Here is a 54,560-nt window from a genome sequence, read left to right as displayed (position 1 = left end):
GGCCCCCCCCGCCCCCCCCCCCCCCCCCCCCGGGCGGGGGGGGGGGGGGCCCCCCCCCCCCCCCCGCCGCGGGGGGGGGGGGGGGGGGCCGCCGCCCCCCCCCCCCCCCCCCCGGCCGGTGCGCGAGGAACGCCGGGCGACGCAACGGATCGGAAGGAACACGGGCATGGACCAGGAACGTCGGCTCGACGTCAGCGCTTCGGCCATGGCGTCGCCGGCCGCGGCACGGCGTCCGGCGCCGCCTCGCCGGCGCCGCAGGTCGCAGATCGGACTGGCGTTCATCGCGCCCTTCGCAGCGCTGTTCGCGCTCGTGTTCATCGTGCCCATCCTGTACGCCGCCTACCTCAGCCTCTTCCGGCAGAAGCTCATCGGGGGCAACGCGTTCGTCGGCCTGGCCAACTACACCAAGCTGGTGCAGGACCCCCAGTTCTGGGACGGAGTGGGACGCGTCGTCCGGTTCACGCTCGTCCAGGTGCCGATCATGCTGATCGTCGCCATGGCACTGGCGCTGGCGCTGGACTCCCTGCGCGTGCACGGCGGCAGGTTCATGCGAGTGACGATCTTCCTGCCCTACGCGGTGCCGGCGATCGTGGCGACGCTCATGTGGGGGTTCCTGATGGGCGTCAAGTACGGCCTGTTCGGCAGCCTGAACGACGCTCTGGGCACCGACTTCGATCCGTTCACCCCGGGCACCACGCTCACCTCCATCGGGGTGATGGTCACCTGGGCGTTCACCGGCTTCAACATGCTCATCTTCTACGCCGTCCTCAAGGCCGTCCCGCGCGAGCTGTACGAGGCGGCCGCGATCGACGGAGCCGGCGAGCTCCAGGTGTTCCTCGCGATCAAGCTGCCGGCGCTTCGCGGATCGCTGGTCGTCACGATCATCTTCTCGATCATCGGCACGTTCCAGATGTTCAACGAACCGCAGATCCTGCCCTCGATGGTCGCCAACAGCGGCGTCACCACCTTCTACACGCCCAACCTGTACGCCTACAACCTGGCGTTCACCGGGTCGCAGCAGGGCTATGCGGCCGCACTCGCGCTCGTCATGGCGGCGATCACGATCGCCGTCGCCTACGCCGTCCAGATCAGAGGGTTGAGGAATGCGTTCGACCAGTAGCCGGCGAACCGGGGCCGGGAAGGTCTCCGGCACGCCGATCCGCCATCCCGGTCGTGGCCGCCGGCTCTACACGATCGAGAACCCCAGGAAGAGCACCGTCCTCACGGTGATGACCGCCCTGTTCACCCTGTACTGCCTGCTGCCGCTGGTGTGGCTGGTCATCAACGCGACCAAGTCGCAGGCCGACTTCGTCTCGACGTTCGGGCTCGCACCCGGCCGCGGGTTCGCCCTGTGGGACAACATCGTCGGGGTGTTCACCTACCAGGACGGCATCTTCTCCCGGTGGCTGCTCAACACCGTTGCTTATGTCGTCGTTGGTGCGACCGTGTCCACCTTCTTGGCCGCCCTCGGCGGGTACGCCCTGGCGAAGCTCGACTTCACGGGCAAGCGGGTGTTCCTGTTCGTCGTGCTGGGGTCGATCTCGGTCCCCGGCATCGCCCTGGCGATCCCGCAGTTCCTGCTGTTCGCCCAGCTCGGGATGACCAACACCCCCTGGGCGGTGCTGATCCCGTCCTTCATCAACCCGTTCGGGTTGTACCTGATGTGGGTGTTCGCGGCCGAGGCCGTGCCGAGCGGCCTGCTGGAGGCCGCGAAGATCGACGGCGCCGGGGAGTTCAGGACCTTCGTCCAGATCGCGCTCCCGCTGCTCGCCCCGGCGAGCGTGACGGTCCTGCTCTTCTCCTTCGTGTCGATCTGGAACAACTACTTCCTGCCGCTGATCATGCTGAAGGATCCCGCCTGGTATCCGCTGACCGTCGGGATCAACCAGTGGAACAAGCTGGGCTCGACGGCCGGGAACGGCGCCCTCATCCAGAACCTCGTGATCACCTCCTCGCTGCTGACGATCATCCCGCTGATCGTCGCTTTCCTCAGCCTGCAGCGGTACTGGCAGTCGGGCCTGTCGCTCGGCGCCATCAAGGGCTGAGAGCGACACGCCGCCGGCCCCCGGCGCCGGCCGTTCTTCCGCGCACCATCCCGCCTAGAGAAGTGAGACCATGACCAGCGACGGTGTGTACGAACCCCGGTACCGGATCGACGGCCGGCCGTGCGACGAGAGCGCCTTCCCGCACGTCTGGGCCAAGTGCATCGGCGCCGGCCGCGCGAACGAAGCGCTGCGCGCCGACTGGCAACGGCAGTTCGCCGAGGCCGCCGCCGCGTTCGGCATCGAGTACATCCGCTTCCACGGCGTCTTCCACGACGACATGTTCGTCTACCGGGGAAGCTACGGCAGCGGGTTCGGCCCGGACACGCCTCTCGACGCGCCGGTGTACACATTCAGCTACGTGGACAAGGTGTTCGACTTCCTGCTCGACTGTGGTGTCCGCCCGTTCGTCGAGCTGGGGTTCATGCCGCGCGAGCTGGCGACGGCGACCGAGACGGTGTTCTGGTGGGGCGCTCACTGCAGTCCCCCCAAGGACATGGCGCGCTGGGTCGAACTGGTCACCCGGTCGGTCGAGCACTGGGTCGACCGGTACGGCCTGGAGGAGGTACGGCGGTGGCGGTTCGAGGTGTGGAACGAGCCGAACCTGGTTCCGCACTTCTGGACCGGGACCAAGACCGAGTACTTCGAGCTCTACCGGCGGACCGTGACGGCGATCAAGAAGATCGATCCCGCGCTGAAGGTAGGCGGCCCCGCGACCAGCGTCTTCGTGCCCGACGACCGCTACAAGGGCGAAGTGGAGGACCGCCCCGCGATGCGCGGGACGGCCGCCGCGGCCGACGTGGACGCGCTCGACTGGCGCCCGGTGTGGATCGAGGACTTCATCGCCTGGTGCGCGGAGCGCGAACTGCCGGTCGACTTCGTCTCCACCCACACCTACCCCACCGACTACGCCTACGGCGCCGACGACCAGGCGGTGGCGATCACCCGGTACGCCGACGCGACGTTCGACGACCTGACCCTGCTTCGCAAGCTCGTCAGGAACAGCCCCTACCCTGATGCGGAGATCCACATCACCGAGTGGTCGACCTCGCCGTCGGCCCGCGACTTCATCCACGACACGCTGTTCGCGGCGACCTCCATCACCCGGTCGTTCCTGCAGTGCGCCACCCTCGCCGACTCCATCGCCTACTGGACCTTCACGGACGTGTTCGAGGAGGGCGGCGCCGGCATCGGACCGTTCCACGGCGGGTTCGGCCTGGTGAACGAGAACGGCATCCACAAGCCCACGTGGCACGCGTTCGCGATGCTCAGCCGGCTCGGCGACCGCCTGCTCCTCGCGACGCCCGATGGAGTCGTGACCCGTGACAGCCGGACCTCGGCCACCTCGGCGGTGTTCTTCAACTACCCCGACGACATGGCCATGAAGGGCGTCGGCTCGGAGAACTCCTACGCGGCCACACGCGCGCGGGCCGAGATGGGGCCGGCCCGCAGGATTCACCACACGATCGGCGAATTGGAGCCGGGCACCACGTTCCTGGTCGAGATCATGGACTGGGAGCACGGGAACGTCGCCGAGGCCTGGTACCGCCTCGGCTCGCCCCTCAACCCGTCGCGGGCCGAGACCGAGCACCTGCGCGAGGTCGCCGACTCCCTCCTCAGGTACACGCTGACCGTGCCCGACACCGGGGTGCTGACCCTCGACGTCGAACTCGGGCCATGGGCGGTGATGTCGCTGCGGCAGTCGTCCTGACCGGTCAGTGGCGGGCGTGGGCGTCGAGGATGTGGGCGACGGCCTCGGTCACCTGCTTGGCGAAGGGGATGTTCAGCCATTCGTCCGGTACGTGCATGTTGGAGTCGGCGCCGAGCGCGCCGGTGACGACGAACTGCGCGCCGGGGTAGCGTCGGCTGAGCATCTCCATGAACGGGATTCCGCCGCCGAGGCCGAAGCCGCGGCACGGCGCGTCGAACACCTGGTCGCCGATCTCGTCCAGGGCCGCGGTCAGCCAGAGGGCGGACGCCGGCGCCTGCCAGCCGTCCAGCAGCATGAAGTCGTGCACCTCGGCCTGCGCGCCGTAGGGCACGTCGGTCGTGAGGATCCTCACCAGCGCGTCCCGCGCGGCCCCGGCGTCGACCGTCGGGGGAGTGCGGAAGCTCAGCCGCAGGGAGGTCGAGGCGCGGAGCACGGCTCCGGCCACCGCGGGGTCCGGGAGGCCGGCGGCGCCGATCACCGACAGGGTCGGCCGCCAGGTGTTGTTCAGGATGAGTTCGACGTCGTCGTCCGAGACCGGCCGCATTCCGCCGACGAGAGGGAAACGGCGCGCGCTGACCCCCGGCTCCAGCGCGGCCAGCGCCTCGGCCTCGGCCCGCCGGTCCGGCGGGATCGGCACGTTCATCTCCGGGATGGTGACCTCACCGGTCTCGGAGTCCTCGACGCGGTCCAGCAGTCGCCGCATGACGCGGAAGGAGCTCGGCACGATGCCGCTCGCGATCCCGGAATGCGCGGCGGTCTCCAGCACGCGCACGGTCAGGGTCGCCTGCACCACGCCGCGCAGGCTCGTGGTCAGCCACAGCCGTTCGTAGTCGCCGCCGCCGCCGTCCAGGCAGACCACCAGGGAGACCTCGCCGAGACGGCCGGACAGATGCTCCAGGTAGGCGGGCAGGTCCGGGCTGCCGGACTCCTCGCCGGTCTCCAGCAGCACGATGGCCCGTGCGTGGTCGCCGCCCGCCGCCCGCACGGCGGCCAGCGCGCTGACCGCGGCGTAGCCGGAGTACCCGTCGTCGACCGAGCCGCGGCCGTACAGCCGGTCACCGCGCAGCACCGGCCGCCACGGGTCGAGCCCGTCGGACCAGTCGCCGAGCGGGGGCTGCTTGTCGAGGTGACCGTAGAGCAGGACGGTGCCGCCCGCCGCGCCGCCGTCGGTCGCGGGGATCTCCGCGACGAGCAGCGGGGCACGGCCGTCGAGCTGGACGACCTCACACTGAGCGCCCGGCAGGCCACGTGAGGTGATCCAATCGCGCACGTGGTCGGCGGCGGCGCGCAGGTGGCCGTCGCGCTCCCAGCCGGCGTCGTAGGCGGCCGACAGCGCGGGTATCGCCACCAGCCCGGAAAGGCTGGACATCAGGTCTTCGTCCCAGCCGTCGGCGACCGCCTCATGTACTTTCTCGGCATCCACCGCCACATCATGGCACCCGGCCGCGCGGCAGCCCGCCGCCGGGTGCGACCGGCCCAGCCCGGTCCTCGGCGACCCGGACGGCCGGGCCCGCGCCCCGGCGACCCGGATGGCGGAGCCCGCGCCCCGGCGACCGGGATGAGCGGCCCGGATGGCCGGGCGCGAGCGGCCCGGCCATCATCGCTCTTCCTCACGGGCAGCCGGTGGAGCCCTTGTCGTGGCGCGGGGCGCGAAGGCGGCCGATCGCGTCGGTCGTGCCCTCGGCGAACCAGATGGTCCTACCGGCGCCCGCGGTGATGCCGAGAGGACCCGCGGCGGGGGTGGGCACCGCGAAGCGCGTGATCCTCCCGGCCGGCGTGATCCGCCCGACGCAGCCGGCGGCCCGTTCGGTGAACCAAAGGTCCCCGCCCGGGCCCCGGGTGATGTCGAGAGGCTGACGACCCTCGGGGAGCCGGAACTCGGTGAACCGGCCGCTCGGCGTGATGCGGCCGATCCGGTCGGCGGCGCGCTCGGTGAACCACAGAGCATGGTCCGGGCCGGTGACGATGCGGTGCGGGCCGCTCCGCGGGGTCGGAAGGACGAACTCGGTGATCAGCCCGGTCAGGGTGATGCGGCCGATCCGGTCGCCGCCCGGGTCGGTGAACCACATCGCGCCGTCCGGGCCGGCCGTGATGGCGTGGGGGGAACCGCCTTCGGTGGGCAGCGGAAACTCCGTGATCTCACCCGCGGGGGTGAGGCGCCCGATCTTGCCGGCCGCTCCCTCGGTGAACCAGAGGCTTCCGTCCCGGGCGGCGGCGATGCCCTCCGGGCGGCTGCCGGGGGTCGGCATCGGGACTTCGGTGACACCGCCGTCACCGGTGATCCGGCCGATCTTGTTGCCGAGGAACTCGGTGAACCACATGGCTCCGTCCGGTCCGGCGGTCACGTCGAGCGGAGCGCTGTCGGGCGTCGGGACCGGGAACTCGGTGAGGGTGCCATCGCCGCGGACGCGCCCGATGCGGTCGCCGGTGAGCTCGGTGAACCACACGGCTCCGCCCGGGCCGGCGGCCAGGAAGGTCGCGCCGGAGCCGGGCGTGACGGGAAACTCGGTCACGACCGGGGTGCGGTGCGTCCCGGCGCGCAGTGGCCCGGTGGTTCGGGCGTGCAGTGGCCCGGTGGTTCCGGCGTGCGCCGGACCGGTGAAGGCGGTGGACGGCGCGACGGCGAGGACGACCCCGGCGATCGTCCGCAGAACTCGTCCGCCGAATGTCCGCGCATGCATGAACGGCTCTCCTTGTCGGGTGCGGTCGGGACGGGCCCACGGCACGGCGGCTGCCCGCCGGCCCGCGCAGCGGACCCCGCCAGGGATGGTGCCGCCTGACGTCGCGTCAGGTGCAACCGGGAGAACTCGGCGCTACCGGGCCTTGTACCTGACGTCGCGTCAGGTAATAGCGTCGACCGGGGTGATCACATGGACGAACGATGCTGGAAGATCGGTGACCTGGCCGCGGCGACCGGCCTCACCGTCCGCGCTCTCCATCACTTCGACCGGATCGGCCTGCTGGTTCCGACGCTGCGCACGCCGGCCGGGCACCGGATGTACACCGGCGGCGACGTCCGCAGGCTGTACCGGATCCTCGCGCTGCGCCAGCTCGGGATGCCGCTGGCCCGCATCGCCGAGTCGCTCGAGGGTGACCCCGGGGACCTCGGCCTGGCGGCAGGCGCCCAGCTCGCGCACGTCGAGCGGACCATCGAAGCGCACCAACGGCTGCGGGTGCGGCTCACGGCCCTGCTCCAGGCCATCCTTCGGGCCACCGAACCGTCCATCGACCAGCTCATCGAGACCATGGAGGCACTGGTGCGGGCCAACGACTTCACGCCCGAGCAATCGGAGCAGGCGAAACGGCGGCACCTGGAGCCCGGGTTCCCCGGCAGGCTCGCCGAATGGCGACGACAGGGCGGACAGATCGTCACCGAACTCCAGGCGCACGCCGCCGACGGAACCGACCCCGCCGATCCCGCCGTACAGGAGCTGGCACGGCGATGGACCTCGGTGATCCGGGACATGGCGGACGGGGATCCGGCCATGATGTCGTCGATCTACGCCCGGATCGCCCGGAAGGGGCCTGAGGAAGCGACCCAGGGCGTGCTGACCGCGCAGGTCTGGGACTACCTCCAACGGGCGTTCGCGGTCGGATTCGGCGTCTGAACTTCCTGGCCCTCTCCGGAGCAAGATCGAGTCGGCCGGGCGCGCATCTCCGGCGGAGCAGGTCACCAGGGGACCTCGCGGGGGCGGGTCCCCGGCCGGGGCAGAAGGCGGCGGCGCGGTGGGCTCGCCGGCCTCAGGGGGCGGTCGCCGCGCGGAGGGCGTCGTCGAGGGTGGGGTGGATGTCGAACGCCCTGTCCAGGGCGGTGACGGCCAGCAGTCGCGTGAGGGCGGCGGGGACGCCGGCGAGCATGAACCTCCTGCCCTGGGCCTCACCGCGGTGTAAGGCGAGGACGAGCTCGCTCATCCCGATCGAGTCGCAGAAGGTGACCGCCTCCAGATCGACGATCACCACCCGGACCTCGGGCGATCCCTCTATGTGGTGCAGTTCCTTCCGCAGGACGGGAGCGGAGTCCAGGTCGAGAGCGCCGGCGGCGCGGACGACGACGGCATCGTCCCGCCGGTCCGACACGACGGTGAAAACGCGATTGGAACATGACTTGGAAGTCATGGTGGCTCCTTCGTGGAGGTGAAGCCGGCGTCGCCCGCCTGGGCGACGCCGGATGGCACATGCGCCCTCGCCGCCGCCGTGAGCGATCGCGGTGAGGACCCGGCCGCGACCCTCCGGCCCCGCGATCGGTCCATGCCCCGGCGTATGCCCTGAGGGCGAGAAGGGAAACGGCGACCCCCCGGCCACCAGCGAGAACGGCCACCGGGCACCGAGGCAGGCATCGAACCGCGAGGCGGGCCAACGCGCGACCTCACCGGACGCGGGCAGAGGCGCCGGGCAGAGGCGCCGGGCAGGGCGGGGAGGTCAGACGCTGCGCAGGACGGAGACCACGATGCCCAGCACCACGGCGGCGTCACCGTCGATCACGTCGTAGGCGGGGTTGCGCGGTTCGAGAAGGACGTGCCCGCCGCGCCGGCGGTACACCTTGACGGTGGCCTCGCCGTCGATCATCGCGGCGACGATCTGGCCCGAGTGCGCCTCGGGCTGCCGCCGTACCACGACGATGTCCCCGTCGCAGATCGCGGCGTCGATCATCGAATCGCCCCGCACGCGGAGACCGAACACCTCGCCGCGCCCGGTGAGGTCGCGGGGCAGGGTCAGCGTCTCGTCCAGGTGCTGGTCGGCCAGGATGGGGGTGCCCGCGGCGATCTCCCCGACCACGGGCACGCTCACCAGGTCGCCGGCCGACTCCGGCGCCGATGCCCGCAGGAACAGGCGCACGTCGATCGGCCGGGTCATCGTGGCGCTCCGGCGGAGGTACCCGTTCTCCTCCAGGCTCTTCAGGTGTTTCGACACCGATGACGACGACCGCAGCCCGACCGCGTCGGCGATCTGACGCGTGCTCGGCGGATACCCGTACCTGACCACCCAGTCGCGGATCACGGCCAGGATCCGCTGCTGGCGCCGCGGCAGCACCGAGGAGTCCAGGTACTCGGACAGGTCGGCATCGTCGTAAGTCGTCACCCGGGAAATGCTAGACGCACCGGCACCCGGCGGCGGGTGGGTCAGGTTCCCGGGGGCGGCTGGGCAGGCGTGTAGGCGGTGGTCAGGAAACATAGGACCGGGCCGAGATCGGGCGGGTTGGTGCCGACGCCGACGACGACGTCGGTGCGCGCGGCGTCGAACCACAGCGAGCACGTGTCGTCGCGCGGGTCGTTCGGGTCGTACAGCGCGAGCGCGACGCCCGTCCCGTTCACGTAGTAGCCCCACACCAGCACCTGGTGGTTGCGGCCGAGGTCGCCCGGGTTGAGGCTCTTGAGCTTGACCAGGCAGATCGGCCGGGGCACCCCCGCGTCGATCCACTCCTTGATGTTCGGCCACGCCTCCCTGATCATCACGGCGGACCGGCCCGACATGAGCCCGACCGGCTCCAGCACGCCGCCGTCGGTGTCGGGGTAGGCCGGTTCCATGATGGCGAACAGCCGGGCGGGCAGGTTCGGGATGTCGAAGGAGTCGAACAGCCGGCTCACCAGGAAGTCGAACAGCGGGTCTCCCTGGCCGGGCGGCGCCACGACCTGCGGGGGGATGCTCCGGCCGGCCATGTAGTAGTCCAGGGCGGCGTACACCATGCCGCCGCACAGGCCGTTGGAGGCGTCGCCGATGGGGAGGCGGGCCAGGCCGAGGTCGATGGTCGTGTCCGTGGTGCCCGCCGGCCAGCTGTTGGGGAACCGGAAGCCGTGCGTGCTGGGCCGGAAGGGGGTCAGGTGCCACTGGGCCGGTTCCAGCAGCCAGGTGACGGTGGTGGTGGCGCCGGCTCCGCCACCGCGCAGCATCGCCCAGCCGGGCGGGCACACCTCGTCGTAGCTGTTGCTCCCGCCGTAGGGGTTGTCCCAGTGGAGCTCGGCGATCGGGCCGGCGTCGCCGATGTGGTAGCCGACCCGGCCCTCGGTGCCGGTGAGCACGCCGTTGGACTCGGTCCGCCAGCTGACGGTCTCGCCGGGGCCTATCGTCCAGGCGGGTTCGATGCCGCCGCTCCAGATGCCGTGCGGCAGGTCCTGCCAGGCCTTGCCGAGCACCTGGCCGGTGGCGTTGGTTACCGTGACGACGGTGCTGCGTGCCGCTGTCATCTGCTGCTCCCCTTGACTGCCGTGTGCCGTTCTGTTCGCGTGAGCACGCCCGGTCAGGTGACGGGCGGCACGTACAGGTCGCCGCCGGTCATCGGCTCCCACGCGGAGAACGCGCCGGTGCCCGCCCTGGTCAGGTTGCGCCGCCGCCACTCGAACCGGGGCGCGTCGGGGGACATGCCCGCCACCAGGTCGGCGAGGGTGTAGGCGAGGCGCACGGTCTTTTCGTACTCCTCGCGGGTCAGGAAGACGGTCACGGGTTCGGTGCCGCCCCGTCTGAGCTGGACCTCCAGGCCCTCCAGGTCCGCGAGCGCCGGCGGCAGGCCGTCGGCGTGCTGGAGCTGGAAGCTCCGCACCCGCACGGTCGTGTCGAGGTTCACGGTCGCGGCGAGCTCGTGCACGCGCTCCAGCACGTCGGCCGCGGTGACCTCCAGCGTCACGCGGTCGAAGTCCAAGGCCATCCGGCCGACGACGCGCGGGTCGACCGGCTCGCGGGGTGTCAGGGTCACGGAGGTCTCACCGCCCGGCGGGACGGTGAACGGCAGCGGGGAGAGGTCCGCGGGGACGGCGTCGACGGGCTGCTGCCCGGCCGGGGTCATGACCAGCAGCGTCGCCACCGCTCGCCGCACGGTCGCGGCCCCGGCGGCGAGGTTCTTGACCCGCGCGGTGAGCGCGCCGGCGCCGTCCGGCTCGACCTGCAGGAACTCGTCGCCGGGGTTGTCCAGCCTGATCCGCACGGGGATCTCCCTGACCGTGCCGGCGTCCTCGGGCGAGGTCTTGAGCGTGAGGCGGACGGCGGCCTCGATGCCGGTCGCGGGCCCCTGCGCGGGGGCGAGCATGCGGCACAGCAGCGTGTAGAACTCAAGGCTGCAGTCGTAGACCAGCTCGAACCCGGCGGGGTCGACGGCCGACCCGTCCGGCTGCTCCACGACGTCGCCGCCGAGGCCGGTGAACAGCGAGGACGGGCGGAACTCTGTCTTCTCCAGACCCCCCACGACGAACTCGGGGTAGGCGAGGTTCTCCGCCTCGGCGATCGTGGCGCGGAGCCGTTCGAGCGGCTCGGGGGCGAACCACGGCGTCAGCCCGAACCGCACCCGGACGCGGTAGGCGGCGCTCGGCGGGCGGCCCTCGGGCACCGGTTGCTCGCGCAGCAGCGCCGTCACCGCCGGGATGCGCCGTGCGGTGTCGAACGCCAGCCGGTACTCGGTGGGCAGCACGTAGTACTGGTTGGGGACGGGGGAGGCCTTCCACGGCCCCGCGGGCCCGGCGATCCACACGGTGTCGGGGTCGAACCCGATCGCGCTGTTGACCAGCGCGTAGATCGGCCGGTTGGCGTGCGACTCGGTGGGGAACCACATGGAGATCCCCCGCTGGTCGGCCGCGAGCGCCAGCGTGTCCTCGTGCGGTTCGGACCGGTATGCCGGGACCGGTACCCGCAGCACCCACTGGTCGGGGGTGCGTAACAGCCGGCGATCGAGCCGCTGGATTCGCGGGGCGAGGGGGACGTCCTCGGCCACGAGGGCCGCGGCGGTGAAGGTGACCTCCACCGGGTGGTACTCGACGAGAGCGGGGTCGGCCTGGTCGATGATCGGGGTGAGCTCGATGGGGTGCGGCCTGAGCGGCCCCCTGTCGATGGCGATCTCCTTGGGGGGAAGCTTGAAGGGGTCGGGGCCGTCGCCGGAATCGTCCTGCTCCGGCTCGGGCAGGGCCAGCCGCCAGTGGACGGTGCCGGTGACCGTGAGCGCCGCGGTCTGGTCCTTCTGCAGCACCGCGGCCACCCGGGCGGCGTCGTCCAGCCGGGCCACGGCGACCAGTCGGCGCGCCGCCCCCGTGCCGCCGGCGGGCTCCTCGTGGACCTCGCCGAAGACCACGGAGACCCCCGGGACGGAGGTGGTGAAGGCGACCTTCACCTCCTCCACCGGCAGCGGCGCGGCGCCGGCGGGGATCGCGGGGTGGCGGCCGAGCTCCAGCGTGACCCGCAGCTCCCAGGCGTCCCCCGATTTGGCGAGGAAGACCGCGGGCGTGGCCGAGGACGGCGTGCGCCGGGGGATCGAGGCCACCGGCACGTAGTACGTCTGGCCGGAGACGCCGGCGCACGGCAGGTGGACCCGGGAGGGCGGCGCGGTGAGCACCGGCGCGGCCTCGGCCTCCGCCTGGGCCACCGCGCCGGTGAACCGGGTGAGCACCGACGGGTCGTCGCCGAGGAACAGCGGCACGCGTCCGGCGGCGTTCGCCGGGAACTCGCCTTCCATCTGTTCTCCTGTCCTGCCGTTTAGAGCTCGATGACGAGGAACGGGTCGTCGGTGGTGACGGGGCCGACGACCTTCTTGACGCCGTCCACGCCGTAGCCCTGGATCTCGTAGGTGAACCGGGCGGCGGAGGCGTCCCGCAGCGGGACCGTCCAGGTCTGGCTCGCGGGCGTGGTTCCCGGGGTGTACTGGACGGTCTTCTCGGTGGTGCGGCCGGTGGCGGGGTCGGTGTGCCTGAGCCGGACCACGACCAGCCGCCACTTGGACATGTCCAGCAGCGCCGGCTGCACCTCGACGTTCAGGGTGGCGCCGGTCACCTCGCCGACGAACTGCGCGCGCTCGTCGCCGGTCTGCCATTCGCCGATGCTCGCCGCGCCGTCGGCGTAGGCCACGTCGACCTTGTACCGGTACTCCTGCCGGTCGGGGTCGCGCAGCCACACCTTCCAGACCCACGGGTCGTCGTGGGCCTCGAAGACGTGCACGGCGTCGACCTCATAGTGGTTGGCGGGGTCCTCGTAGCGGACCGACAGCACGATCGACGAGATCGGCGGGAAGGCCCCCTGCGGGGTGAAGGTGACGGTGAGCGTGTCGTCGAACGAGGTGTCGATCACCGGGCGGGGCTCGGTGGAGCGCACGGGCGGAAGTTCCATCCGGCTGTCGTCCAGCAGGCTGAGGACGACCTGGTACTCGTACTCCCGGGACGGGTTGCCGTCGGTGTAGGTGAACCAACTGCCCTCGCTCTCGCCGGAGGTCAGCGTCACCGTCTTGGTGGCGGAGGGGGAGTTCAGGCCGGGGTAGCGGAACGTGACGTCGGCCCGCTTGACGACCTCCCACGGGATCTTCCCGCTGACGCAGGTGACCTGCACGCAACTCAGGGCGTCGTAGCCGATGACGAGGCTCTTCAGGTTGGTCTGGACGGGCGGGACGTGCACCGAGTTCTGCGAGGCCCGGTAGTGGAGCGTGCTCGAATAGGTGAAGGTGTCCTTGGGGGTGCCGTCCGCGGCCTTGGCCATCGACGTGCGGAAGTAATAGACCTCCTTGCCGGTGGTGAAGTCGAACGTCTGCGAGGCGGCCTTGGTCTCGGCGTGGCCCGGCCGGTCGTCGGTCTGCCGGTAGTCCAGGTGCACCTGGATGGTGTGGATCGGGTCCTTCTCGAACTCGGCGGTGACCCGGACGGGGACGTCGAGGCGGTGGAAGATCGGGGTGTTGAGGTCGGCCTCCACCGTCAGCGCGCTCAGCACCCCGGGGTCGATCACTTCGAACAGCTTGGCGTTGGGGTGCACGCTGACCGGCTGCGACACCCGGCCGTCCAGAGTGAAGTCGATGGTGCCCTTCATGGACTGGGTGAAGTCCTTGAGCCAGAGCTGGTTGCCGCCGAGGACGGGAGTGCCCGCCGGCTTGAAGTTCTGCAGCGGGTCGGTGCCGAGCTTGTCCTTGTTGAGGTCGGGGGTGAACCCGGGGGTGAAGAAGCGGTTCTTGAGGTAGCCCTGGGCGATGTCGAGCACGAGGCTCTCCAGCTGCTTGGACGCCTCATCGGCCTCGGCCTGGCCCTGGCCGTCCATGGCCGGGAAGTTGACCTTGTCGAACGTCACGTGCAGGCTCGCGATCTTGGTCTGCAGCTCTGTGAGGCTGGATATCTGCGGATATCTGCGGACGACCACATCACCCTTCTTCTCCTCGACCGTGGTGTGCTCCTTGAGCTCGTTGTAGACGTCCTCGGAGTTCCCGGTGATAGAGATGTGGATGTTGGGCAGCCTGGCCTGGTACCTGAGGCTGTAGTAGACGCCCCCTGGCGAGACCCCGCTCTTCATCGACTCGCGGAGCAGGCGCGCGCCCTCCTGGCCGAGCAGCATGGTGAAGCTCGCGAGGTTGCCGGTGGTCAGGGAGGGCTTGTCCGACCCTTCGTAGCCCTTGAGGAACGTCGGTCCGGTATTGGGCATCATGACGAACTTCACCGTGCCGTCCACCCAGGTCGGGTAGGAGAGGCGGGGCGTGCCAGAGGCTCCGGAACGCCGGCGGTAGGCGACGGCCCCCTCGTGCATCGAGGCCGTCATCCCGCCGTTCAGGACGTCGGCCGTGATGTAGTCGATGATCTTCTCCTGGTCCTCCTGGCTGACGACCAGTTCGAGGGTCATGCTGAGCAACCCGCCCTCGGTCTCGCCCTTGGGGAGTTGCTCCGCCGCCGTGGCCATGAGGCTCAGATCGCGCGCGAACGCCATGAACGAGATGGAGGGCCCGCCGTCGTCGGTCAGGGCCAGCGACGGCTTGCCCTTGACCATCCAGAACTGCAGCTCGTCCTCGTCGTCCTGATAGATCTCCACATGGTCGACGCCGGGGACGATGAACTTGTTGAAGAGGTTGAGCATCTCCGCTCCCTACGGGGGTGGCAGTCGCAGGACGAGGATCTTGTGGTCCGAGGCGGTGTCCGGCACGGTCCTGCGCGTCCCGTCGGCCAGGTAGTACGTCGCGGTCCAGGTGTAGGCGGCGGGCGCGCCCGGGGGCACCGGCGCGGTCCAGGCGCGGGCGCCCCGCTGCGCGGGGGAGAAGCTCAGGGAGGCGGTGGCGCCGGGGCCGGTCAGCCGCACCACGACGAGCTTGACCTGGGCGTAGTCGACCAGGTCGTCGGCCACGGTGACGGTCAGCACCGTCTCGGGCATGTCTCCGACCTCGACGACCTGGGACCCGGAGGCCTCGACCCACTCTCCGGCGCGCTGCTCGCCGTTCGCGTAGGTGCTGGCCACCTTGTACCGGAAGCCGGGCGGCTCGCCGGGCAGCAGGCCGACGGTCCACGTCGCGGTCTCCGCGCCGGGCCGCAGCACCAGGGTCTCCCGGGTGACCCGGCCGTCGGTGCCGGTGTGCTCGCACTGGACGATGTGCGCCGTCGCCGTGCCGAACCCGCCCGGTGCCCGCAGCCGCACGGCGAGGAAACGGTCGTAGGGGCCGGTGAGCACCAGGCGGTCGCCCCGGCCCGGCGTCCAGGGCCGCTCGACGCGGCGGCCCGTGCGCAGGTTGTACCGCACCCGGTGCTCCCAGGGCCGGTCGATCAGCGTGGAGACGCGCCGCTCGGACACCGCGCGGCGCAGGTCCTCGCGCAGCAGCACGGTGTCCACCACCCCGTCGTACCGCAGCCCGATCTCCACCGACTCGGTCGGCCCCCAGTCCACGGCCGTGCCCTCGACCTCCACGCGCAGCCGCCCGGCGGCGGGCACGCGCAGCAGCAGGTAGCGGCCCCGTGAGGTGGCCTCGGGCAGGGTCGCGGTGGCCGCGGTGCCGGCGAACTGGACGACCGCGTCGTAGGTGTAGACCGGCTCGCCGCCGGGCGGCAGGACGGTCTCGGCGACGTCCACCGAGGCGCTGTCGGTAAACAGGGCCTCGTGCCGGAACGATCCGCACCGCAGCCGCAGCCGGACCGAGTGGAGGTCGTCACCGGCGAAGTCGGCGTCGCACTGCGTCTCCACGCGCAGCGTGCGGAAGATCGGCGCGCTCAGGTCGGACTCGTGCCACCCCTCCGCGGGCAGCGTGAGGTTCCCGCCCGGGCCCGCCCTGCCGGTGATGACCGCGCCGGCCGACAGGACGACGTCGTAGTCCGCGCCGTCCGCGGCCAGGTCGCGTGCCGCCCACTCCGCGAGCTGCCGCCGGAACTCTTCCAAGGACGTGTCGCGCTCGTCGTCGCGGTCGAGGACGTCCACGCCCGCCTCGCCGCCCGCCGACCACAGGCGCACCCTGCCTTCGGGTAGCCGGGCGAGGAAGGTCAGGTCGTAGGCCACCGTCAGCGGGGAGGTGGTGCCGCGGGCCTGCTCCCACACCAGTGTGGCCGCCTCGGCCGTCAGGGTGGCCTCGAAGGTGGCCGTGCAGCCGTCCATCAGCGAGGGCCGGACGGAGATCGGTGCCTGGCCCGGGACGGTGAGCCATGCCCTGCCGTCGACGAACCGCGGCGATCGGATGTCGGGGGTCAGGCCGCCGGAGTGCGCACGCAGCCGGTCGGCCAAAGCGGCGCCCGGGCCGGCCAGTTCGGTCTGCAGGCTGAGAAAGCTGCCCCCATTACCACTATTTGTCCGATATTTCATAAATGAGAAGCAGGATGATCCATCCGGCCCGCGACGGACACCGGGAATCGCGGGTACGAAGTAATAGACCGACCGATCATGGTCATCGGCGAAAACAAGATCCGCTCCCCCGAGCGGCAATGCGGGCAGCGACAGCAAACGACCCCCCTGCCTCGATCGTTGGGGCGACTGTAGACGCCGGAGCCGGGGTCCAACAAGCTAATTAGCGGGATATGAGGTCTCAGATTTGGACCGATATACAGGCGTGGCTATTTGTCTTGACGTGTGTTTATGGCGGGTGAGATCGTCGCGATGTGCCGAACGCCTTCTTCCTGGACGACGCCGATTCCGCGATCGTGCACGTCGTGCCGGGAGATCTCCAGCCGGCCATGACGCCCTCGGGCACCCCGATGGTGACGCTGATCGCCTCCGGCGACACCGGCCTGCTCACCCTAGGCACGGTGTGGTGGCCCGGCGAGGCGGAGCTGTCCGCCGGCCTGGCCGCCGTCGCGGCGGATCTGGGTGGATCCCCCGGCGAGCTGCGGGTGACCGCGGCCGCGCTGACCGCGCTGTCGGTGTCCGCCTGGGTGCGGGCCGGCGACGGCTCCGAGCACGAACTCGGCCGCGTCACGCCCTCAGGCACCCCGCCCTTCTCCGCGGCCCTGTCCGTGAACGTCCCCGCCGAGCATCTCGGCGCGGTGCGCAGGGCCTGCCTGGGGGAGCCCGGCCTGCTGTCGGTGCGGCTGAGCGGCGAGCTGGCGCGGGGGCACACCGCCTCCACCGTGCTGGCCGCCGCGCCCGGGGGAGAGGTGACCCGGCGCCGCCTCCATCTGCCCGGCTGCGACCCCGCGGTCATCGCCGCCGCCGACCGGCTGGCCGAGGCGCGGCTGGCCGAGGCGCGCGCCGCGGGGCCCGCGTCCGACGTCGTCCTGCGGGTCTCCGCGACCGTGCGGCAGCCGTCCGCCGACCCCCTCGCCCGCACGGCCGACGTCGGCGCCTGGATCCGCGGCGCCCCCGAGGGGCACGTCTACGAGTACGAGAAACCCGAGGAGCGCCAGGCCGCCCCGCCCGGGACCAAGCCGGTCGGCGTCGGCTTCGACGCCTCGCGGGCTCCCGTCGCCCAGATCGAGGCGCGCTGCGGCGACGCCGTGGCCGTGCTGCCGCCCCCCTTCGATCGGCCCGCCGAGATCGTCTGCGACGGGGAGCTGACGGCGGTGACCTCCTACCTCACCGGAGGCCCCGCCTACAGGTGCGCGGTGCGGGCAGGCGCCTCCGGCTGGACCCTCACCGCCGCCGACCTCGGACTGGCCGAGGTCAGCGTCGACGCCACCGCACTCCGGGACCGGGGCGCGACGCGGGTCGAGGCGGAGGTCCACTACCAGCCGAGCGGCGAGGGCACCTCCGAGCGCCGCACGATCGAACTGGGCGACGACGGCTGGACCACCTCCTGGTACGTCGTCAGCCGTGCCCCCGGCCTGTCCGGCGAACTGCTGGTGACCGGGCTGAACGTGACGCCCTCCACGCTCGCCGCGCCGTCCTTCCTGCGATCGGCGGCACCCGACCTCGTCCTCTGAAAGCCGGCACCGGCTTCCCCGGCCGCCCCGACCCACCCTGAGTCCCTCTGACCCGACCCACGGAGGCCCGACATGATGCGGACGGACCTGGTGCAGACCATCGCCGGCGTGGAGGTGCACAGCGACGACACCGACCCGCACGTGTTCTACGCGATTCCGGACCAGCCGAGGTTCCGGGTCGACGACGACGGCAAGCTCGTGTTCCTGTTCCAGCGTTACCGGTCTCCGAGGAAGCGCCCCGACGGGACCTTCGGCGGAGGCTTCGCGACCTTCGACGTGGAGTTCAGCCTCACCGACGCCAAGCGCGAGGCGGTCCTGGAGGAGCTCAGGCGGCAGGTGACCGCGGCCAGGGGCCGGCCGGAACTGGTGCGCCTCGGCGCCGTCCAGTGGGCCAAGGGCACGGCCAAGCTCAACCTCGCCGGCTCCGCCGGCGGGTTCGTGACGTCGGTGTCCAACCCGGCCGGCCCGTCGTTGTTCGGCAAGAACATCACGCCGTTCACCGTCGAGCTCACCGAGGACGGCGCCGTGCTGTTCGAGGCGGCGATGAAGGGGCTCGGGGGGGTCGTCCAGGTCTCCTACGAGATGAGCGCGTGGGCGCGCCTGCCTCCGCTGACCGGCACCGCCGGCTTCGACTCCGCCAAGTACTACGACTTCGTGCAGGAGGCCAAGGACGACGCGGGCTGCGGAAGCGACGAGTTCCTCAACAAGATCAGGGAGAGCATCTGGAGCAAGGAGATCCTCAATGTGACGATCACCTCGGGCGGCGGGGCCGACGAGCGCGCCAAGGAGCAGATCCGCCAGAGCCTCATCCGCACGCTGGAGGACACCACCGCCAAGAAGATGCTGGAGCAGCTCGGCCGCTACGAGGGCGACCAGACGGTCCTCGAGGACTACGAGACCATCCGCCGCGAGTACCACAAGATCAAGATCGACAGCTTCTCCTACACGATCACGGAGAACGCCGCCGCGCTCTGGCCCGCCAACCCGCAGGGCACCCTGCCCAACATCGTCTCCATCGTCGGGCCCGGCGCCCTGAACGAGTACTTCAAGGAGATCGACCTCGACCACCCCTTCTTCCGCAGGCTGGAGGTCAAGGCGCGGGTCAACGCCGACTTCGAGGCGCTGTCCATCCACAGCGTGGACCTGCACATCGACTACCAGGGCAGGCACAGCGGCGACATGCACTTCGCCAAGGAGGACGACGTCCAGACCTTCACCTGCTTCAAGGACGGGGGCCCCGACGAGTTCACCTACCAGTACCGGGTCAACTTCAAGGGCGCGGCACGGGCGTACGAGTCGCCGCCGAACCTGCCCGGCAAGGGCGGTGAGATCACCCTCAACGTGGACGACACCGGCCTGCTGATGGTGGATATCGAGGCGGGCGCCATCGAGCCGGCCAAGTTCCCGCTCGCCCTGGTGACCGTCCGCTACACGCCGTCCACCGGCCCGGAGATCGAGGAGCAGTACGCCGTCACCGCCGACAACAAGAAGTACTCGCTGCGCGAGCCCATCTACGAGCCGCGCCGCGGGCCGGTCAGGTACCGCATCGAGTACCACGACGCGGAGGGCCGGACGCTCACGACCACCTGGCTGGAGACGGTCCGGCGCATCTACGTGAACACCCCCTTCCACGAGCTCAGGAAGGTCCACATCAGCGCCACCGGTGACCTGACCGCCGAGATCGAGACCATCTCGGTGGACCTTTCCTACGCCGACGCGGGCAACGACTACTCGGTCGCCGAGACCGTCGAGCTCCGCAAGGGCGACACCAGCTTCGACTGGGAGGTGCCGGTCATCGACCTCAAGGCCGGCGAGATCACCTACAGCGGGTACATCCGCCGCTACGACGGCTCCGTCGAGCGGATCCCGCCCACGGTCCTTGCGGGGGGCAGCTTCGTCGTCGGCGAGAGCTTCGGCGCCTTGATGGAGGTGAGGATCGTCCCGGACCGGGTGGACTTCACCCAGGTGGCGCTGGTCACGGTCGAGCTGCGGTACGGCGACGACCAGTTCTACGACGTCCTGTTGCGCCCGGGGGACAGGCCGGAGCCCTGGCGTGTCGAGCTGACCGCCCCGTCCGAGCGCCGGTACCGCTGGTCGGCCACCTACTACATGAAGGACCAGACCGAACGGGCCGTCCCTGAGCGCTCGTCGGACAACGCGCAGCTCGTGCTGCCCGCCCTTCCTCCCGCCTGAGGTGCCGCCCGCATGCTGTACCTGAACCCGCCCTACCTCATCGTCAAGGGCGTCTCGGTCTTCGGCGACCACGCCGACCCGCTCCAGTGGTACTACCTGCCGCTCCAGCCCCGCGTCTCGGTCCGCCCCGGCGACGACGGGCGGGAGATCCCCGCGTTCTCCCTGCTGTGGTTCCGCTCCGGCGGCGAGCGGACCGGCGGGCTGCTCAACTTCGACGTCGACCTGCGGGTGGACGACGCGCTGCTGCGGGCGGTCGCCGACGAGATCCAGCGCACGATGCGGCTGCCCGGCACGCCACGGCTGGGGCCGGTCCCCCTGGAGGACGGCACCGTCCGGCTGATGATGATCGGCCAGGACCTCGCCGTGCCGGCCGGCGCGCCCGCCCGGTTCGTCGTGAACGCCGTCCACTCGGCCAAGCCCAGCCTCTACGGGGACGACCGGGCGGTCTTCTCGGTGCTGCTCGACTCAGAGGGCGCCGTCATGATCAAGCGGATGCTGGACGGCGAGCTGATGCCCGTCGGGGTGGTCTACTCCCTGGACTACCTCGCCCTGCGGCCCGCCTACGCCGTCCGGCTGAACATCGACTGGAACCGGGTGCAGGAGCGGCTGGACACCGAGTTCACCGGCGACCAGATCTTCTACTCGACCCAGATCCTGGAGTGCGTCGACTCGCTGGTCGAGAGCCGCGCCATCACGCTGGAGTCGGACCTGTTCGTTCCCGAGGGCGCCGACGCCAAGGGCGTCATCACCCGCCGTGACCAGGCCCTGGCCGAGGTCCGCGACATGATCACCGACGCCTTCTTCACCCCGTCGATCGACCCCTCCCGGCCGCCGCGCGACGTGAGCGACGTGACGGCGTTCCTGGACTCGATGCACCATGGCGCGGTCACCGGAGGCGGGCTGTTCCCCTCGTTCACCTACAACAAGACCCACTACTCCCGCCTCGACGCCAAACGGCTCACGGTGACCATGAGCGAGCGCACCGCCGTCCGCCGCACGATCAACCCGCAGGCGCACCTCGCCGGGATCGGCGAGGCGATCCGCGCGTCCGGCAGGCCGATCGGGGAGTTCGTCATGGACGTCGACACCGAGCATCCGTGGTTCCAGCGCCGCAAGGTGCGCGTCCTGTCCCGGGTCGACTTCCCGCGCGGCCACGTGGTGTCGGTCGACGCCGAACTACGGTACGGGGACCGCGTCAAGAACGTCGTCCTGGACGCGGGGAAGGCCGACGCCGACGTCGACTGGCCCTCGGTCGTCGACGGCGACCGCATGGTCATGCCCGTGCGGGCCACCGCCACCGTGCACCTCGGCCAGGTCGAGAACCTGCGCAGGCCCTCCCAACTGTCCCTTCCGCCAAAGGTGGTGGAGGGCGAGGTCTGGGAGGTCTTCACCGACGCGCTGTTCGCGATCGTGACCGTCCAGATCAGGGCCGAGGAGGTGCCCTGGGACCACTGGTCGGCCGTGGAGGTGTCGCTGCGCCACCGCGCCCCCGAGCACGGGGTAGAGCAGACCGCCACGATCAGGCTCACCAGCGGCGTCCCGGCGTGGGACTACCCGCTGTACGTCCCCGCCGGCGCCTCACCCGCGTTCGACCACCGCCTGCGGTACGTGGCGAAGGGGAGCCAGGACCACGAGACCGCCTGGACCACCACGACCGTCGCCGAGGTGCGGGTGCGCGACCCGTTCCCGGCCAAGCGGGCCCTGCTCGTCATCGCCCAGGTGGCCTGGGCCGAGGTGACCCAGGTCCTGGTCGAAATAACCTACGAGGACGCCGCGAACGGCGTGCGCGAGGAACGGACCCTGCAACTGTCCGGCATGTCGCCCACCGGGACCTTCGGCGTCGACCTGCGCGACCCCTACCTGCGCAGGATCGAGTGGCGGGCCATCGTGCTGCGCGCGGACGGAGGCGCCGTGCGGGTCGGGCCCTCCGCCACGACCGAGCCCACCCTGCTCGTCGACCCCGGCATGACGCCCCACCAGGTGGTCCTGGTCCGGGCCGCCCTTGGCGCGAAAGTGCGCGATGTGGCCGTGACGTTCGCACCGCCCGGCGCGGACACCCCGCTGGGCGAGCTGACCTTCACCCCGGGCGGTCCTCCCCAGGAGCTGCACTTCGACGCGGCCGACCCCGCCTACCGCTACCAGGCGCTCGTCCGCTACACCAACGGGCGCGTCCGCACCGTGGACTGGAGCGGCTCGCGGTCCACCGTCCTCGCGCTCACCTTCGACTGATCTTCTGGAGGCCGCATGCTGCAGCTGGGCGCGAGCTCCCTCGTCATCGACGGCGTCACGGTCTTCCGGGACCACGCCGACCCGAGTCTGTTCTGGTACCTTCCTGCCCCGGTGCGCCTGTCCGAGCGGCCCGGCGACGACGAGCCGGCGTTCACGCTCGTCGTCTACAAGCCGGCCGCCGTGGCGGGCGGGGCCAAGGGCGGCGGCTTCCTGATGTTCGAGGTGGACCTGCGCCTGGACGAGGACGTCCGGCGCCGGATCCTCGGCGAGTTGCGGCGCTTCGCCCCCGAACCGGTGCTCAGCCCGGTGCCGTTCGACGACGGCGAGGTGCAGTGCGTGGCGCTCAACGTACAGGGACCCGCGGGCACGCGGGACACCGGCGCGTTCGCGGCCGTGGAGGAGATCCTCGGCGCGGCCGTGCCCTCGCTGTTCGGCGACAACAAGGCGATCTTCAGCCTCACCCTGTCCACCGCCGGGGCCACCGTCATGCGCCAGGTGTTCGATCAGGGAGGCGCGCCGGTCGGGGTCATCTACAAGCTGCGCTTCACGGCGCTGCGCCCGGCGCTGCACGTCAGGATCAGCGCCGAGCTGTCGCGGGTCTACCAGGAGCTGTCGCTCGGGCTGAACGTCCAGGTGTACTGGGTGCGGGCCGGCATCGAGGCCGCCTTCCAGAAGCTCGTGCAGGACGGGGTCATCACGATCGAGGTGGCCGACTTCGTGCCCGGCGGCGAACGCGCGCAGCAGGAGCAGTGGGCTCTGGACTTCTTCCGCGACAAGCTGCTCGCCGAGTGGTTCGAGCCCTCGCTCAGCCCGTCCGGCCAGCCCGTCTCCACCACCGGGACGGCCCCGTCGTCCTCGTCCGGGACGCCGGCCGCCACGCATCCGATGTCCGGGACCGCCGGCGTCCCGGGGAGCCCGGCGGGGACGGGCACGAGTGGCGGTGTTCCGCCCGGCGCGGCGGCCGCTCCGGCGGGCGGTGTTCCGGGTGCCGGACCGGCGGGCATGGGCGCCGCTCCCGCGGGCGCCGCCGGAGCGCCGCCTGCCGGGTCCTCGCCCACCGCCTCGGGAGGACCGCCCCCTCCGCCCCCGCCCGTCGGTGCGCCACCCACGGGCGGGCCGGGCGCCGTGCAACCGCCGCCGCCCCCGCCTCCTCCGCCGCCGGGGACCGGCGCCACGGCGTCCGTACCGGGCAGGGCACCGGCCGTCGCACCACTCGCGGGCACCTCGCCGGCCGGCGCTCAGGCGGCCGCGGGCGGCGCCGACCCCGCGCTGGTGTCGTGCAAGCTGCGTTACGTGCGCCAGGAGGAGCTCAAGCGGGTCACGCTGACGCTCGACCGGGCCGAGGCCGTCCAGCGGATCCACGCTCCGCAGGGCTTCTTCGGCCTGCTCGCCGGGACGCTCGCGGGTCCTGGCCACTTCGTCGAGGTGGATCTGGACGACCCCTTCTTCCGCGAGTTCACGGTCACGATGCAGTGCGGCGTCGACTTCACCGCCCTGGGTCTGCGCAGCATCAGCGTGGCCCTGGAGTACGGGCGGCCGACCGACCCCGGCGGGCCCAAGCGCGCGACCTTCGTCTTCGACGCGAACGACTCCGCCGACCGCGGCTTCGGCGTCTACGTCAACCCCGCGCTGGACACGGCCTACCGCTACGTCATCGAGTACAACTTCCGGGGGGAGGCCGGGTGGGCGGCGCGGGAGACCGCCTACCGGTTCGCCGGCGAGACCGAGGACCGCACCCTCGACCTGGACCCCTCGCTGCGGCTCGGGTTCCTGGACGTCACGGTCGAACCCGCCGACCTCGACCCGGGGGCGATCGCCTTCACCGACGTGCACCTCGCCTACCGCGACCCGAACGGGTGGACGCAGGAGAAGACCCTCGTCGTGCGGCCCGACGGCGCGACGCAGCACTGGCGGGTGCGCTCCGACACGCGCCTGGCCGGCGCCTACACCTACTCCTTCACCCACACCCTGGTCGACGGATCGGTCATCGCCGTGGAGCCGCGCACCGCCACCGAGACGCGGGTCGCCGTGGTCGATCCGTTCCCCGGGCGCCTGGACCTGCTCCTGGTCCCCTCCTGGGACGGCGGCGCGGGCGTGCGCACGGTCTTCGTCGAGCTGACCTATGACGACGCGGCCTCCGGCTACCACCGTGAGCTGCGCGTCGAACTGCCCGGATCACACACCACGACGACCCAGGCCCACATCGCCCTGCGCGACCCGAAGGTGCGCGACTTTTGTCATCGCTTCACCTTCGTCGCGCCGGACGGACAGGTGCGGCGGACCCCGTTCGTCTCCACCACCGACACGCTCGTCCTGATCTCGCCCCCCTGAGGCCCGTGGCAGGGGGGGGCAGGCCGTCATGAATCTTTCCTTCCGCGGCGGCGGCGGCATCTCGCTCATGTCCTGCTCATGGCCGTCGTGGGCGGGTCACGCCGCGGGGCCGGACGTTGACAGCCTTGGATGAGAGCGTTAACACTCTCGGCAGTCGAACCGTTCCGCCCCCGGACAGAGAGATGCCGATCAGCATGAACATGAGCTTCCCCCCCAGGCTCGCTGTTCGCGGCCCGGGCCTGTGGCGGGTGGTCGCGGCCGTCGTCCTGCTCGCCGCCGCCCTCGTCGGCCCCGCCGCGCCGGCCGGCGCGGCCGCGGTGACCGTCACCAACGGCACCCAGTTCCGCGACACCAGTGGGAACGTGCTGCACGCCCATGGGGGCGGGGTGCTGAAGGTGGGCGACTACTACTACTGGTTCGGTGAGAACCGCAATCCCGACGGCACCTTCCGCGCGGTCTCGGCCTACCGGTCCACCGACCTGAGCCACTGGGAGTTCCGCCGCGACGTGCTCACCCGGTCGTCGGCGTCCGAGCTCAACGTTTCCAACATCGAGCGGCCGAAGGTCATCTACAACGCCTCCACCGGCAGATACGTCATGTGGATGCACAAGGAGAACGGCTCCAACTACAACGAGGCGCGCGCCGCCGTCGCCTCCTCCGCGACCGTCGACGGCGACTACACCTACCACGGCAGCTTCCGCCCGCTCGGCCAGTACATGTCGCGCGACATCACGCTGTACAACGACAACGGCACCGCCTACATGATCTCGGCGGCGGACGAGAACAACGACCTGATGATCTACCGGCTCACCTCGGACTACCTGAACGTGAGCTCGGTCGTGGGCAACTTCTGGAACGACGCCAAGCGCGAGGCCCCGGCCCTGTTCAAGCGGGGGAACGTCTACTTCATGCTGAGCTCGGCGGCGACCGGCTGGAGCCCGAACCAGGCGCGCTACGCGACCGCGCCGAGCATCTCCGGGCCGTGGACCGGCTGGACCAACGTCGGCGACGGCACGACCTACAGCTCCCAGCCGGCCTACGTCCTGCCCATCCAGGGCTCCTCGACCACCGGGTACCTCTACATGGGCGACCGCTGGGCCGGCGCCTGGGGCGGGCCGGTGAACGACTCCCAGTACGTCTGGCTGCCGATCAGCTTCCCGTCCGACACCAGCATGAGCCTGACCTACTACCCGCAGATCACCGTCGACGTCGCCACCGGCGAGATCTCGGGCAGCGGCGCCGTCACCTCCTACCGGCTCACCGCCCGGCACAGCGGCAAGGTGATGGACGTGGCGAACGCGTCGACGGCGAACAACGCCGAGGTGCGGCAGTACACCTGGAACGGCGGCGGCAACCAGCGCTGGCAGTTCCAGGACGCCGGCAGCGGCTACTACCGGGTGGTCAGCGTGGGCAGCGGCAAGTGCCTGGACGTCGCCAACGCCTCCACGGCCGACGGGGCGAACATCATCCAGTACACCTGCGGCGGTGGGACCAACCAGCAGTGGCAGTGGGTCGACGCCGGCGGTGGCTACTTCCAGCTCAGGGCGCGGCACAGCGGCAAGTGCCTGGACGTGGTGAGCTCCTCCACCGCCGACAACGCCGACATCCAGCAGTACACCTGCGGCGGCGGCGCCAACCAGCAGTGGAGCCGCACCCAGTCCTGAGCCCGGGCGCACCGCCTCCGACGACGCCCCGCGTCACCGTCCCGGCCGGTCAGGCCAGGTTCAGGCCGCCGTCCACGGCCAGGACCTGGCCGGTGACCCAGGCGGCGGCCGGGTCGGCGAGGTGGACGATCCAGGCGGCCACCTCTTCGGGCGTGCCCCGGCGGCCGAGCGGGATGCGGGCGATCTCGTCGCGCTTGATCCGCTCGACGACGGCGTCGGGCAGTCCGGCGGCGGCCAGCGCCTCGCTCTCGGTGGGCCCGGGGGCCAGCGCGTTGACGCGGACGCCGTCGGCGGCCAGTTCCAGCGCCCAACTGCGGGTCAGCTGTTCCACGGCGGCCTTGGTGGCGGCGTAGTGGGCGGCGCCCGGCAGGGGGCGGTGGCCGTAGGTGCTGGAGAGGTTGATGATCGTGCCGCGGCCGGCGCGCAGGTGCGGCAGGGCGGCGTGGGCGAACAGGCTGGGCGCGGTGACGTTGAGGGCCAGCAGTGCGGCCACGCGCCGGGCGTCGGTGTCGGCCAGCGGCATGACCTCGGTGGCTCCGGCGTTGTTGACCAGGACGTCCAGGCGGCCCCATCGTCCGATGGCCGCCTCGACGACCGCGTTCGGCGTGCCGTCGGCGGTGATGTCGGCGGGCAGCGGGACGATGCCGGGGTGCTCGCCGGCGGTCCGGCGCAGGGCCTCGGCCCGGCGTCCGACGCCGAGCACGTGCGCGCCGGCGCGGGCGAGGGCGACCGCGGTGGCGCGGCCGATCCCGGACCCCGCTCCGGTCACGATCGCGACGCGGTCCTGAAGGCGGCCGGTGGGCGGGACGGTCACGTGGGGCTCCGTTCGTCTGAGGCGTCGCGGCGAATCGGCCTTCGTCGCGGTGCGGTCGCCAGCTAGGACAGGACACCGCCGCGACCTGTGACAATGCTGGGGGAACGGCGCTCGCGACGGCACGGTGTCACAGATCGGCGGGCCGTCCGGTCTCAGGCGCCAGGGACGTACGGAGCGACGGGAGCCAGACCTTGCCACCGACCGGCACCACCATGCGGATCCGGGTCCGGATGAGCGCTCGTCCGATCGACGAGCCGCACCGCGTGTCCAGCCAGCTCGAGCTGCTGTTCGACCTCACCTTCGTGGTCGCGGTCGCCGCCCTCACCGCCCAGTTCGCGCACGGCGTCGCGGACGGCCATGCCCTGGCGGGAGTGATCCCGTTCCTCCAGGTGTTCTTCGCGATCTGGTGGGCGTGGATGAACTTCACCTGGTTCGCATCGTCCTACGACACCGACGACGTCGCCTACCGGCTGCTGACCATGGTGCAGATGGCCGGCGTGCTGGTGCTGGCCGCCGGTGTGCCGGCGGCGGCCGACCACGCCGACTACGGTGTCGTCACGCTGGGGTACCTCATCATGCGCACGGCGCTCGTCGGCCAGTGGCTGCGGGCCGGCCTGGAGGACCCGGCGCGCCGCCGCACCGGGCTGCGCTACGCCGCGGGCATCGGCCTGGCGCAGGTGGGGTGGATACTGCGCTACCTCCTCATGGACACCGGCGTCCTGCCCTCGTCGTTCGGCCTGCCGTTCTTCGCCGCCCTGGCCCTGGTGGAGCTGGCGGTGCCGCGATGGGCCGAGCGGAGCGGCGCCACCACCTGGCACCCGCACCACATCGCCGAGCGCTACGGACTGTTCACCATCATCCTGCTCGGCGAGAGCGTCCTGGCCGCCAGCCGGGGAGTCGGAGGGGCGCTCGAGGCGGGGGAGATCGGCACTCCTTTCGTGGTCATCGCCTTCTCCGGCCTGGTGCTGCTGTTCGCGCTCTGGTGGCTGTACTTCCTCGTCCAGGCGGGAGAAGGGCTCAGCGACCGCCGTCACCGGTCCTACCTGTGGGGCTACGGCCACTACGGCATCTTCGCGGCCCTGGCCGCCCTCGGCGCCGGGCTGGAGGTGGCGGTGGAGCGCACCGGCCACGAGGCGGCCGTCTCGCCGCTGACCTCCGGCTACGCCGTCGCCGTCCCGGTCGGGGTGTGCCTGGCGCTGCTGTGGGCGGTGCACGCGCTGGTCATGGCGCGACCCGTCACGAACCCCGTCGCGGTCGCGGGCTGCGTCATCGTCATCCTGGCGCTGCCGCTCGCGACGTCCCTGATCGGCGTGGCCGCCGTGATCGCGGCGATCGCCGGCACCTGCGTCCTGCTGGTCGCCGTCACCGTCACCCGCGGCGGGGCCCGCGGAAGAAATACCGGTGAGGCTGTCACAGGGCCCGGGGCCGGCCGGTCTTAGCTGCCGACCGGACGGCAACCCACGCATGGAGCCGAGATGAGCACTTCGAGCGGCGAGAACCGATCCCTGTACGAGCTGCGGATCGAGATCGAGGAGGAGGTGACGCTGGTCGAGGAGAGCCACTCCGAGGAGGCCCTGGACCTGCCGGTCACCGACTGGCTGTTCGACCCGGCCGAGGCCGAGCGTGAGGAGATCGGCCTGCGAGGGCTGCTCGGCGCCGTCGAGGCGCTGGAGGGACGCGACTGAGCGCCCACGCCCCGGATCAGCGGATCACCATCTAGGAAGGTAGTAAATATCATGAAGTTCGCAGTCATCGGCGGAACCGGGCTGATCGGCTCGCAGGTCGTCCAGGACCTGAACGCGGCCGGGCACCAGGCGGTGCCGCACTCGCTGTCCACCGGGGTCGACATCCTCACCGGCCAGGGCGTGGACGAGGCGCTGGCCGGCGCCGACGTGGTGGTCAACCTGACCAACTCCCCGACCTTCGACGAGGCCTCCCTCGCCTTCTTCCAGACCTCGATGGACAACCTCCTGGCCGCGGCCGCGAAGGCGGGCGCCGGGCACTTCGTCATCCTGTCCATCGTCGGCGCCGACCAGGTGCCCGACCTGGACTACTACCGGGCCAAGGTCCTGCAGGAGGACCTCCTCAAGGCCGGGCCCGTGCCGTACTCCATCGTCCGCGCCACCCAGTTCATGGAGTTCGTCGACGCCGTCCTGTCCTGGACCGCCGACGAGAAGACCGTCCGCCTTCCCCGCACCCCCATCCAGCCGATCGCCGCGGCCGAGGTCGCCGCGGCCGTCGCCGACGTGGCCGCCGGAACCCCGCTGAACGGCACCCTGAACGTCGGCGGGCCCGACACCTATTCGCTGGACGAACTGGGCCGCCTCACCCTGCGCATCAAGGGCGACGAGCGGTCGGTGACCACCGACGACACCGCGGGCATGTTCGCCGCCGTCCACGGCGACGTCCTGACCACCAAGCCCGGCGCCCGCATCGCCCCCACCCACTACACCGACTGGCTGAAGTAACCCGCCGGACGCCGCGCCCCGCCCGCCTGCCCGCGGCCGTCCGTCGCCCGCGCGGAGGACGCCGGCGGCTATCCCTCGCCCGCGCGCAGGACCTCGCCCAGCCGCCGGCGGCGTCGCAGCGCCGACTCGATCGGCACCACCGCGGTGACCGCCGCCGTCAGCGCGAGGGCCAGCAGGCCGAGCCGCCACCAAGGCGGCGCCGGGGCCGGGTCGGTGGCCTGGCCGGTGACCAGCCGCAGCGCCAGCGGGCCGGCCGCGAGACGCGCGACCAGCAGCCCGAGCAACGGGCCGGTCACGGCGGCGACCACCACCGGCGGCAGCAGTTCGCCCGCGGCGACCCAGCGGGCGTCCCGCGGCCGCAGACCGAGCGTCCGCAACCGGGTCAGGGTCTGCCACCGATCAGGCGCGCTCGCGGCGGCGCCGAGGGCCAGCGCCAGCAACCCGAGGGCGAGCAGGGTCGCGGCCGAGGCCCACGCCGACCACAGCAGGCCCGAGGTCAGCGGCGCCGCGCGGCGCGCGCGCTCCACCTCCGCGCGCACCACGGCCTTGGCCGCGACGGCGCCGGTGGCCACCGCCCGCGCCGCCCCGGGGCCGTTCACCCAGATCGTGTTCGGCACCGACGGCATCCCCGCGGCGGCGAGGGCTCCCGCGTCCACGATGACCACGTCGTCGGCGTCGCCGGCGGGGGGCGCCGTGCCGACCGCGGTGAGCCGGACGGCCGGGGCGGCGTCCCTGAGCAGGTCCAGCCGCATTCCGGGACGCAGGCCGCCGTCGCCCGAGCGCACCAGCGCGGGGACGCCCGCGTGACCCGGCGCCGTGAGCCGGGAGAGCTGCGAAGCGTCGTCCCGCAGCGGGGTCGCGGCCAGCAGCCGCTGGAAGGCGGAGGCGTCCACGACGACCAGGCGCGGCAGGACGATCTCGGAGTCGGCGGAGACGCGCGTCGTGTCGTCCACCCGCCCGGCGACGGCCTGCCGCACCCCCGGCGCGGCGGCGACGCGCCGGACCAGCGCGGGCGTGGAGGCCGCGGCGGAGGAGGAGACGTCGAGGCGGGCGTCGGCGCCCACGGTGCGCCACGCCCCGTCCGTCAGGCTCTGGGAGGCGGTGGCCTCCAGGATGAGCGCGAACGACGCCAGGGCCGTGGAGGTCACCAGCACCAGCAGCGGCAGCAGGCGCGCGGACGCCGCGGCGGCCCGCGCGGCGCCGAACACCGCCAGCGGGCGGCGCGAGCGCAGCGCCCGGTTGAGCGCGAAGCGCGTCCCGGCGGGCAGCAGCCGCAGCAGCAGAAGTGTGACGGCGATTATCCCAAGGGCGGGCGCGCTCGCGGGCAGCGCGAGCCCACCGTCTGAGGCCGACCCGGCGCCGGCCGCGGCACCGGCCGTGTCACCGGCAGGGACGATTCCGCGCTGGTACAGCGCGACGAAGGCGGCGGCCGCGGCGGTCACCACCGCGGCCTCGAAGGTGGCGCGGCGCAGCAGGCCGGTGCGGCGGACCCAGAGGCGCGCGGCCCGGTTGGCCGGGACGCGCCGATCGCGGGTGGCCCGGGCGGCGGCGAGCGTGCCGAACGCCGGGCCGGCGGCGGCAGCGGCCAGGACGACGGGGACCGCCCACCCCCAGGAGGCATCGCGGGCGATCGCGTGTGCCAGGGCGAGCCCGGCCGCGACGGCCGCCAGCGCCACGACCGCGGACTCCAGCAGCAGTTCGGCGCACAGGACCGGCAGGGCCGCCCCCCGTCGCCGCGCGGCGGCCAGCGCCGGGGCGCGGCGGCGGGCCAGCAGGTCGGCGGCGAGCAGCAGGACCAGGATCGCGGCGGCCACGACCCCGGTGAGCAGGACCGACGCCTGCGCGAACGAGGCGTTCACCTGGGTCTGGACCTTCCACAGCACGGCGTCGAGCCGCGTCTCCCATTTCAGCGAGACGTCGCGGGCCCCTGAGGAGCCGGAGGCGGCCTTCAGGGCGACCACGGAGGCCGCGATCGGCTCGGTGGAGTCCCAGGAGAACTTCGGCGCGTCCGGGGTGAACCGGACGGCGCGCTGCAACTGGTCCTGGTCCAGGGCGAGGCGGGCGTCGGGCAGCGAGGTGGGGGACAGCAGCCCGGCGAGCCGGGTCGTGCCGATGCCGTCCGCGCCGGCCACGGGGCGCAGCAGCCACGGGAAGCGCGCCCAGGCGGGATCGGCGGCGTCGGCCGGGCGGAAGACGCCGCTGACCCGCACGTCCTTGACCAGGCCGTTTTCGTCCGCGAGCGGGATGCGCGTGCCGGGCCGCGCCTTGAGCGCCGCGGCGTCGGCCTCCGACAGACCGACCTGCACCGGCCACGGCGGCGAGTCGTAGCCCACCTCGGTGTAGTCGCCCCAACGGGTGGACGGCTCGGGCGCGCGGCCCGCGATCCAGGTCACGCGCGGCCCGCCGTCCTCGCCGTCGCCCGCGGCGAGGTAGGCGAGCTGGAAGGTGCGCAGCACGCTGCCATCGGTGATCTTCAGTGGCGTGCTGGCGACGGTCGCCAGGGGCGGGCGCAGCGCGGCGCGCAGGCGAGGAGTCAGCGCGTCGGCGGCCCGGTCGCGGAAGTCGCCGACGTCCTCGGCGAGCCGGGGAAGGCGGACCCGGCCGCCGTTCGGGCCGCCGTCGTCCTCCCAGCGGGCCCGCACCACCAGGTCGTCGTCGGCGTCGCGGCCGACCGCGTCCCGGACGGCGGCGTCGGCGGTGGCGCGCAGCAGCGGTGGCACGGCGCCGGCGAGCAGGGTGACGACCACCACGACGGCGGCGGCCAGCAGCAGGGGACCGGCGTCGGCGAGGGCACGGCCGCGGACGCTGGGCCAGTGCAGGCCCGGCGGCCACCAGCGGGCGGCGCGCCGCCGCGCGGGCGGCGCGTCCGGCGGCCGCTGCGCGGTGCGGCCGGTCACGACGCCACCCGCAGGTGGGCGGCGTCGGCGCGCCGGGCCTGCACGGTGACCACGACGGTCACCGCGAGCGCACACAGGGCCGGCAGCAGGGCGAGCAGGGCCGCCTCGGCGGGCCACGGCCAGCTCGGCAGGGCGTCCGGGACGGGCGCGGCGCCGGTGTCGGAGCGGATGAGCAGAGGTGCGACGGCGTGGGTGGCGAGCGCGCCGACGGCCCCGCCGGCCGCGATCAGGGGCAGCAGGACGCCGACGTGCTGGCCGAGCAGCATGGTGCGGATCTCGCGCCGCACCATGCCGATGCCCCGCAGCCGCGCCACCTCCACGGCGCGGACCTGCAGGTCGCAGGTCACGTGCAGGACGACGCCGACGAGCAGCAGCAGGCCCGAGGCCAAAACCAGCAGCCGGAGCGCGGCCGGCACTCCGGCGCGCAGCGGGCCGCCGGCCAGGCGGGCGGTCTCGGCGGCGCGGGTGGTGACGGTGCCGAGGTTCAGGGCGGAGGCGCGCGCGGCGGCGTCGCCGTGGGTGGGGCGGCCCACCCACCAGGCGTTCACCGGGGATACCAGGTCGCCGCCGACCACCAGGGCGCGGGAGAGGGCGTCCAGGTCGGCCAGGATGGCGGCGGCCCCTGGGGCGGAAGGAACGGTGGGCAGCACCTCGGTGACGCGGATCGGGACGGCCGTGGTGCCGATGGTGAGGCTGAGCCGTGAGCCGGGCCGGGCTCCGGCCTCCCCGGCGAAGCGTCCCGAGACGGCCACGGGCACCGGCCCAGGGGCCGGGAAGGCGGTGGCCACCAGCGTCCGGGCCGCCTCCGGCGGCCCTCGGAAGGTGACGGTCGTCGTCATCGTCAGCCGGGCGCCCTCGGAGGTGGCGGTGAGGGCGGCGGCCGGGTTGCCGAGCTGCCCGGGAATGGGCTCGGCGGAGGTGGCGGTCCAGGACGACCTGGCGGCCGCGCCGGCGGAGGACGCGTCCCCCGGCATCGTGAGCGTCACGGCGACGCGGCTCTCGCCGGGCGGGGGCTCGACCGCGTAGCCGAAGGCGCTGATGCCGCCCGGCCCGTCCTGGCCGGGCGTGAACGGAAGCGACACCGCGACCAGCCGCTGCCCTGCGGCCGTCGCGCAGGGGGGCAGCGGGTGCGCACGGCCGTCGAGCGGGACGGGGGCGCCGGTGCAGGGAGTGCGCAGCCCCGTGGCGTCCTGCAACAGCACCCAGGGCGTCACGCTCAGCCGGGCTCCGCCGCTCGCCGTCCCGGTGAGGGTGAACCGCGCGCCGGCCGGGACGGGGACGCCGGCGGCCCGCTCCCGCGGCGCGAGGGCGGCGCCCACCTCCCGCCAGCTCCGGCCGTCGTCGAGCCGGCCGCGCAGCAGGGCCTCGGCGCGGGTGGTGTCCACGGCGACCAGCCGCAACGCGTCCCCGGCGTTGCCCAGCCACTGCCCGACCGCCACCCCGCGGTCGGTGACCGGGCTCACCGTTCCCGCGGTGGCCGCGGCGACGGCGGCGCCCTGCCCGGCGGCCGGCGGGGCGGTGAGCGCGAGGGCGAGGTCCGTGCCGACGGACAGGTCGGCCTGGTCGTGCTGCGAGCGCTGCCAGGTGGCCTCGAAGGCCGTGCCGAAGGTGCCGGCCGCGCAGGCCAGGCCCACCAGCAGGCCCGCGGCCACCGCCTGCGGCCGCCTGGCGGCCTCGAAGGCGGCCAGCGGGACCACCAGCCCGCGGGCCCGCCGCGCCAGCCGGTCGGCGACCCGCAGGGCGGGCAGCGCCAGGCGCAGCGCCAGCGCGGCGCCCGCGGTGAGAAGCAGCGCCGGAGCGAGCACGCGGACCGCGTCGGCGCGGGGATCGGAGCCGGCCGGCTGGGAGTGCAGCTGCCACCAGCCCGCGGCGGCGAACGCCACGAGCGCCAGGTCGGCGCCGGAGCGGGCCAGCAGCTCCCGCCGGTGGCGGCCCTCGCCGGCCGCGGCGGCGGGCCGGAGCGCGGGGACGACGAGCATCACCGCGAGCGCCAGCGTGCCGCCGGTAACGGCGAGCACCTGTGCGCCGGTCACGTCCACGGAGGCGGCGAGCCCCGCGCCCGCCATCGGCGGCAGGTGGGTCAGGCCGGCGTGCAGCGCGGAGGAGGCGGGGACCGCGAGCGCGACGGCGAGGACGGTCAGCGCGCCGGCCTCGGCGGCCGCGACGCCGGCGAGCCGGCCGCGACCGGCGCCGAGGGCGGACAGCAGGGCGGTCTCGCCGGCGCGCACGCCGGCGGTGAGCCGGCCGGCCAGGGCGAGGGCGGCCGCGGTCAGGGCGATGGCGAGGACGGCGACGGCGAGCACGGTGGCCGCGGTGACCTGCTGCTGCTCCCGCGCTGCCCGCAGGGTCAACGGCAGCCGGGAGGCGACGCGCTCGATCTGCACCCGGTCACCGAGGACGCGCCCCAGCCGGCGGTCGGCCCCGAGCACGGATCCGGCGACGGTGTCCAGGTCGCGGCTGGTGGGCGCGGACAGGTCGGGGTGGGCGGTGATCTCCAGCCGGTCGATCGTCGAGCCGCCGGCGAGCAGGTCGGCCAGGTCGACGACGAACGGCCCGTAGGCGTGGACCGGCTGCTGGGAGCGGCCGTCGTTGTAGGCGAGGTCGTAGCCGGCGGCGGCGAGCGGATCGCGCTCCCAGCCGGCGCCCGGCCGCGGGCGCACGACGCCGACGACGCTCACCTCGACCGGCGGGGCGGAGTCGCTGGACAGCTCGGCGCCGAGGCGGACGCGGCTGCCGAGGGCGAGGCCGAGCAGCCGCGCGGTCGGCTCGAACACCACGGCCTCGAGAGGCGCCGCCGGAGCCGCGGCGCCGGCCGCGGGCCGCGGCCAGCGGCCGTCGACCAATTCGGCCTGGGCCGGCAGGCGCTCCACACCCGACAGATAGCCCTCGGCCGGTACGCCGTTCCGCCCGCCGCCCGCCGGCGCGAGCGAGCGCATCACCGAGGACGCGCGCGCCGCCGTCGTCGCGGCGAACGGGGTGAGCGCCGAGGTGAGCACACCCCGGGTGTCGTCGGCGACCGACCGCGCGTCCGGGCCGCGGACGGTGACGGCGTAGGCCGTGACCTGGACCTCGTCGGGGGCGGCGCGGGAGGCGGCGACCTCCAGCGCCTGTTCGGCGGTGCGGGTGACCAGCAGGGCGCACGTGCCGAGCACGGTGGGGCCGATCATGACGACCGCCAGCAGCGCCGCCAGCAGGGGCCACTGCGCCCGGGCCCGCGGGAGGAGCATCCTCAACACGGGCGGCTCACGACCACCGCGCCGGTCCGGCCGACGATCTCGCCCGCGCCGAGCCGGACGGCCGGCGACCCCGCCGCGTCCCCGGCGGTGGAGGGCTCAATCGCGACGGCCCGCGCGATGGCGGTCACGAGGCCTCCCGCTCGTCGAGGCGGCCGTCGTTGATGCGCATCACTCTGTCCGCGAGCGCGATCATCGTCGGATCGTGGGTGGACACCAGCGCCGTGACGCCCTCGGACTCCACGACCCCGCGCAGGAGCGCCATCACCGACAGGCCGGTCTCGGCGTCCAGTTGCCCGGTCGGCTCGTCGGCGATCAGCAGTCGCGGCGAGGCGGCCAGGGCGCGGGCGATCGCCACCCGTTGCCGCTGGCCGCCGGACAGCTCGTCCGGACGCTGCTGGGCGTGGCCGGCCAGGCCCACCAGCTCCAGCAACAGCTCGACGCGGCGCTCGCGCTCCGCCGGGGCGACGCGGGCCAGCCGCAACGGGGCGCCGATGTTCTCCGCCGCCGACAGCACCGGGATCAGGCCGAACGTCTGGAACACGTAGGCGACCTTCTCGCGCCGTAACAGCGACAGGCCGTCCTCGTCCAGGGCGGTGACCTCGGCGCCGTCGACCAGGACGGTGCCGGCGTCCGGGCGGTCCAGGCCGCCGATGACGTTGAGCAGGGTGGTCTTGCCGCTGCCCGAGCGGCCGATGAGGGCGGCCATGGTGCCTGGGGCCAGGTCGAACGACACCTCGCGCAGGGCGTGGACGGCGGCCGGCCCGGTGCCGAAGCGCCGGTGGACGCCGCGCACCGACAGCAGCGGCCCGGCGCCGGGAACGGCGCTCACGCGTCCGCGCCGAGGTCGGGGTGGATCGCGACGTGGTCGGCCTCCAGCGCGAGCCGGACCCGTCTGGTCAGCGCCAGCGCCTCGCGGTAGTCGCGCGGCACCTGCACCCGCCCGGCGCGGTCCATCACCGCGTACTCCTCGGCGATCACCCGCGTGCCGCCGTCGGTGCCGGTGGCCGTGCGGCGCAGCACCTCGCTGCTGGTGCGCCCGTCGCGGATCGCCACGGTGCGCTCGACCTGGCCGCTGACCTCGGGATCGTGGGTCACGATGACGACGGTGACCCCGAGCCGCCGGTTGACGTCCCGCAGCGTCGCGAAGACCTCGGCGGAGGTGGCGGTGTCCAGCTCGCCGGTCGGTTCGTCGGCCAGCAGGACGCGGGGCCGGTTGGCGAGGGCCACCGCGATGGCGACCCGCATCTGCTGCCCGCCGGACATCTGCGCGGGACGCCGGTCGGCGCAGCCGGCGACGCCGAGGGCTTCCAGCAGTTCGGCGGCGCGGGCGCGCCGGGCCCTGGCCGGCGTGCGGGCCGCGGTCATCGGCAGGTCGACCATCTGCCGCGCGGTCAGGTAGGGGATGAGGTTGGCGGCCGTCTGCTGCCGGACGAATCCCACGGTGTGCCGCCGGTAGCGCACGCGGTCGGCACGGGACATCGCCAGCAGATTCCACCGGTCGACGCGCGCCCGGCCGGCGGTGGGGGCGTCGATGCCGGCGAGGATGGACAGCAACGTCGACTTGCCCGACCCGGACGCCCCGACGACGGCGATCATCTCGCCCTCCTCCACGGCCAGGTCGAGCCCCTGCAGCGCCTGCACCTCGACCGACCCCGACTGGTAGATGCGCACCAGGCTCTCGCAGACGATCAGCGCGTCCTGCCCGTACTCCGGCGCGCGCGCGGGCGGCTGCGGCAGGGACAGCGGCGTGATAGGCATTCCCGCTCCTTCGGCCCGGCGTCGCGCTGACTCCGGCCAGACTCTATAGCCTCCGCCCTCCCGGCCGTCAGCCGCCGGAGGGGCGCGGGGCCTCCGGCGCCCGGAGCATGGAGCGACCGGTGGCATGGCCGGCGTCGCCGCGAGGACGGCCGGCGGCCGGTCGATGGTTTCGCGCCGCGGGGCCCGCGCCCGCCCCCGCGCCGGTGGGGGCGGGGGCGAGGCGGGACGCGGGGTGGGCTCAGGTGCGGGTCCAGCGTTGGTTGGCGCCGCCGTTGCAGTCCCAGATCACGAGTTTCGTGCCGTTGGCGGACGCGTTGTCGGGCACGTCCAGGCACTTGTTCGCGCCGACGGCGGTGATGGTGCCGTCGGAGTTGAACCGCCACTGCTGGTTGTTCTGCCCGTTGCAGTCCCAGATGACCACCGGGGAGCGGTTGGCCGTGGCCCGGTTGGACACATCCAGGCACTTGCCGCCGTACACCCGCAGCTCACCGGAGGCGGTCGGCGTCCACTGCTGGTTGGCCTGCCCGTTGCAGTCCCAGATCTGGGCCGCGGACCCGTTGGTCTGGGACGCGCCCGAAACGTCGAGGCACCGGCCCGAGCTCACGCTCTTGATCGCCCCCGCGCCGGTGGTCGGCGTCGGCGTCGGCGTCGCGGTCGGCGTCGCGCTCGGGGTCGGGGAGGGCGTGCTCCCGCCGCCGGTGACGGTGATCAGGACCGCCTCACGCGCGGGGACGGTGACGGTGTAGGAACCGGTGAAGGTGCCCGCGTCGGTCGCCGTCCACAGGTTGCGCACGGTGGCCGCGCCGGTGAGGCCGAGATCGGACCAGCGGGCGGTGATGGAGGCGGCGGAGGTGGTGCGGTTGAGCAGCAGCACCGCCCGCCGTCCGGTGCCCGACAGGACCTTGCTGTACACCTGGCGCCCGGTCTGGTCCTCGGCCACCTTCACGCCCTGCCGGCCGAGCGCGTCCTGGTCGACGGCCAGCACCTCCCGGTTGGTCAGGATGGCCCTGGTCTCGGCGCTCATCGTGGCGAGGTTGTTGCCGGCCAGCAGCGGCGCGCCAGAGATCGCCCACAGCCCCATGTGGGTGCGGTTCTGGGCGGCCGTGAAGCTCGGCATGCCGACGATGAGCATGTCGGGGTCGTTGTAGCGGCCGGGGCTCTGGGCGCTCGGGTGCTGGGCGGAGTCGAAGTTGGCCAGCACGCGGTCCATCGACGCGCTCTGCCCCCAGTAGATGATGTCGCCGCTGGTGCGCCACATCGTGGACATGGCGGGCGCCCAGTTCCACGGGCTCTGGTTGCCCCAGTTGCAGACCGACAGCACCATCGGCCGGCCGGTCTGCGCGGTGGCCCTGCCGATCGCGTCGCTGATGGCCTGGTAGGTGCGCTGGGAGTCCAGGCCCTCGGCGTTGCCGCCGCACCAGTCGACCTTGACGAAGTCGAAGCCCCACTGGGAGAACGCCAGGAAGTCCTGGTCGTAATGGCCCTCGCTGCCGCTGCCCGGCGCCGCCGGACGCCCGGTGGGGTAGTAGTAGCCGCACCCGTCGCGGCCGGCGTCGGTGTAGATGCCGGCCTTGAGACCCTTGCTGTGGATGTAGTCGGCGATCGCCTTCATCCCGCCGGGCCACTCATTGGTGTCCACGGTGATGTTGCCCGAGCCGTCCCGGGTGCCCTGCCACCAGCCCTCGTCGATGTTGACGTACTGGTAGCCGGCGTCCTTCATCCCCGAGGACACCATGGCGTCCGTCTGCGCCTTGATCACGTTGTAGTTGATCTGGGCCGCGAAGGTGTTCCAGGATGCCCAGCCCATCGGCGGCGTCGTCACCGGGGACGCGGCGGCGGCCGCTCCCGCCTGCGCTGCGTCCGTGGTGTCCGCCCTTCCCGTGGTGTGCGCCGTGTCGGCGAGCGCCCATCCGGCCGATGCCACCGTGAGGATGGCCAGATGCGCGGCGACCAGCAGCCGCAGCCCGAGGCGGGCCGGGCGGAACCGGACGCTCGTGATGGCGGCGCGGGACGGTGGCCGTGCGGCTCTGCGTAGTCGCATCCGTAGCTCCTTCGGGTACCAGGCTCCGCCGGGGGCCGGCCGACGCTGTTAGCGCTAACAATTCCGCCGCCGGATCTCCGGGCGAGATGGGGATGGGGAGCCTCGCCGTGGAGGTGGTGGCGGCTGCGCGAGCAAATACGACGGGGCCCGATCTCGTCAACACCCCGGTCCCGGCCGTTTCCGGCGCCGTCCGCCGGCCGTCGCGCGTCATCTGCGCGGACGACGCACGGCCGCACCGCGCGCCCGGGGCGCGGTGATGAAACGTTCACACCGGCGCCCGCCGCCGGACGGCGGGGCACGGCCGGCGCGGCTCCGCCGGAGATCCTCCGGCGGAGCCGCCGGCCGCGGGATGCCGATCCCCGGCCGTGCCGGTGCCGCTCGTTCCGCTCGGTTCGCGGCGTCCCGGCCCGCCTCAGACGGTGATGCTCCACGTGTCGAGGTAGCCGGTGTCGAGCCGGTAGTCGTCGGTCACCTGCAGCGTCCAGGTCCCCGCGGCCGTCTGGCTGACCGGGACCGAGTAGGTCCGGGTGCCGTAGGAGGTGCAGGACGTGCCGCCGCTGCTGTCGATGGTGTAGTACGTCCCGTTCGGGCCGCGCAGGCGGATCCGCAGGTCCTCGGCGCAGGTGTGCGAGATCGTCACCCTGACCTGGACCGGCGAGACGGCACCGCCGGTCGCGGTCGAGGTGACCGGGCTGTTGATCGTCGACAGGTCGTTGATGGTGTAGTCGGCGTCGTTGGTGAAGGTCCGGCTCCCGCTCGTGCCGCTGACCGTGAGCGTCCACGTCGTGGTGCGGGTGGCGGTCTCACCGGTGCCGGTGACGGTGATGGCGTAGGTGCCGCTCGGCGTCGAGGACGAGGTGGCGAGCGTGAGCGTCGAGGAGCCGCCGGAGGTCACCGAGGCCGGGCCGAAGGTGGCCGTGGCGCCGCCCGGCAGCCCGGACGCCGTCAGGTTCACCGTCTGGGCGGTGCCCGACGTCGTGGTGGTGCTGATCGTGGTCGTGGCCGTCTGGCCCGCCTGCACCGAACCCGAGGCGGGGGCGGCGCCGATCGAGAAGTCCCTGCCGGTGGAGGTGCCCACGGCCTGGGTCCAGATCGCGTACGCCAGGGCGTCGCCGGCCCGGTCCAGGATGGTGTCGTTGATGTTGGCCGTGGTGTCGCACGAACGGTGGTAGCAGGAGTCGTACGCCCGTCCGGATGTGCCGCCCCACTTGGCCGCCTGCGCCGAGGTCTTGGTGGCGCCGGCGCCGGCCGCGACGCCGGAGGTGGCGATGCCCGCGTTGCGGAAGGAGGCGTCGTCGGAGCGGTTGGCGCCCTCGGTGTTCTCCTCCGGCGCGAGGCCCAGGTTGGTGTAGAACGCGCGCAGGTCGGCGGCGGCCGCGGTGGTGATGTTGTTGATGAAGTACCCGCCGTTGGGCGAGCCGACCATGTCGAAGTTGAGGTACTGCTTGATCTTCGAGCGATCGGCCGAGCTCAGCGAGGTGACGTAGGCGCGCGAGCCGAGCAGGCCCTGCTCCTCGTCGCTCCACCAGCCGAACCGCACATGCTTGCTCATCGACGGGCGCTGCGCGGCCAGGGTCAGCGCGACCTCCAGGAGCATCGACGACCCCGAGCCGTTGTCGTTGATGCCGGGACCGGCCGAGACGCTGTCCAGATGGGCGCCGGACATGATGACCTGGCTCTCGTCCCCGCCGGGCCAGTCGGCGATCAGGTCGGGCCCCGCGCCGCTGGTACAGCCCGGGGTGCAGGTCACGCGCCGGGTCGTGTAGCCGGCGGCCTGCAGTCGCTGCTCGACGTAGGCGACCGACGCGGTGTAGCCCGGACCGGTCGACCTGCGGGTGCCGCCGTTGGCGTCGGCGATGCTCTGCAACTGGCTCAGATGGGCCTTGATGTTCTGCAGGCTGACGTCGGGAGGCGCCAGGGCGGTGACGGGGGCGCTCGCGGGTGCGCCGTTCCGGGTGCTTCCCGGTGGCGCCTGGGCGGTCGCGGGGGTCGTGGACGACAGCAGGCCGATCAGGGCCATGGCGACGATCGCCGTGAGCGCAGCGGTGCGCCTCATGCGGATCTTCCTTTCTCGGCGTCCCACGGCCGCGCCCGCGCCGTGGACGCGGGCAGCGCTCATCGCGCCGTCACGGACAGCGGAAACGGCGCGGAGGTGGAACTGGGGGTGGGAAAAGGAATGCTCACACGCCGGATGGGCCGGGTGCGCCGGACACGCCGGTCGGTGGCCGAGACTCCCGCGGCGCCGGCACTCCCCGGGCGCGGAGTGAGGTTGTACCGCCGGTACGGCTACGACGTTGCACGACGCTCCTGACCTCCGAGGGGCGGTTCTCCTTGTGCGCGACGGTAGAACCCCGCCACCGAGCCGTACATACGTAGCGACGTCCGTACATATACGGAAAAAGCCCGACCGGGGGGTGCCCGGTCGGGCGCGGCCGCCGGCCACGGCCCGCCCCCGGGTGTCCGGTGGTGGCGGGCCGTGCCGGGCTCAGCGGTAGCCGGCGGCGACGATGTTGGCGTGCACGGCGTTCTCGGCGGCGTCGGAGGGATAGCCCGCGACCATCGCCCCCTCGTAGAACGTCCCCACGCTCTGGTTCCTGTTGTCGATGCAGCAGTCACCGCCGCTGCCGAGGATGATCGCCCCCTGCTTCTTCATCGGGCTGTATCCCCTGGGCAGCGAGCCGTCCCACAGGGTGGTCAGGCCGCCGGACTGCGCGTTGCCGCCCTTGATGGCGAAGCGGGAGGTGCCGTTGTTCTTCAGCGTCGCGGTGACGAACTTGCTGGTGAAGGCCCGCTGGTTGGGGTTCCAGGAGCTGCTTCCCCCGGGGTAGAGCCCGTATTCGAGGTCGGCCTGCACCCAGGGGCCCGAGCCGGAGCAGCCGCCGAACCAGCAGCTGGTGCCGAAGTAGATCGCGTCCATGGCGCCGGCGCCGTCGGCCCTCCTGGTCGTCTCGCTGTTGCCGTAGTCGAAGCAGCATCCGCTGTTGACGTGCGTGCCGCTGGTCACCATGTACATGCCCTCGGGCGCGCTGCCGGTGGGGATGCCGGTGGTGTGGCCGTCCCGCCAGTAGCTGCTCGACCCGGGGATGAAGAGCGAGTAGGCCTTGCTGTTGCCGACCGTCAGCGACTCCTTGGTCGCGCTCGCGGGGGAGACGGCGCCGCCGACGCCGCCGGACCCCTGGTAGCCGAGGTTGTTCCCGCGTCCGGACTGGTCGAAGATGATGGTGACGACGCACGAGGTGCCCGCGCAGAAGGAGTCCTGGGACGCGGCGTTGGCGACGCCGCCCGTGCTCAGCACGCCGATGTTGCGGGTGGTGTTGTCCGACGAGCGCCTGACCTGGTACAGGCTCCCGCTGTAGGAGCGGTAGAGCGCCCGCGTCATGCTGTGCGCGGCCACACACGGCGTACCGCCCGCGGCGTAGATGTCACACGGCAGATCCGAAGCCTGCGGCGTCGGAGTGGGCGTGGGAGTGGGCGTCGGGGTCGGGGTCGGGTTGGGCGTGGGCGTCACCGTCGGCGTGGGAGTGGGCGTCGGCGAGCCGGTCACGCCGCCGGTGCAGGTCGTGCCGTTGAGCGCGAAGCTCGCCGGCACCGGGTTGCTGCCGCTCCAGGTGCCGTTGAAGCCGAAGCTCGTGTTCGCGCCGGTGCCCAGCGACCCGTTGTAGGAGGCGTTGGTCACGGTGACCTGGGCGCCCGACTGCGCGGCCGAGCCGTTCCACAGCTGGCTGATGGTCTGCCCCGCCCCGAACGTCCAGGTCAGGCGCCAGCCGTTGATCGGGTCGCCGAGGTTGGTGATGGTGACGTTCGCCCCGAAACCGTCCTGCCACTGGTTGGTCACCGCGTAGTCCACGCGGCATCCCGCCGCGGCTTGGACGGCGGGCGCGGTCAGCGCGCCGACGGCGCTGATCGCCAGGGCGACCCCGGCTGCCAGCCAGAGCCGTACGCGGGGAATCTTCATGCGTGCTCCCAAGGATGCGTTCTACGAGAAAGGGTGGCTGTTAGCGTTCACATGCGAGCGACGACGCCACGCGGCCTGGGAGGAAGGTGCGGCCGCCGGGCGCACGGCGATGCTCGAAGAACCATCTTGTGAGCGTTAACAGCGCAGTCGCCGCGCTGATCCTTCTCTGTCGACGGTGCTTACGGTGATGCGGCGGAGCAAATACGACGCCGTCCGGGGTCGTCAAGCCGCGGGTCCGGGGCCTCGGGCCGCCGGGCGCGGTCCATGGCCGTCTGGCTGGGCGAGGAAGCACCGCCTCACCTGCACCGTACTGAAACTTTCAGCTCCCCCGTCCCGACGGAGGAGGGGATGCCCGGCCTATCGAACGTAACCGCTACGGGGCACGCGGTCCCCGCAGCCCACGGCTCTCCGCCGCTGGGCGCGGCCCGAAACGTTCGGGGTGCCGCCCTGCCACGTTGCCCCGGGGGGCACCGCGTGATCCTCCGCCGGGCAGGGGTGGCCGGGGGTGTCACACGGTGCGGAGGAAGTCCTCGAGGGCCTGGTGGTAGGTGGCGGGGCGTTCCATGTTGGGGTAGTGGGCGGCTCCGTCGATGGAGACGGCGCGGCCGTCGGCGACGGCGCCGGCCAGGCGTACGGCCATGGCGATGTGGTCGGGGGAGTCGGCGGCGCCGTTGATCGCCAGCACCGGCACGTCGATCTCGGCGACCCGCTGCCAGGTGTCGCGCACCGGCACGAGCAGGTGGGGTTCGCCGGCGGCGTGCTTGGACATGGTGCTCCTGGCCATCCGGCGCAGCCGGCTCACGACCCGCGGATCGAGATCGGCGAGCGTGCGGTGCGGGCCCGCGGCGAAGGCCATGAACCCCTCGACCGAGGCGTCCAGGTCGCCGGCGGCCATCGCCGCGTGCCACGCGGTCATGGCCTGGACGGTCCAGGGGTCGGTGAAGTACGGCTCGCTGGTCCCGGCTCCGGTGACGACCACGGCGCCGACCAGGTCCGGGTGCTCCAGCGCGGTGTCGACGGCGAGCCCCGCCCCCATGGAGACGCCCACCAGGACCGCCGGGCCGGTGCCCAGGTGGCGCAGCAGCGCGGCGAGGTCGTCGGTGGGCCGGTACGGCTCGGTGGCGTTGGCGGAGCGGCCATGGCCCCGTGCGTCGGGAGCGATGACGCGGTACCGGGAGGCGAGGACCGGAATCTGGTCGTCCCACATGCCGTGGTCCACGTAGCCGCCGTGGAGCAGGACGAGGGGTCGGCCGGTGCCGGTGTCGAGCCAGAACACGTCATTCATGACACCTAGGGTGTCATCTTTGCCGCGCCATGACAACCTAGGTGTCATTGTGGTGCGGAAGGATGACACCCAAGGCGTCATGATGGTGGAGTGAGCGAAACAGGTCGCGACCCGGCGGCCGATGAGTCGGCGGACGGGCTGGCCGGGCGGCTCGTCGAGGTGTTCGACCTGATCGGACCGCTGTACCGGCGGGCCTATCGCAAGGTGGAGCAGGATGCGTCCATCGAAGGCCTGCCGGTCGGCGTGCGGGCCGTGCTCACCCTGCTCCATGAGCACGGGCCCATGACGGTTCCGCAGATGGGCCGGGCGCTTGCGCTGAGCCGCCAGTTCGTCCAGCGGACGATCAACGATGCGGCCGCGCGGGATCTCGCCGAGCCGATCCCCAACCCGGCGCACAGGAGGTCCTCCCTCATCCGGCTGACCGATGATGGCCGGGCCGCCATCGCCGCGGTGACCGGCCGCGAGCAGGCGGTGCTGCGCCAGGTCGCGGGCGACGTGACCGGCGCCGACGTCGACGCCTGCGTCCGCGTGCTGTCGCGCCTGCTCCGGCATCTCGACGACGTCGACGTGGACTGAGCCGGCACAGGGGCGGCCGGACGCGACCGGACGAAGGACGGGGTGAGCGGGGTGGAGGACGGGCACGGGGATGAGCGGTCGGTCACGCGTGGTGACGGCACGGGGTGGTGGACGGGTACGGGTGGGGGAGGGACGCGGGTGGAGGCCGGGCCGCCGGCCTCCACTCCGCTACGGCCGGCCCGTCACGCCGGGGCGTCCGGGACGCCGGGGGAGGGGGCGCGCCACATGGGGTACATGAGCGGGCCGTCCGGCAGGCGCAGGGGTTCGGGCAGGTCCGCGTAGCCGTGGCGCAGGTAGAGCCGGCGGCTCGCCTCGCTGCTGGCCTCCAGGTAGGCCGGCATCCCCTCGGCGTCGAGCAGCCGGTGGTGCTCGCGCAGCAGCAGGCTGCCGAGGCCGCGGCCGGTACGTCCCGGGACCAGCGCGATGAACGCCAGGTAGTGGTGCGGCTCGTGCGGATGGAGCTTGTCCATCAGCTCGCCGAGGACGCCGAACCGCCCGGCGTGCTCCCCGGCGAAGGAGGCGATGGCCTCGTCCTGGCCGGGGATGTCGGGGAACGGCGCGGTGAACCAGACCGCGACCCCGGCGAGCTCGCCCGACTCGTGGACCCCGTAGATGCGGCCGTGGGCGAGCGCGTGCTCGGCGTGCATGGTGAAGAACCGCCGCTGGATCGGCAGCCGGTCGGGCGGCGAGGGGATGAGCCAGCGGGAGATCGCGTCGCCGCTGAACGTGCCGGCGATGATCTCGCCGGCCCGCGCCGCGTCCGTCAGGCGGGTGATCTCGGCCGTCACTTGGCGCTCCCGCCGACGGCCTGGGCGCCGAGGCCGATGTTGGCGTACACCCCCGGCCGGGTGGCCTTCAGCACGCGGCCCCACACCAGGCCGAAGACGATGGCGACGACGAAGATGCCGGGCAGGATCCAGCGGATGACCGAGTCCGGCGCCACCCCGAGCACCGTGTCGAAGTTGATCAGCGTCATCCCGATGATCACGCACAGGGCCAGCGTGGCCAGGGCCGGGGCGATCCGCGTGCGCCACGCCGTCTCCCGCGAGGGGTTCTTGGCGAAGAAGACGATCACCGCGATCGAGGTGACGGTCAGCAGGGTCAGCAGGCCGAGGCCGCCGAACGCGCCGAAGGTGAAGAACAGCTTCGTGACCGGGTCCAGGCCGCTGACCGCGTAGATGACGATCACGATCAGCCCGAGCGCCGTCTGCAGGATCGACCCGGCCAGCGGGGCGGCGGTGCGGGCCGAGGTGCGCCCGAACACCGAGGGGATGACGTTCTCGCGGCCCAGGGCGAAGATGTAGCGGGCCGTGGTGTTGTGGAAGGCGATCATGCACGCGATGCTGCTGGTCACGAACAGCACCGAGCCGATCGTCGCGACGGTCCCGCCCATGTGCGCGGCCGCCTGGCCGAAGATCAGCGTGGGCCCCTGCTCGGTCGCCGCCTTGACGATCCCGTCCGGCCCGGTCGGCACCGTCTGCGCCCAGGCGGAGATCGAGTACAGCACCGCGATGATCCCGATGCCGAGGTAGGTGGCGAGGGGCACGGTCCTGTCGCGGTCCTTGGACTCCTCGGCGAAGACCACCGAGGACTCGATGCCGGCGAACCCGGCGACGACGGTGGCCAGCGCGGCGCCCACGCCGGGCACGAACAGCGAGCCGGGGGTGAACCCGTCGAAGGTGACGCCGGCCGGCCCCGCGTGTAACACGTCGGCGACGTCGAACACCAGGACGACGGTGATCTCGCTGATCAGCAGGACCGACAGGATCTTGCCGTTGACCTCCACGCGGAGCAGGCCGGCCAGCCCGGTCAGCGCCCACGCCACCAGTCCGATCACCCACCACGCGGGCGAGGCGCCGAACCAGTCGCGCAGCAGCGGCTCGGCGGCCGAGCCGATGATGCCGTACAGGCCGAGCTGCAGCGCGTTGTAGGCCAGCAGCGCCACCCACGCGGTCGCCACCCCCTGCGTGCGGCCGAGCCCCTGCGCGGCGTAGGCGTAGAAGGCGCCCGCGTTCACCACGTGCCTGGCCATGGTCACGTACCCGACGGCGAAGAGCGCGAAGACCGCGCCCAGCAGCAGGAACGCGAACGGCACGCCGAGGACGCCCGTCACCGCGTAGGCCGTCGGGACCGAGCCCGCGACGACCATCAGCGGCGCGGCCGCGGAGATGACGAAGAACACGACCGACGGGACGCCGAGCCGGTCCTTGGCCAGCGCGGCGGACACGACGCTGGGGCGTTGCTCTGTGAGGGACATTCGCGACTCCGTGAGATGGGGAAGGGGGTCACCGGCGGCTGATGACGGCCTGGCCGACGACGACCTCGGTCTGGACGATGAGCCTCTGCAGCGGTGGGGAGAGCGTGGCGAGCATGGCGGTGACGAACGCGGGGTCGTGGTCCCACAGCGCCCGCTTGGCGCCGCCGGTGGCGGCGAAGAGCCCGTAGAGGACGCGGTCCCTGATGGAGGGCGGTTCGCGCCGCTGGACGGCGAGGTTGAGGCGGGCGAGCGGCCACGCGGCGGCGTTCACGTCCGCGGGCGCCGCGGGCTGCTTCTTCAGCAGGTGCCGCGCCGGCGGGTTGAGGAGCTTCGCGGCGATCATCCGGTTGGTGACGTCGGTGTAGATGGTGGAGGCGAAGAAGACGAGCCAGGTGGTCACCGGATGCTGCGGCTCTTCGATGATGTGGCGCAGCACCTTGTGCGTGAGCGGATCGCTGGTGGCGTGCCGCGCGGTCGCGTAGAGGCGGTCCTGGCCGGACGCCAGGTCGAGGGTGACCCGCTCGGCCAGCATCAACTCGCCGACCACGGCGCCCGCGAGCGCCAGGCTCGCGAGGCGAGGATGCAGCCGTGGACGGCCCGTCACGTCGTCGTGCATGACGAAGAACAGATCGTGCGCCAACGATGGGCGGGAAAAGTCACCATCAACCACGATCGGTGATGATATAGGCGATCTGTTGTATCTGTCGTCGATGAATAGCCGGAAATCCGCGATGAGCGGCATGCCGCAGATCCCATAATCAGGAGATATGTGGCAGAGGTTCCGCTTTGACGTCAATGTATGGTATCCCGATTTGCGAGAAAGGTGACATATCTGGAATGACGGGGGTGGATGTCCGGGTTGACCTTTGGGGATGGGCGGGCGAGCCGATCCGCGTCGCCGCTCGTGGACGCGGCGTGGAGCACGCCGCGACGGCGCGCTTGCGGATTCCGGTTCACCGAATCGGGGTTTCGGTCCCGGTCAATTCCAGGGTCCGCCGTCGTGCGAATGGCGGACGAGACGTCCGTCGCCGCGGCTCCACGAGGCCGGCCGGGAAACGACCGCCGCGATTTACCGGCATAACGTGATAGCGGCGGAGCCCGGCCCATCAAACCGAATGCCGCTCACCCGCTCACCGCTCGTCACCCGCTCACCCGGTCACCTCACCCGCTCACCGCTCGTCACCCGCTCACCCGGTCACACGGTCACCTCACCCGCTCACCGCTCACCCGCTCGACGGCGCCCGCGCCCGCGGAGGAGGTGCGCGGCTCCGGCGGGTGCGCCACCGGTCGCGCCGGGGCAGAGTAGGCGTGTGAGCAAGGTCCTCTACGTCATCGTGTGCGCCGCCGGTCCGGCCGCGGACGCCGGCGAGCTGGTCTCTCTCGGCCAGGACGCCGGCTGGGTCGTCCAGGTCGTCGCCACTCCGTCCGCGCTCGACTTCATCGACGTGCCGGCCCTGGAGAGGCGGACCGGGCGGCCGGTCCGCAGCCGGTACCGCAAGCCGTACGAGCCCAAGCCGCCACGGGCCGACGCGATCATCGTGGCCCCCGCCACCTACAACACGATCAACAAGTTCGCCCAGGGCATCGCCGACACCTACGCCCTCGGCCTGCTGGCCGAGGCGCCCGGCCTCGGCATCCCGGTCGTCGTGCTGCCGTTCGTGAACAGCGCGCTGGCCGGCCGGGCCCCCTTCCGCGACAGCGTCGGGCGTCTGCGCGCCGAGGGCGTCCAGGTCCTCATCGGCGCCGGAGCGTTCGTGCCGCACGACCCGAGCGCCGTCCACACCGGCGCCTATCCCTGGCACCTGGCCCTCGCCGCCCTTCCGGCACCCGCGCGGGACTGATCCGGCGCGCCCTCCGGCCGCCGGTGAGGTGCGGACGCGGCGGAAGGCCGGCCGCGACGAGGAGGCGGGGAGGTCACGACCTGGGACGACGTATAGTCCGCTGGTGAGCGGTTACGAACTGGCGGAGTTCCTGCGGGCGCGCCGCGCACGGCTGAACCCCGCCGACGTCGGCATGCCCGGCGCGGGGCCGCGGCGGGTCGCAGGGCTGCGGCGCGAGGAGGTCGCCGTCCTCGCCGGGGTCAGCGCCGACTACTACACCCGCCTGGAACAGGGCCGGGAGCGCAACCCCTCGGCGCAGGTCGTGGACGCCCTCGCCCGGGCCCTGCGCCTGCACGCCGACGCCCGCTGGCACGCCTACCGGCTGGCCGGCCTGGTGCCCAGAGACCTCCGCTCAGAGCAGGCCGACCAGGTCGACCCGGCGCTGCTCCGCCTGATGGACGGCTTCCCCACGGCCGTCGCGTACGTGGTCAACCGGCGCCTTGAGGTCCTGGCCGCCAACGCGCCGGCCCGTGCCCTGACCGCCCCCCTCGGCGAACCGCGCGACATGGTGCGCGCGCTGTTCCTCGACCCGGCGGCGCGGCGGCTGTTCGCGGAATGGCCGGCCGTCGCGCGGGACACGGTGGGGGCGCTGCGGCTGGCCGCGGGACTCGACCCGGACGACACCCGGCTCGCCGCGACGGTGGAGGAGCTGACCGCCGCGAGCGAGCACTTCGCGCGGATGTGGCGCGAGCACGCCGTCAGCGGCCTCGCCGGCACCTCCAAGCTCTTCCACCATCCGGACGCGGGCCGCTTCCGGCTCGGCTACCAGACCTTCGACGTGCGCGGCGCCCCCGGCCAGCAGCTCTTGGTCGGCACCGCCGAGCCGGGCACCCCGGACGCCGGGTCGCTCGCCCTGCTCGCATCCCTGCACCCCGTGGGCGAGGGCCGGGAAGCGCGCCGCGAAGGCGGCTGACGGCTCCCCACGACCGGGCCCTCTCCGCCCGGGTTCCCGCGCCACGGCCCCGTCACCCGGACGCAGGCGCTCGTCGCCCGGATGCCGCGGGCCTGTCGTGCGGAGGCCGCGGGCCCGTTGTTCGGGGCTGCTCGGGAGGGCCGTTCAGTACAGGGTTCCCATGGCGGCCCGCACCTCCCTCAAGGTCGTCTCGGCGATGGCGCTCGCCCGCTCGCCGCCTTCGCGCAGCACCCGGCGGACGTGGCCGCGGTCCTCGGCGTACATCGCGCGGCGGGCGCGCATCGGCGCCAGGTGCTCGTTGACCGCTTCGGTGGCCGCCGCCTTGAGCGCCGATGCACCGGCGCCGCCGATGTCGTCGGCCACCTGGCGCGGGTCGCGGCCCAGGCACAGCGCGGTCAGCAACACGAGGCTTGAGACCTCGGGCCGCGTCTCGGGGTCGTAGGTGATGTGCCGCTCCGCGTCGGTCCTCGCGCCCCGGATCAGCCGCGCGGTCTCGTCGGCGCCGGCCGCCAGCGCGATGGCGTTGCCACGGCTCTTGCTCATCTTGGCGCCGTCGGTGCCGAGCAGCAGCGGAGCCGCCGAGAGCAGGGCCTCCGGCTCGGGAAGCACCGCCCTGCCGCCGCCGTAGCGGTGGTTCAGCCTCCGGGCGACGACCCGGCTCAGCTCGAGGTGCGGAAGCTGGTCCTGTCCGACCGGGACGAGATTGGCCTTGCAGAACAGGATGTCGGCGGCCTGGTGGGCGGGATAGGTGAACATCAGCCCGCTGACCGCCGACCGGCGCGAATGGGCGATCTCGTCCTTGACCGTCGGGTTGCGGCCGAGCTCCGCGACCGAGACCAGGCTCAGGAACGGCAGGAGCAACTGGTTGAGCGCGGGGACCGCGCTGTGGGCGAAGATCGTGCTGCGGGCCGGGTCGACGCCGACGGCCAGGTAGTCCAGCACGAGCTCCTCCACGTGCTCGGCGAGCCGGTCGGCGACGTCGCGGTCGGTCAGCACCTGGTAGTCGGCGACGACGACGAACAGCTCGACGCCGAGGTTCTGCAGGCGGACGCGGTTGTGGAGGGTGCCGAAGTAGTGGCCGAGGTGCAGCCGGCCGGTCGGACGGTCGCCGGTCGAGATCCGGAACCCGCGCGGGTCCCGCCGGATCAGCTCCTCCAGCTCGGCGCTGCGCAGCCGGGCGGCCCGCACGCCGAGCACGTCCGAGGGCGCACGCCCTTCTGACGCGGCCCCGGACGCGGTCCCGGACGGGGGCTCGGACGGGGGCTCGAACGTGGAGGCGGGCCCGGACGCGAACGGGATTGCGGACGCGAGCGCGGAGGCGGATGTGGACCCGGACGTGGACCTGGACGTGGACTTGGACGCGGACCCGGACGCGGGCGCGATGAAGGGCCGGGGCGAACGGATCGGGTCGGTGGTGCCGGTCATGGTGTGGCTCCCTGGTGGGCGAGGTGGGTGGGATGGCCCGCCGGCCGCCGGGACGGCCCCCTTGCCGGGTGGTTCAGGGAGAACACCAGAAAGGGCCGTCCGTCAGAACGGCCCTGCGCGTGCGAGAGAGGTGGCCGCTCCTACGAGGAGCGCCACCAGCTCACGCACTGCGGACGATGCATGGGATCAGTCTAGGCCACCCGGTCCCGCCAGCCCAGGGTCCGTCCCGCGCGGCCCCGCTACTGGAGTGGCCCACCAAGGCCGCCACCCCGCAAGCAGCCGGGGCGGCCGACCGCGGTTCCCCACCTCGTAAGTACTGGGGGTGGCCGACCGAGGTCGCCCACCCCGCTAGCAGATGGGGTGGCTAACCGTTGCTGCCCACCCGGTTCGTTCCCGGGTGCACGGGGCGGGACGGGTGGTCCGTGTGCCGGCCTGGGTGGCGCTCGGGGCACCCGTCCGCGTCCTCGTGTAGCCGGGGGAGGGCTGGGTGGGCAGCAACGGCTGGACACCCCGGTTGCTTGCGGGGTGGGCTTGTTGTCGGTTCGGTGACGGGGTTGGGCGTTGATCGGCCTTGCCGCCGTACGAGGGCGCCGATGCACCGATCTGGTTTCCGCTGTGTCGGCGTCGATGAGAGCGGTCCGGGGCCGGAAGACTTGCCGGCCCGATTACTCGCGGGATGGGCTGCTTGTCGGCCGGCAAGGGGAAGTCGCCGCCGTGGTCGGGTGCGGGGGCTGCTTCGGGGCTTGGCCTGTCGAGGACGCGTGCCTTAGGGGAGCGGACCGACCCCGGTGGCGAAGTGGCGGGGTGGCGGGGTCAGGTCAGGGACTGGGCGACCAGTTCCAGGTGGTCCATGGCCTCCTGCATGCCGCCTTCCATGCCCGAGCCGATGTGCGCGTCGCGCGACTCGCGGCTGTCGTGCTCGATGAGCGAGGCGAGCGTCGTGCGCCCGTCCTTCTCGCTGAACACGGTGGTGACCAGGGCCGCCTTGTCGGGCATGCCCTCGTATACCTCCGTCGCCACGATGCGCTCGTGCGGGACGATCTCGCGGTACTCGCCGTGGAACCCGACCTCGAACCCGCCGTGCGCCGTCAGCACGTAGCGCCAGGCGCCGCCGACGCGCAGGTCGACCTCGGCGAGCGTCACCTCGCCCCGTTCGCCGCCCCACCAGCGCCTGATGAGCTCGGGCGTGGTCCAGGCCCGGTAGACCAGGTGCCTGGGGGCGTCGAACTCGCGCGTGATCAAGATCTGGGTGTCCGCCGGGAGCGTGACCACCGCCGTACCGCTACTCGCCTTCGTCGCCATCGCGTCGCTCCGTTTCCTTGAGTTCCTCCAGCACGACGTCCATCAGGTCGAAGCGCTGCGACCAGGTGTGCTCGTAGCCCCGCACCCAGTCGTGAATGGACTTGAGCGGCCGGCCGTTGAGCCGGTAGAGGCGTTGCCGTCCCTCGTCGCGCACGTCGACCAGCCCGACCTCTCTGAGCACCCGCAGGTGCTTGGACACCAGGGGTTGGGGAAGGCCGAGCAGCCCGACCAGGTCGCCGACCGACCGCTCGCCGCCGACCAGGGCGTCCAGGATCTCCCGCCGCCGGGGCTCGGCCACCGCGTTGAACGCGTCCGTCGTCGTCGCCGCTCGTGCCATGGCCCAATCGTATTCCCATATGGGCATACGTGCAAGGCGTGTGCGTCCGGGGATCGGCACATCACGGGGAACGGCCCCGCCGGGACGGCGGTCAGTCGAACGCGGTGTCGCGCGCTACAGGCTCCCAGGCCAGCAGCTCCGCGCGCACGCGGTCCGCGTGGGACACCAGCGCGTCCACCGCGTCGTCGCCCAGGGGCAGCCGAAGCGGCACCGGATCCGCCTGGAGGGCGGCGAGGATGGCCGCGGCGGCCTTGGCGGGGTCGCCGGGCTGCTTGCCGTCCGCCCCCGAGGCCATGGACCGGGTGGGCCCGACGGTCTCCCGGTAGGCCTCCATGGCATCCGACCGGTACAGGGCGTCACCGAACAGGCCGGTCCTGAACGCCCCCGGCTCGACGATCAGCACCTTGACGCCGAAAGGCGCGACCTCCTCGGCGAGCGCCTCCGACAGCCCTTCCAGCGCGCACTTGGTCGCCGAGTACGCGCCGAACCCGGCGAAGGACAGTTGGCCGCCCATGCTGCTCATCTGCACGATGGCGCCCGAGCCCTGGCGGCGCATGTGCGGCAGCACCGCCCGCACGAGCGCGACCGGCCCGAACAGGTGCAGTTCCATCAGGTCGCGCAACTCCTTGTCGGTGGTCTCCTCGACCGCGCCGATCTGGCTGCGCCCGGCGTTGTTCACCAGGACGTCGACGCGGCCGTACCAGAGGATGACCTCGGCGACCACGGCCGCGACGCGCGCGGGGTCGGTGACGTCCAGTCGCAGGGCCGCGGCGCGGCCGGGGTGCGCGGCCACCAGGCCGTCGATCGCCTCCGGCCTGCGCGCCGTGGCCACCACGGTGTCCCCGGCCGCCAGCGCCGCCTCGGCGATCGCCCGTCCGAAGCCGGAAGAGGCTCCGGTGATCAGCCATACCCTGCCCGCCGCCGGGCGGGCGGGGGCTCCGTTGTCCACGGTCATTCGTCCATCTCCACGCTCAGAAGTCTGTTGAGGTCTCCGTTATGCCGTGAGCCGTGGCCGGCCGTCCAAGACAGAAGATCGGCGACCCGATAAACACCGCTTATCATCGAAGGATGGAGCTACGGCAGCTGCGCTACCTGGTCGCGATCGACGAGGCGGGGAACCTCAGGCGGGCCGCCGAGGCGCTGTACGTGAGCCAGCCCGCGCTGTCCTACTCCTTGCGCACCCTGGAGTCCGAGCTCG

At 72.6% G+C, this 54,560-nt stretch carries 41 protein-coding genes (1 of these 41 running past the window's edge); 16 read left to right on the top strand and 25 right to left on the bottom strand.

What is annotated here, in order from left to right; all coding sequences use genetic code 11:
• The first annotated feature begins 166 nt into the window (after positions 1 to 166).
• From ABZT47_RS34740 to ABZT47_RS34730, 3 genes are all read left to right on the top strand, one after another.
• Entirely contained in the window at positions 167 to 1,120 is a 954-nt protein-coding gene (locus tag ABZT47_RS34740) for a sugar ABC transporter permease (protein WP_354851871.1), read from the top strand.
• Complete coding sequence (locus ABZT47_RS34735) at positions 1,104 to 2,045, top strand: carbohydrate ABC transporter permease (protein ID WP_354851869.1); 942 nt, start codon at positions 1,104 to 1,106, stop codon at positions 2,043 to 2,045. Before ABZT47_RS34740 ends, ABZT47_RS34735 begins: the two co-directional genes overlap by 17 nt.
• 70 nt (positions 2,046 to 2,115) lie before the next feature.
• Positions 2,116 to 3,753, top strand: coding sequence for a beta-xylosidase (locus ABZT47_RS34730; protein ID WP_354851867.1), 1,638 nt, complete (start codon positions 2,116 to 2,118; stop codon positions 3,751 to 3,753).
• Between the two features lie 4 nt (positions 3,754 to 3,757).
• Here ABZT47_RS34730 and ABZT47_RS34725 read toward each other — a convergent pair whose 3' ends face one another.
• Together ABZT47_RS34725 and ABZT47_RS34720 are read right to left on the bottom strand one after the other, a co-directional pair.
• Positions 3,758 to 5,176 (bottom strand): M20/M25/M40 family metallo-hydrolase, encoded by a 1,419-nt coding sequence (locus tag ABZT47_RS34725; RefSeq protein WP_354851866.1) that lies wholly within the window; start codon positions 5,174 to 5,176, stop codon positions 3,758 to 3,760.
• 187 nt (positions 5,177 to 5,363) lie between these two features.
• Positions 5,364 to 6,434, bottom strand: a complete 1,071-nt coding sequence (locus ABZT47_RS34720; protein WP_354851864.1) for a virginiamycin B lyase — start codon at positions 6,432 to 6,434, stop codon at positions 5,364 to 5,366.
• A 189-nt stretch (positions 6,435 to 6,623) separates the two neighbouring features.
• Here ABZT47_RS34720 and ABZT47_RS34715 point away from each other — a divergent pair, with 189 nt between their 5' ends.
• A complete protein-coding gene (locus tag ABZT47_RS34715; protein WP_354851862.1) occupies positions 6,624 to 7,361 on the top strand; it encodes a MerR family transcriptional regulator in 738 nt (245 codons plus the stop codon).
• Between the two features lie 133 nt (positions 7,362 to 7,494).
• Here the strand turns inward: ABZT47_RS34715 and ABZT47_RS34710 are convergent, their stop codons facing one another.
• The 6 genes from ABZT47_RS34710 to ABZT47_RS34685 all read right to left on the bottom strand — a co-directional run bounded on the left by ABZT47_RS34710 (position 7,495) and on the right by ABZT47_RS34685 (position 16,248).
• Entirely contained in the window at positions 7,495 to 7,869 is a 375-nt protein-coding gene (locus ABZT47_RS34710) for an STAS domain-containing protein (protein WP_354851861.1), read from the bottom strand.
• Positions 7,870 to 8,172: 303 nt separating this feature from the next.
• Positions 8,173 to 8,832 (bottom strand): transcriptional repressor LexA, encoded by a 660-nt coding sequence (gene lexA / locus ABZT47_RS34705; protein WP_354851859.1) that lies wholly within the window; start codon positions 8,830 to 8,832, stop codon positions 8,173 to 8,175.
• Positions 8,833 to 8,873: 41 nt separating this feature from the next.
• Positions 8,874 to 9,935, bottom strand: a complete 1,062-nt coding sequence (locus ABZT47_RS34700) for a hypothetical protein (protein WP_354851858.1) — start codon at positions 9,933 to 9,935, stop codon at positions 8,874 to 8,876.
• Between the two features lie 53 nt (positions 9,936 to 9,988).
• Complete coding sequence (locus tag ABZT47_RS34695; protein ID WP_354851856.1) at positions 9,989 to 12,184, bottom strand: hypothetical protein; 2,196 nt, start codon at positions 12,182 to 12,184, stop codon at positions 9,989 to 9,991.
• Between the two features lie 20 nt (positions 12,185 to 12,204).
• Positions 12,205 to 14,547: a hypothetical protein gene (locus ABZT47_RS34690; protein ID WP_354851854.1), complete on the bottom strand. Its 2,343-nt coding sequence runs from the start codon at positions 14,545 to 14,547 to the stop codon at positions 12,205 to 12,207.
• Between the two features lie 9 nt (positions 14,548 to 14,556).
• Positions 14,557 to 16,248 (bottom strand): hypothetical protein, encoded by a 1,692-nt coding sequence (locus tag ABZT47_RS34685; protein ID WP_354851852.1) that lies wholly within the window; start codon positions 16,246 to 16,248, stop codon positions 14,557 to 14,559.
• Between the two features lie 293 nt (positions 16,249 to 16,541).
• Here ABZT47_RS34685 and ABZT47_RS34680 point away from each other — a divergent pair, with 293 nt between their 5' ends.
• The 5 genes from ABZT47_RS34680 to ABZT47_RS34660 all read left to right on the top strand — a co-directional run bounded on the left by ABZT47_RS34680 (position 16,542) and on the right by ABZT47_RS34660 (position 26,218).
• A complete protein-coding gene (locus ABZT47_RS34680; RefSeq protein ID WP_354851850.1) occupies positions 16,542 to 17,801 on the top strand; it encodes a hypothetical protein in 1,260 nt (419 codons plus the stop codon).
• Between the two features lie 72 nt (positions 17,802 to 17,873).
• Positions 17,874 to 19,994 carry a hypothetical protein gene (locus tag ABZT47_RS34675; RefSeq protein ID WP_354851848.1) on the top strand — a complete coding sequence of 707 codons (2,121 nt, stop codon included), beginning with the start codon at positions 17,874 to 17,876 and terminating at the stop codon, positions 19,992 to 19,994.
• Positions 19,995 to 20,006: 12 nt separating this feature from the next.
• Positions 20,007 to 22,223, top strand: a complete 2,217-nt coding sequence (locus tag ABZT47_RS34670) for a hypothetical protein (RefSeq protein ID WP_354851846.1) — start codon at positions 20,007 to 20,009, stop codon at positions 22,221 to 22,223.
• Positions 22,224 to 22,238: 15 nt separating this feature from the next.
• Positions 22,239 to 24,554 carry a hypothetical protein gene (locus ABZT47_RS34665; protein WP_354851844.1) on the top strand — a complete coding sequence of 772 codons (2,316 nt, stop codon included), beginning with the start codon at positions 22,239 to 22,241 and terminating at the stop codon, positions 24,552 to 24,554.
• 200 nt (positions 24,555 to 24,754) lie between these two features.
• Entirely contained in the window at positions 24,755 to 26,218 is a 1,464-nt protein-coding gene (locus ABZT47_RS34660; RefSeq protein WP_354851842.1) for an RICIN domain-containing protein, read from the top strand.
• A 49-nt stretch (positions 26,219 to 26,267) separates the two neighbouring features.
• On the opposite strand, the gene ABZT47_RS34655 is transcribed toward ABZT47_RS34660, so the two are convergent.
• Positions 26,268 to 27,032 (bottom strand): SDR family oxidoreductase, encoded by a 765-nt coding sequence (locus ABZT47_RS34655; protein WP_354851840.1) that lies wholly within the window; start codon positions 27,030 to 27,032, stop codon positions 26,268 to 26,270.
• A gap of 230 nt (positions 27,033 to 27,262) precedes the next feature.
• On the opposite strand from ABZT47_RS34655, the gene ABZT47_RS34650 reads away from it, so the two are divergent.
• Genes ABZT47_RS34650 through ABZT47_RS34640 form a run of 3 tightly spaced genes read left to right on the top strand, consistent with a single transcriptional unit; the run spans position 27,263 to position 29,500 of the window.
• On the top strand, positions 27,263 to 28,471 hold the full coding sequence (locus tag ABZT47_RS34650; protein WP_354851838.1) for a low temperature requirement protein A: 1,209 nt from the start codon (positions 27,263 to 27,265) through the stop codon (positions 28,469 to 28,471).
• Between the two features lie 36 nt (positions 28,472 to 28,507).
• Positions 28,508 to 28,717 (top strand): hypothetical protein, encoded by a 210-nt coding sequence (locus ABZT47_RS34645; protein WP_354851836.1) that lies wholly within the window; start codon positions 28,508 to 28,510, stop codon positions 28,715 to 28,717.
• Between the two features lie 51 nt (positions 28,718 to 28,768).
• Positions 28,769 to 29,500: an SDR family oxidoreductase gene (locus ABZT47_RS34640; RefSeq protein ID WP_354851834.1), complete on the top strand. Its 732-nt coding sequence runs from the start codon at positions 28,769 to 28,771 to the stop codon at positions 29,498 to 29,500.
• A gap of 68 nt (positions 29,501 to 29,568) precedes the next feature.
• On the opposite strand, the gene ABZT47_RS34635 is transcribed toward ABZT47_RS34640, so the two are convergent.
• The 9 genes from ABZT47_RS34635 to ABZT47_RS34595 form a co-directional block, all read right to left on the bottom strand.
• Positions 29,569 to 32,397 (bottom strand): FtsX-like permease family protein, encoded by a 2,829-nt coding sequence (locus ABZT47_RS34635; RefSeq protein ID WP_354851832.1) that lies wholly within the window; start codon positions 32,395 to 32,397, stop codon positions 29,569 to 29,571.
• Complete coding sequence (locus ABZT47_RS34630) at positions 32,394 to 35,624, bottom strand: permease (RefSeq protein ID WP_354851830.1); 3,231 nt, start codon at positions 35,622 to 35,624, stop codon at positions 32,394 to 32,396. The genes ABZT47_RS34635 and ABZT47_RS34630 overlap by 4 nt, the downstream gene beginning before the upstream one ends.
• 2 nt (positions 35,625 to 35,626) lie before the next feature.
• A complete protein-coding gene (locus ABZT47_RS34625; RefSeq protein ID WP_354851828.1) occupies positions 35,627 to 35,761 on the bottom strand; it encodes a hypothetical protein in 135 nt (44 codons plus the stop codon).
• The gene (locus ABZT47_RS34620; RefSeq protein ID WP_354851827.1) at positions 35,758 to 36,462 is read right to left on the bottom strand and encodes an ABC transporter ATP-binding protein; all 705 of its coding nucleotides are present in this window, start codon (positions 36,460 to 36,462) and stop codon (positions 35,758 to 35,760) included. Before ABZT47_RS34620 ends, ABZT47_RS34625 begins: the two co-directional genes overlap by 4 nt.
• A complete protein-coding gene (locus ABZT47_RS34615; protein WP_354851825.1) occupies positions 36,459 to 37,391 on the bottom strand; it encodes an ABC transporter ATP-binding protein in 933 nt (310 codons plus the stop codon). The genes ABZT47_RS34620 and ABZT47_RS34615 overlap by 4 nt, the downstream gene beginning before the upstream one ends.
• 238 nt (positions 37,392 to 37,629) lie before the next feature.
• On the bottom strand, positions 37,630 to 39,432 hold the full coding sequence (locus ABZT47_RS34610) for a lectin (protein WP_354851823.1): 1,803 nt from the start codon (positions 39,430 to 39,432) through the stop codon (positions 37,630 to 37,632).
• Positions 39,433 to 39,844: 412 nt separating this feature from the next.
• The gene (locus tag ABZT47_RS34605; RefSeq protein WP_354851821.1) at positions 39,845 to 41,488 is read right to left on the bottom strand and encodes a M28 family peptidase; all 1,644 of its coding nucleotides are present in this window, start codon (positions 41,486 to 41,488) and stop codon (positions 39,845 to 39,847) included.
• A gap of 429 nt (positions 41,489 to 41,917) precedes the next feature.
• Complete coding sequence (locus ABZT47_RS34600) at positions 41,918 to 43,387, bottom strand: arabinofuranosidase catalytic domain-containing protein (RefSeq protein ID WP_354851819.1); 1,470 nt, start codon at positions 43,385 to 43,387, stop codon at positions 41,918 to 41,920.
• A 508-nt stretch (positions 43,388 to 43,895) separates the two neighbouring features.
• Entirely contained in the window at positions 43,896 to 44,672 is a 777-nt protein-coding gene (locus ABZT47_RS34595; RefSeq protein ID WP_354851817.1) for an alpha/beta hydrolase, read from the bottom strand.
• 90 nt (positions 44,673 to 44,762) lie between these two features.
• On the opposite strand from ABZT47_RS34595, the gene ABZT47_RS34590 reads away from it, so the two are divergent.
• Entirely contained in the window at positions 44,763 to 45,248 is a 486-nt protein-coding gene (locus ABZT47_RS34590; RefSeq protein WP_354851815.1) for a MarR family winged helix-turn-helix transcriptional regulator, read from the top strand.
• 182 nt (positions 45,249 to 45,430) lie between these two features.
• Here the strand turns inward: ABZT47_RS34590 and ABZT47_RS34585 are convergent, their stop codons facing one another.
• Genes ABZT47_RS34585 through ABZT47_RS34575 form a run of 3 tightly spaced genes read right to left on the bottom strand, consistent with a single transcriptional unit; the run spans position 45,431 to position 48,145 of the window.
• Positions 45,431 to 46,036 (bottom strand): GNAT family N-acetyltransferase, encoded by a 606-nt coding sequence (locus ABZT47_RS34585; RefSeq protein ID WP_354851813.1) that lies wholly within the window; start codon positions 46,034 to 46,036, stop codon positions 45,431 to 45,433.
• Complete coding sequence (locus ABZT47_RS34580; protein WP_354851811.1) at positions 46,033 to 47,505, bottom strand: APC family permease; 1,473 nt, start codon at positions 47,503 to 47,505, stop codon at positions 46,033 to 46,035. Before ABZT47_RS34580 ends, ABZT47_RS34585 begins: the two co-directional genes overlap by 4 nt.
• Before the next feature lie 28 nt (positions 47,506 to 47,533).
• On the bottom strand, positions 47,534 to 48,145 hold the full coding sequence (locus ABZT47_RS34575; protein ID WP_354851810.1) for a GPP34 family phosphoprotein: 612 nt from the start codon (positions 48,143 to 48,145) through the stop codon (positions 47,534 to 47,536).
• A gap of 670 nt (positions 48,146 to 48,815) precedes the next feature.
• On the opposite strand from ABZT47_RS34575, the gene ABZT47_RS34570 reads away from it, so the two are divergent.
• Both ABZT47_RS34570 and ABZT47_RS34565 read left to right on the top strand, forming a co-directional pair.
• On the top strand, positions 48,816 to 49,346 hold the full coding sequence (locus tag ABZT47_RS34570) for a flavoprotein (protein ID WP_354851808.1): 531 nt from the start codon (positions 48,816 to 48,818) through the stop codon (positions 49,344 to 49,346).
• A gap of 103 nt (positions 49,347 to 49,449) precedes the next feature.
• Positions 49,450 to 50,298 (top strand): helix-turn-helix transcriptional regulator, encoded by an 849-nt coding sequence (locus ABZT47_RS34565; RefSeq protein ID WP_354851806.1) that lies wholly within the window; start codon positions 49,450 to 49,452, stop codon positions 50,296 to 50,298.
• 144 nt (positions 50,299 to 50,442) lie between these two features.
• Here the strand turns inward: ABZT47_RS34565 and trpS are convergent, their stop codons facing one another.
• The 4 genes from trpS to ABZT47_RS34545 form a co-directional block, all read right to left on the bottom strand.
• Positions 50,443 to 51,723 (bottom strand): tryptophan--tRNA ligase, encoded by a 1,281-nt coding sequence (gene trpS, locus ABZT47_RS34560; protein WP_354851804.1) that lies wholly within the window; start codon positions 51,721 to 51,723, stop codon positions 50,443 to 50,445.
• Positions 51,724 to 52,536: 813 nt separating this feature from the next.
• The gene (locus tag ABZT47_RS34555) at positions 52,537 to 53,025 is read right to left on the bottom strand and encodes an SRPBCC family protein (protein ID WP_354851802.1); all 489 of its coding nucleotides are present in this window, start codon (positions 53,023 to 53,025) and stop codon (positions 52,537 to 52,539) included.
• Positions 53,006 to 53,362, bottom strand: coding sequence for a metalloregulator ArsR/SmtB family transcription factor (locus ABZT47_RS34550; RefSeq protein WP_354851800.1), 357 nt, complete (start codon positions 53,360 to 53,362; stop codon positions 53,006 to 53,008). Before ABZT47_RS34550 ends, ABZT47_RS34555 begins: the two co-directional genes overlap by 20 nt.
• 91 nt (positions 53,363 to 53,453) lie before the next feature.
• Entirely contained in the window at positions 53,454 to 54,317 is an 864-nt protein-coding gene (locus tag ABZT47_RS34545; protein WP_354851798.1) for an oxidoreductase, read from the bottom strand.
• A 113-nt stretch (positions 54,318 to 54,430) separates the two neighbouring features.
• Between ABZT47_RS34545 and ABZT47_RS34540 the strand changes: the two genes are divergently transcribed.
• A protein-coding gene (locus tag ABZT47_RS34540; RefSeq protein ID WP_354851796.1) for a LysR family transcriptional regulator crosses the window boundary here: on the top strand, positions 54,431 to 54,560 show its 5' portion. The gene runs 770 nt beyond the window's last position; the window shows 130 of its 900 coding nt (coding positions 1–130); its start codon is at positions 54,431 to 54,433; its stop codon lies off the right edge, out of view.

Source organism: Sphaerisporangium sp. NPDC005289 (assembly GCF_040607455.1).
GTDB classification, from domain to species: domain Bacteria; phylum Actinomycetota; class Actinomycetes; order Streptosporangiales; family Streptosporangiaceae; genus Sphaerisporangium; species Sphaerisporangium rhizosphaerae.
This window is presented reverse-complemented; position numbering and strand designations above follow the sequence as displayed.

Bases quoted from the DNA above. Each gene is read 5' to 3' on its own strand.
- ABZT47_RS34740 (WP_354851871.1), top strand. From the start codon at position 167: ATGGACCAGGAACGTCGGCTCGACGTCAGCGCTTCGGCCATGGCGTCG.
- ABZT47_RS34735 (WP_354851869.1), top strand. From the start codon at position 1,104: ATGCGTTCGACCAGTAGCCGGCGAACCGGGGCCGGGAAGGTCTCCGGC.
- ABZT47_RS34730 (WP_354851867.1), top strand. From the start codon at position 2,116: ATGACCAGCGACGGTGTGTACGAACCCCGGTACCGGATCGACGGCCGG.
- ABZT47_RS34720 (WP_354851864.1), bottom strand. From the start codon at position 6,434: ATGCATGCGCGGACATTCGGCGGACGAGTTCTGCGGACGATCGCCGGG.
- ABZT47_RS34715 (WP_354851862.1), top strand. From the start codon at position 6,624: ATGGACGAACGATGCTGGAAGATCGGTGACCTGGCCGCGGCGACCGGC.
- ABZT47_RS34710 (WP_354851861.1), bottom strand. From the start codon at position 7,869: ATGACTTCCAAGTCATGTTCCAATCGCGTTTTCACCGTCGTGTCGGAC.
- ABZT47_RS34700 (WP_354851858.1), bottom strand. From the start codon at position 9,935: ATGACAGCGGCACGCAGCACCGTCGTCACGGTAACCAACGCCACCGGC.
- ABZT47_RS34695 (WP_354851856.1), bottom strand. From the start codon at position 12,184: ATGGAAGGCGAGTTCCCGGCGAACGCCGCCGGACGCGTGCCGCTGTTC.
- ABZT47_RS34690 (WP_354851854.1), bottom strand. From the start codon at position 14,547: ATGCTCAACCTCTTCAACAAGTTCATCGTCCCCGGCGTCGACCATGTG.
- ABZT47_RS34685 (WP_354851852.1), bottom strand. From the start codon at position 16,248: ATGAAATATCGGACAAATAGTGGTAATGGGGGCAGCTTTCTCAGCCTG.
- ABZT47_RS34675 (WP_354851848.1), top strand. From the start codon at position 17,874: ATGATGCGGACGGACCTGGTGCAGACCATCGCCGGCGTGGAGGTGCAC.
- ABZT47_RS34670 (WP_354851846.1), top strand. From the start codon at position 20,007: ATGCTGTACCTGAACCCGCCCTACCTCATCGTCAAGGGCGTCTCGGTC.
- ABZT47_RS34665 (WP_354851844.1), top strand. From the start codon at position 22,239: ATGCTGCAGCTGGGCGCGAGCTCCCTCGTCATCGACGGCGTCACGGTC.
- ABZT47_RS34660 (WP_354851842.1), top strand. From the start codon at position 24,755: ATGAGCTTCCCCCCCAGGCTCGCTGTTCGCGGCCCGGGCCTGTGGCGG.
- ABZT47_RS34650 (WP_354851838.1), top strand. From the start codon at position 27,263: ATGAGCGCTCGTCCGATCGACGAGCCGCACCGCGTGTCCAGCCAGCTC.
- ABZT47_RS34645 (WP_354851836.1), top strand. From the start codon at position 28,508: ATGAGCACTTCGAGCGGCGAGAACCGATCCCTGTACGAGCTGCGGATC.
- ABZT47_RS34640 (WP_354851834.1), top strand. From the start codon at position 28,769: ATGAAGTTCGCAGTCATCGGCGGAACCGGGCTGATCGGCTCGCAGGTC.
- ABZT47_RS34630 (WP_354851830.1), bottom strand. From the start codon at position 35,624: ATGCTCCTCCCGCGGGCCCGGGCGCAGTGGCCCCTGCTGGCGGCGCTG.
- ABZT47_RS34615 (WP_354851825.1), bottom strand. From the start codon at position 37,391: ATGCCTATCACGCCGCTGTCCCTGCCGCAGCCGCCCGCGCGCGCGCCG.
- ABZT47_RS34610 (WP_354851823.1), bottom strand. From the start codon at position 39,432: ATGCGACTACGCAGAGCCGCACGGCCACCGTCCCGCGCCGCCATCACG.
- ABZT47_RS34605 (WP_354851821.1), bottom strand. From the start codon at position 41,488: ATGAGGCGCACCGCTGCGCTCACGGCGATCGTCGCCATGGCCCTGATC.
- ABZT47_RS34600 (WP_354851819.1), bottom strand. From the start codon at position 43,387: ATGAAGATTCCCCGCGTACGGCTCTGGCTGGCAGCCGGGGTCGCCCTG.
- ABZT47_RS34595 (WP_354851817.1), bottom strand. From the start codon at position 44,672: ATGAATGACGTGTTCTGGCTCGACACCGGCACCGGCCGACCCCTCGTC.
- ABZT47_RS34580 (WP_354851811.1), bottom strand. From the start codon at position 47,505: ATGTCCCTCACAGAGCAACGCCCCAGCGTCGTGTCCGCCGCGCTGGCC.
- trpS (WP_354851804.1), bottom strand. From the start codon at position 51,723: ATGACCGGCACCACCGACCCGATCCGTTCGCCCCGGCCCTTCATCGCG.
- ABZT47_RS34555 (WP_354851802.1), bottom strand. From the start codon at position 53,025: ATGGCGACGAAGGCGAGTAGCGGTACGGCGGTGGTCACGCTCCCGGCG.
- ABZT47_RS34550 (WP_354851800.1), bottom strand. From the start codon at position 53,362: ATGGCACGAGCGGCGACGACGACGGACGCGTTCAACGCGGTGGCCGAG.
- ABZT47_RS34545 (WP_354851798.1), bottom strand. From the start codon at position 54,317: ATGACCGTGGACAACGGAGCCCCCGCCCGCCCGGCGGCGGGCAGGGTA.